Raw genomic sequence first — 57,671 nt, forward strand, 5'->3', positions numbered from 1 at the left:
CCGTCCGCACGCCACCGCACCACATCACCCGTCCGGTACATCCGGCCCCCACCACCACCGAACGGATCCGCCACGAACCGCTCCGCCGTCGGACCCGGCCGGCCCACATACCCACGAGCCACCCCGGAACCCGCAAGGAACAACTCCCCCGGCGTCCCCACCGGAACCGGCCGCAACCCACCGTCCAGCACATACACCCGCGTGTCGCCGACGGGCCGGCCGATGCTCGGCTGCTCGCTGTCCGTCACGGATGCCACGACGGAGTCGACGGTGGTCTCGGTCGGCCCGTAGAAGTTGTGGCTCAGGGGGGCGGAGGCACGCAGCTGGTCCCAGAGGGACTGCGGAACGGCTTCGCCGCCGACCATGACCGCGGCCGGGGTGGTGCCACCGGCCTGCCGTCCGTCGTTCAGCAGGTCCTGTGCGACGAGCAGCCGGCCGTAGGACGGAGTGACGTCCACGAGATCGATGCCGTGGGTGGTGACGTAGCCGACGAGGGCCTCGGCGTCGCGGCGTACCGCATCCTCGATGAGATGCAGTTCGTGGCCGGCGAGCATCCACAGCAGAGGCGGCCAGAGCGCGTCGGAGGAGAGCGCCGCGGTGTGTGCGACACGGACGCGCTCCTTGCCCAGGGCGTCGGCGGCCGGGAGGTACACCTGTGCCCGGTGGCTGAGGAACAGGCTGGTGAGCCCCCGGTGCGGGACGGCGACGCCCTTGGGCGTGCCGGTGGAGCCCGAGGTGTAGTGCACATAGGCGATGTTCTCGGGGAGCAGCGGACGTGGGCGGTCGGCGTCCACGGGGTCCGTCGCCGGGCGCTGCGCGACCTCCCGTACGACGGCCGGGTCGTCCAGGACGATGGCGGGGACGTCCGTCCGGGGCAGGGTGGAGGCCCGGTCTCGTGTCGTGAGCACCAGGGCGGGCCGGGCGCCGTCGAGGAGGGAGGCGACGCGGTCCGCGGGATCGTCCGGGTCGAGCGGCAGGTAGGCGGCGCCGGTCTTCAGTACGGCGAACAGGGCGGAGAGGTTCTGCGGCGACCGCGGCAGGGCGAGGGCCACCACGTTCTCGGTGCCGATGCGCCGGGCGAGGAGATGGTGGGCCAGCCTGTTGGCTTCGGCGTTGAACTCGGCGAAGCCGGCGGCGGCGCCCGCGAAGACGACGGCGGGGTGATCGGGGGTGCGGGCGGCCTGCTCCTGGAGGATGCCGACCACGGTGGTTTCCGGCGCCTCCTGGCCGGTGTCGTTGAAGGTTTCGAGAAGCAGTCGGCGCTCGGCGTCGTCGAGTACGTCGACCCGCCCCGAGGGACGGCCGGGTTCGGTGGCGAAGGCTTCGAGAATCCGCCGGTAGCGGGTCAGTACGGTGCCGGCGGCGGCCCGGTCGAAGAGGTCCGGGCGGTGTTCGAGCCGCAGTTCCAGCCGGTCTCCGGAGGCGGCGGCGATCAGGCCGAGCGCGTAGTGCGTGGCGTCGTGGCCCTTGGCGCCGGTGACGCGCAGTCCGCGGACCGCCGAGCCGAGGGTGGCGCGGTCGACGGGGTAGTTCTCGTAGACGACCGAGGTGTCGAAGAGTTCCCCGACACCGACGAGGCCCTGGATGTCGGCCAGGCCGAGGTACTGGTGTTCCATCAGGGCGGTCTGCTCGGCGCTCACCCGGGTCAGCAGCGAGCTGAGGGTTTCCTGTGCCCGCAGCCGTACCCGCACCGGAATGGTGTTGATGAACAGCCCGATCATGGTCTCGACGCCGGCGATCTCGGGCGGGCGGACGGAGACGGTGGAGCCGAAGACGACGTCCTCGCGCCCGGTCAGCTTGCTCAGCAGCATCGCCCAGGCGGCTTGGAGGACGGTGTTGACGGTGGTGCCGTGGTCACGGGCCTGCTGGTGGAGGGCCGCGCCCAGGGCGTCCGGGAGCTTCAGGGCGATCTGCTCGGCGGGCGCCGGTACGTCCTCGGGGCCGCCGGCCGGCGCCAGTCGCGTGGGCTCGTCGAGTCCGTCGAGGGCCAGGCGCCACGCCTCCAGCGAGGTGCGCCGGTCCCGCGCCGCCAGCCACGCGAGGTAGGCCCGGTAGGGGGTGGCCGGGGGCAGCACCGCGCTGTCGGCTCCGTGCTCGTACAGGGCCAGGAGCTCCCTCAGGACCAGCGGGCCCGACCAGCCGTCCATCAGGATGTGGTGGTTGGTCAGGATGAGCCGGTGCAGTCCCTGTTCCAGCCGGACGAGGGTCGAGCGGATCAGCGGGGGCTTGGCGATGTCGAAGCCGGCCCGGCGCTCGCGGTCGGCGATCCGGTCCAGCTCCGCATCGCGGTCGGCCGGGGGCAGTGCCGTGAGGTCGGCCTCCTGCCAGGCGGGATCCGCCTGCCGGGGGATGAACTGCACGGGCTTGCCCGAGGCGGTGGTCCGGAATCCGGCGCGCAGCTGGGGGTGGCGTCGCAGCAGGCCGTGGACCGCCTCGCGGAGCCGGCCGGCGTCGAGCGGACCGGTCAGGTCGACTCCGAGCTGGACGGTGTACACGTCCCGCTCCCGGCCGTCGTAGTGCGCGTGGAAGAGCAGGCCCTCCTGCAGCGGTGAGAGCGGCAGGATGTCTTCGAGCCCGACGCGGAGGTCTCGGGGGCTTTCACTCGGGGTCATGTTCATTTCCTCCAGTCGGCTTCGGGCTCGTGGATCTCGACCACGGGGCGGCGCGGGTCCACGCACCGCAATAGGGGTCTTGGCCGACCCCGTCCACAACGGGCGGTGCTCCAGGGCGTGTTCTGAAAGTCCCGCCTGTCCCGCGGCGTCCGGCACGCACGCTCGCGGCGTTGCGGAACCCGCCCTTCGGGCGAACGGTGCTCCTTTCGGAACACGCCCTAGTCGGACATCGCGACCAGTACGCGGCGGTTCCCGGTGTAGGGGCGGCGGCCGTGGCCGACCAGGACGTTGTCGATGAGGAGCAGGTCTCCGGCGTTCCAGTCCACGTCCACGGCGTGCCGGAGCCCCGCTTCCTGGACGTGGGTGATGTGCTCGGCGGGGATCGGGGTGCCGTCCGCGTACGAGGCCGCCTGCGGCATCTCGTCCTCGGACACCAGCTCCATCAGCAGGGCCGCGTCCTCGCCCAGGCCGGCGACGTGGAACTGGTCGGCCTGGTTGAACCACACCTCGGTGCCGGTGACCGGGTGGCGCAGGGTCGCGGGCCGGACCTGGCTGATCCACAGGATCCCGTCGGACTTCCACTTCCAGTCGGCGCCGGTGCCGGCGAGGAACGCCTCCACCTCGGCACGGTCCTCGGTCTCGAACGTGTCCTGCCAGCTCTTGCCCAGTCCGTGGCCGCCGTGCAGGTTCTGGGTGTAGCGGACTCCGCCGGCGAATGCCTCCCTGATCGCGGGGTCGATGGACTCCAGCCAGAGCTGCGCGTCGACCACCGGGGTGGCGCCGCCGGAGGTCGGAGCCCGGTCGCAGTAGAACAGCAGGCGTCCCGGCCACTGGTGGGCGTAGGACATCTCGTTGTGCAGGGAGATCTGGTATTCGGGCGGGTGCTCGGTGGAGGTGTAGACGTTCTCGCCGACGTGGCCGACCTTGGTCCGCGGGGAGTTCCCGTGGATGTACGCCAGCCGCTGCGGCAGCAGGGCGTCGGCGACCATGTCATAGGTCCCGGAGGAGACTCCGAAACCGCGGAGGACCAACGCCTTCTCCTGTACCAGCAGTTCGGCGAGACCGGGCCGCAGCGCGTACTCCACGAGCCCTGCCGGGGTCGCATCGGCACCGGTACTGGCGGGGGTGAGCTCCAGCGGCCGCCAGCTCGCAGCAGTGTTCAGCATGCTGTCCTTCCAAGTCCTGGATCTTGATCGTGGAGCAGTGGCCGATGCTAGGCAGGCCCGGCGCGGTCGGGCTGGACGCGCCCTGTACGACCGGAACTGCCGCTGCCGCACACGTGGTTGGGCGCCCCGGCGGCCCGCCTCACCGTCCGGTGAAGAGGGGTGGGCGCCGCTCGCGGAAGGCGGCAACGGCTTCCTCCGCGTCGGCCGACTTCGCCGCGATGACCTGGGCCGCCGACTCGTGCTTGAGGGCGTCCGCCAGGGACGTCGCGCCGGCGTTGGTGTGCACGACGGATTTGGTGACGGCGACGGCGACCGGGCTGTTGGCCGCGATGTCCGCCGCCAGTGCGAGCGCCTCGGTCAGCAGCACGCCGTCGGGTACGACCCGGTTCGCCAGTTTCAGGGACAACGCCTCTTCCGCGCTGACGGTCCGTCCGCTGAGCATGAGGTCGAGAGCGGGGCCGAGGCCGACGATCCGGGGCAGCAGCCAGGAGGCGCCCAGGTCACCCGCGGACAGCCCGACCCGTACGAATGCCGCACGCCACCGGGCGCGCGCGGCGGCGACCCGGATGTCCGCGGCGAGCGCCAGGGACAGTCCCGCGCCGACGCACGCGCCGTCGACGGCCGCGATCACCGCCTTCGGCAGCTCGTGCAGGGCGCTGACCGCCGCGGCCTGCCGCTCGACGCGGCGTTGCAGTTCCAGCGGCGGCAGGGAGGTCATGTGCTCCATGCCGTCCAGGTCGAAGCCGGAGGAGAACGCGCCGTCGGCGCCCGTCAGCACGAGCACCCTGACGGAGTCGTCCTCTGCCACCCGGCGGCACAGTGCCTCCAGGGCTTCCAGCATCTCGTCGGTGAGGGCGTTCTTCCGGTGCGGGCGGTTGAGCGTCACCAGCATGACGCCGGGTTCGTGGCGCTCGGCCAGGACGGAGGGGCCGTTCATGCCACCTGCCCCGGGTGTCCGGCGTACTCCAGCCGGGCAGCCACGTCGGCCACGAGCTCCGGTGCCCGGTCGCTCAGGTAGAAGTGGTCTCCCGCGAAGAGGCGCGAGGTGAAGTCCGCGGTGGTGTGCTCGGACCAGGCAAGCAGGTCCGCTGCCGTGACTCTGGCGTCGGCGTCGCCGCAGTACGCGGTGAGCGGTGAGCCGGTCCGGCGCCCTGGCTCCGCCCGGTAGGTCTCGACGAGCCGGACGTCGGCTCTCAATGCCGGCAGGACCACGGCCTTGAGGCCGGGGTCGGCGAGCACTCCCTCGTCCATGCCGCCCAGGGCGGTCAGTTCCTCCAGCAGGAGGTCGTCGTCGAGCCGGTGCAGCTCTCTGGTGTGACGGGGCCGCGAGGGAGCGGAGCGGCCCGAGACGAACAGGTGGACGGGCGCGGTCCCGTGCACCCGCTCCAGCAGCAGTGCGACCTCGTACGCGACGGCGGCGCCCATGCTGTGACCGAAGAACGCCAGCGGCCGCTCCAGGGAAGGCGCCAGCGCCGCGGCGATGCCGGCGGCCATGGGCCCCATCGAGTCCACGCACGGTTCGCGGAACCGGTCCTGTCGGCCGGGGTACTGCACCGCGAGCAGTTCCACGTCGTCCGGCAGCAGTCCGGGCCAGGCGCGGAAGGCGGCGGCCGATCCCCCGGCATGGGCGAAGCACACGAGGCGCAGCCGGGGCGAGGGAACGTGCCGGTACCGGCGAATCCATCCACCGCACGAGGTGACTACAGGAATCGAGGAAGACATTTGACGCCTCTGAATCGGATACCGGACGAGCAAGTGCGGTACAGCTGTCCGTCTTAGCGGACCGCTCGAAAACCTACCCCGGCTCCATGCTCATTCAAGAGGCAGTTTCACATATAGGTCATGTCCAGTCGGCCAGGTCCGGCGGCACGTACGATCGGGCCCGTCGATTTCCCAATCAACGGTTGGCGCGATGACTTCACCTCTGCGAATACCGCATATAAATGTCGAATTCCTTCCGCGCATAAGCCCGCTCGTCCATCGCGTGGAGGGGCATACCCGTGAATTTGTCCGCAGGTTCGGCCTGGTACCGGACGAAATTTCACGGCGCCATCACGAGGATTCACTTCTCGGCACGTTGATGGCCCGCGCCTACCCTTATGCCGAATTCTCTGAACTCTCTCTGGTCACCGACTGGATCAGCTGCATGCTGGTGCTGGACGACCAGTTCGACGAGACGCGGCTGGGCACCGAGCCGGACCGGCTGCGCCGCGTATGCGCCACGGTGCTCGGCTGGCTGCCGCCCGAGGGGGTGCCGCCGGTCGCGGACCCGCTCGGACAGGACTCCTTCACCGCGGCATTCCGGCCGGCATTCCACGATCTGTGGGAGCGCACCTGCGCCCGCACCTCTCCCCTCTGGCGGGAGAGGTTCACCGCGCACGTCGCCGCCTTCTTCGAGACCTGCATCTGGGAGGCCGGGAATCGCTCGGCAGGCCGGCTGCCCGCGGTCGACGAATACCTGCGGATGCGCGGCTGCGCCCTGATGCCGTACCTCGACCTGGTCGAAATCGCGCGGCACTGGGAGGTGCCGGAGGCCGTCTACGGCCTGCCGGAGTTCGCGGAGATGAATCAGGCGCTGTCCGACGCCGACCTGTGGACGAACGATCTCTTCTCCTGCGAGAAGGAAGCGCTCCTGGGAGACCCGCACAACCTGGTCCTGGTCCACCAGCGGGCACACGGCACGGATCTGCAGACCGCCGCCGACGCCGTCGCCCGCATGATCCAGGTACGCGTGGACCGCTTCACCGAACTCGCCGCGGGCTGCTTCGAGAACGCCCGGCGGGCGGGTGCCGACGATCGGATTCAAGAGGCACTGGAACGTCATGCCGAGGGACTGCGCAACTGGCTGAGCGGGCAGTTGCAGTGGCGGTTCGAGACGGGCAGGTTCGATCCGGCCCGCCCGGAGATCGTCGACACCTCTGGCATCACACCACTCTGACGCGCTGGAGGGCTGTCGGACATGCGAAACCGCTATGCCACATTGCGCTATCTGCAGACGCTGGATCCCAAGGCCGACCACGAGCGGATCCACCGGATCTCCTCCGACCACGAGTTCCCCTGGGACTACGGTCGCGGCCTGGAAGTCGCGATCTGGCGCACCTGCTGCGTGCCGGTGATCTCCGAGATGCTCGACGGGACCGGGGAGTTCGCCCACCGGGGGCAGAAGCGCTACGACGAAACCCGCATCCTGCTCGGCGAAATGGTCAGGGGCGGCTACGACTCCGAGCGCGGCCGCCAGGCACTGCGTCAGATCAACCGGGCCCACAGCCGCTTCGACATCGCGAACCAGGACATGCTCTACGTGCTCTCCACCTTCATCTTCGAGCCGGTCCGCTGGATCGACCGCTGGGCCTGGCGCCGGGTCAGCACGGTGGAGAAGCTCGCCGCCTTCTACTTCTTCGTGGGCGTGGGCCGGCGCATGAACATCAAGGGGCTGCCGACCGACTACGACGCGTTCGAGCGGTTCAACCGGGAGTACGAGCGGGAGAGGTTCCAGCCGGCCGCCAGCAACCATCGCGTCGGTACGTCGCTCCTCAGGCTCTACTCGTCCTGGTACCCCCGCCCCCTCGACGCCGTGGTGGCGGCCACGCTGCCGTGCCGGCTCGACGCCGAGGCCCTGCGCGCGCTCGGTATCGCGCAGCCCCCGGCCTGGGCGCGAACCCTGAACCGGCTGGGCCTTCGGGGCCACGCGCGGGCCGAGCGGCTCGCGCCGAAGTCCGTCGCCCGGTTGCTGACCCGTCCGACGTCCAGGACCTATCCCGGCTACCCGGACGGATACGACCTGTCGCAGATCGGACCCGGCGGCGATGGCGCACGGACCCGAGAAATGCCGTCCGCATGAGCGGCGGACTGTCGGCGCGCCAACGCGTCATCGGCGGCACCTCACTGCTTTCCCTCCAGGTCCCGGTCCGCGGCCGTACGGTCCGCGTCCGGCTGAAGATGGAGGCCGAGAACTGCTTCGGTTCCATCAAGGCCCGCACTGCGGAGGCCCTCCTCGGATCGCTGGAGGCGGCCGGCAGGCTCGGCCCGGGAAACCGGGTCGTGGAGTCGACCTCGGGGAATCTCGGGGTCGCCCTGGCCGGACTCTGCGCGGAGCGCGGGTACCGGTGCACCCTCGTCGTCGAGCCCAGTACACCGCAGCACAGCGTCGACCGGATGGTCGCCCACGGCGCCGATGTCGTGGTGGTCCGCGAGATCGCCGGCGGCAGAACCCTGACCGCGCGGCTGGACGCCGTCCGGGACATCCTGGCGAGCGACGCGACTGCGGTGTGGACCGACCAGTACGAGAATCCGGCGAACCCTTGGGTGCACCGGTGGAGCACGGCCGCCGAACTCGCACAGGCCGTACCGCGCGGTCGCCTCGACGCCGTATCCGTCGCGGTGTCCACCGGCGGCACCCTGGCCGGCATCGCCGGTTACTTCCGCGAGCACCGCCCGGAGGCGCGGCTGCTGGCCGTGGACGCCGTGGGATCCGCGGCACTGGGCGGAGCACCCGACGACCGGCCCTTCAAACTGCCGGGCTTCGGCTCGGGCCAGCGGTCGAGGTTCCTCACCGGCGGCCAGTGGGACAGGGCCTTCACGCTGCACGACGTACACGCGGCAGTGGCCTGCCGCCGGATCGCCACGAGCACGGGCGTCCGGCTCGGCGGCTCGGGCGGAGCCGCCGTTCTCGCCGCGCTCCTCCACGCCCAGGACACACCGGCCGTCTCCCAGGTCGCATGCATCTGTCCCGACGCCGGCGAGAAGTACGAGCAGATATACGCCCATCCCCTTCCGGTACCTCCGGAGGCGGGGCAACGAGTCCTGGCCGCCCTGGAAGCCCTGGCAGCGGCCCGGCTCGAGAACGGAGAGCCGCAGTGAGCACCGACCCCGGCGACACGATCCGGTACCTGACGGGAGCGGAGGTCGAGGAACTGAGCCGCGGCCTGCGGATCGTCGACCTGGTCCGCGACACACTGCTGGCCTTCCGGCAGGGTACGGCGGGCCTGACGCCGGAGGCCGCACTCCGCTGGACCACGCCCGAGGGCGCCGCGGCCCGCAGCCTGATTCTGCCCGGCTGGTCGGGAACCGGATACGGCTGCAAGATCATCAACAGCTCGCTCGGCAATCACGAGCGCGGAGTCGCGCGGGCGGCCGGGCTGATCGTGCTGGCCGATCCGGAGACCGCGCACCCGAGCTGTGTGATGGAAGGAGCCCGCGTCAGCGCCCTGCGGACCGCGGGAGTCTCCCTCGCCGCCGTCCAGGCGGTCCGCGGGCTCGCGTCCGTGACGAGCGTGGCTTTCCTCGGCTGCGGCCGCCAGGCGCGGGCCCACCAGGAACTCCTGACGGCGGAGTGCCCGGGCATCCGGCGGGTGCTGCTGTACGACCACGACCCCGCTTCCCGTGAGCTGCTGGCCGAGGAGTGGCGGCGGTCCGCGCCCGGCATCGAGGTCCAGGTGGTGGCGCGGGCATCGCAGGCCGTGGCCGGGGCCGAGCTCACCATCGCGGCGACGACGACGACCGAGCCCTATGTCGAGCTGGACTGGCTTCCTGAGGGCGCAACCTTCGTCAACGTCTCGCTCGACGACGCGTCCGAGAGTCTGCTGATGGGCTGCGACCACTTGTTCGTCGACTCCTGGGATCTGGTGAGCGGAGACGACCACCGGCTGCTCGGCCGGCTGTCCCGGTCCGGGCGGGTGACCGCGCCGGGCAGCGCGGCGCCGAACGGCGGCCGGGCCGTGGACGCCGAGCTGCCGGCTCTCGTCGCGGGCGACTACACCCGGATCGTCGGGGCCAGCGACCGAGTCGTGATCAATCCGTTCGGCATGGGCGTGCACGACATCGCGCTGGCGGACGTCATCCGCGCCAGGGCTGTCGCCGCCGGGGTCGGCACGCTGCTCCCCCGGTGAAGCAGGGCGCGATCCGAAAACGAGACCCAATACACGAGGAACACGGCACCGGGCAAACGAATTTCGCAGAAATCCTGTCCCCGGAGAATTCCAGAGACATCCAAACCTCCAGGGGAATTCATTTCCCGTGACGGACATCACGCCGGAATCTCTCATTCTCACGAAGGGGGGCCATTGAGACCGCAGTGCGGGATGACCATGATCAACATGTGATCGACCGATGTCGCCAGGAGGGGGATTCGTGGAGACAATACCGGCCGTAGGTGTCCTCACCAGCAGTTCGCTGGGTGGACTCGTGCGGAATCTGAGACAGCAAGTGGGTATGAGTCAGCGTCTGCTGGCAGAGCAATCCGGCCTGAGCATGCGGACCTTACGCGAAATCGAGCAGGACCGGGTTCTCAGGCCCCGCGCCGTGTCCCTCCAGCGACTGGCCGAAGTCCTGAACGAACCGCAGCTGTGCGCCCGCGCCCGCGGATCACGCCTCGCGATCTCGCCCGACGAGACCTCGGAGTTCAGCATCAGGCTCCTCGGCCCCTTCGCGGCACTGCGCGGCTCCGTCGAACTGGACATCGGTACGCCGCAGCAGCGGCACCTGCTGGCGCTCCTGACCCTACGGGCCAACCACGCCGTCCACCGCACCGAGATCGTCGACGTGCTCTGGGGCGAGGAGCCCCCGTACTCCTTCCAGCAGCTCGTGCACACGCACGTCTCCCGCTTGCGCGGCTTCCTCGACCGGCACCGCTCCGCTGAACTGGGAACCCCCTCGATCATCCGTCGGCCCGAGGGCTACCAGCTCTGCATCGACCGGGACCAGCTCGACCTGCTCCGGTTCCGGGAGCTGGCCGGCAAGGCCGAACTGGCCCGGCGGAACGGTGACGTGCCGAGCGAGCAGCGGGTCCTCTCCCAGCTCGTACAGATGCACTCGGGAGAACTCCTGGAGGGCTTCGGCGAACGGCTGAGAGCGCACCCGGCGGTCGCCGACTACTACCGTCTGCACCTTGCCGCCACTCTCCGCCTGGCCGATCTCGCCATCGACGCCGGCCAGTACGACGAGGCGATCCCGCGGCTGCAGCAGGTCCAACGGGCGCACCCGCTGCACGAGGGGCTGCACTCGCGCCTGATGGTCGCGCTCGCGGGGTCGGGGCAGCAGGTGGCCGCCCTGGCCCTCTACACCGAGCTGGAGACCATGCTCCGCAAGGAGTTCGGCATCGAGCCCAGCGCCGAACTCCGCGCCGCGCACCTGACGGTCCTGGGGCAGGGCGCCCTGCCCATCGCGGTCGGCACCGCCACACGTCCGGCGCACCGGCAGGGCATGACGTCCCCCTCCCTCCTTCCGTACGAGCCGGAGGACTTCGTCGGCCGGAGCGAGCACCATCCCGTGCTCCGCCAGCTCACCAAGAGCCGTTCACCGGCGGCGCTCGGGCTCGCCTCCGTCGTCTCGCTGTACGGGCCGGCCGCCGCGGGCAAGTCGGTACTGGCGATCCGCACCGCGTACGCGAGCCGTCCGCACTTTCCCGGCGGTCAGCTGTATGTGGACCTGCGCGGTCACACGCCGGAACCCGTCCCGGCACAGGCTGCGCTGTCCGAGTTCCTCCAGGCGCTCGGTGTCGCCGAGAAGGACCTGCCCAGCTCGCTCTCCGGGAGAGTCGCGCTCTACCGCAGCCTGCTCAGCGACCGGCGCGCGCTGGTGGTCCTCGACAACGTCGCGGACGAGGAACACGCGCGTCCGCTCCTGCCGGGCGGCTTCAACAGCTCGGTCCTGCTCACCAGCCGGGAACCCCTGGTGGCGCTGGAGGACGCCCGTCACTTCCGCATCCCCAGTTTCACCACGGAACAGGCACGGGAGCTGCTGGCCAGAATCACCGGCCGGCACCGGACCGGCGAGGAGCCGGCCGCCGCGGACGAGATAGTCGAACTGTGCGAGTCCCTGCCGCTCGCCATCCGGATCGTCGGCCTGCGCCTGGCCATGCGCCCGCACTGGACGCTGGCGCACATGGCGCAGCGACTGCGCGACGAGGACCACCGGCTCGACGCGCTCGCCCAGGGTGCCCTGGCCGTCCGTCCGCGTCTGGAGGCGGGCCTCGGGGCCCTCGCCCCTGCCGACCGGCGAGCCCTGCACGATCTCGCGGGTGCGGTGGAGAACGGCTTCTCCACCGGCACGGCCGCGGCTGAGCTGAAGTGTTCGGTCCAGCAGGCCGACAGCCTTCTGGAGCGCCTGACCGACCGGCAGTTGATCGAGCCGGCCGACGCCCTCGACGACACGTATCGCTTCGCCCCCCTGATCCGGCTCTACGCCAGGGAACCGCAGCCCTGAGGGGCCCGCCCCACCCGCGTCTCCCCCTCTTCCGTCCCGCCTCACCCTCACAGGCGCCGTCCGCCGAGCGCCCCTCCCAGCTCAGTTCACGGAGTGACTCATGACATCGCAGAAGCCGTCGCAACGACGTGGCTTCCCCGGCGACACCAGAGTGCTGACCGAATCGCACTGGACCGCTGACACCAGCGACCCGGTCGCCTCCCACACGGTGGGTTCGCTCCTGCGGGAGGTCGCCGCGGCCCGTCCGGACCAGGTGGCCCTCGTGGCCGTACCGGAGGAAGGGGAGCCGCGCCGCTGGACGTACGCGGAGCTGCTCGCCGAGGCCGAACGGGTCGCCGCGGGCATCAGCGAGCGCGTGCCCGCGGGGAGCCGGATCGCCATCTGGGCTCCGAACGTTGCCGAGTGGCCCATCGTGGAATACGCCGCCGCTCTGGCGGGCGTGACCCTCGTCGCGCTCAACCCTGCCCTACGGGCGCGGGAGTTGCTCCACGCCTTGCGTCTTTCGGCCGCGACGATGCTGCTGTACGCCGAGCGCAGCCGTTCCTACGACATGGCGGCCGTCGTCGACAGTGTCCGGGGCGATCTCCCGCTGCTGGAACACGTCGAGTCGCTGAGCGATTGGGAGAACCTGTACGGGAGCTCGCCGGTCCCCGCCGAACGCGAGCGCGCGGCCGCGGCCGTGCCGGCCCAGATCCAGTTCACCTCGGGGACGACCGGGCTGCCCAAGGCGGTGCTGCTGTCCCACCAGGCCGTGGTCAACGTCTCGCGATTCACCTTCGAGGTGCTCGGCATCCCCGACGGGACTCCGGTCGTCTCCCCGCTTCCCATGTTCCACACGGCCGGCTGCGTCATCTCCTGCCTGGGTCCCCTGTGGTGCGGCGGCCCCTTCGTCCTGCTGGAGCGATTCGACCCGCAGACACTCCTGAAGGTGCTGCGGCGGACCCCCGACGCCGTCCTGACCAGTGTGCCCACCGTTCTGACGGCACTGGTCCACGCCGCCCGGCAGGACGGCACCGATGCGGCCCGCATCGGTGCCGTCCTCACCGGAGGGGCCCCTGTCCGCTCCCGGCTCATCAGCGAGGTGGAGCGGCTCTTCGCCACCACGGTCTTCAATCTGTACGGGCAGACCGAGCTGGCGTCCGTGCTGACCTTGACTCGGCCTCAGGACAGTGACGAGGACAAGGCCGTGACGGTCGGGCGTCCCCTGCCGCACGTCGAGTGCCGCATCGCCCACCCGGACCACGGTCATACGCAGCCGCTCGACGTACCGGGCGAGATCTGCGCCCGCGGCTATCAGCAGATGCTGGGCTATTTCGGCGACGCCGAGGCCACTGCGGCCAAGACGGACGGGGACGGCTGGCTCTACACGGGCGACCTCGGTTCGATGGACGCCACGGGGGCGGTGCGGATCACCGGGCGGCTGAGCGACGTGATCATCCGCGGGGGCGAGAACATCCTGGCCGCGGAGATCGAGGAGTGCCTGCTCCGTGAGGACGACGTGCAGGAGGCCGTCGTGGTGGGCCTTCCCGACGAGTGCTGGGGGGAAGTCGTCGCCGCCGCCCTCCTGCCGGCACCGGGCAGGTCCGTCGATGTGGAGAAGGTGCGGGCCGCATGCCGGGAGTGGCTCTCCCCCTACAAGGTTCCCCAACTGTGGTACCTGCTCGACACCCTGCCCACCACGGCCTCCGGCAAGGTGCAGAAATACCGGGTCAAGGAGCTCATCGCCCAGGACCAGCCGGTCCTGCAGCCGTAACCGCAACCATCCACGGAGTCAGGCATGCAGGTGTCCATGCAGATCCGGTACGACGGCGACGCGGTGGAGTCGGCGCGGCGGGTGAGCACACTGGAGAAGGCCGGACTGGACCACGTATGGGTCCCGGAGGCCTACGGCTACGACGCCCCGAGCTTCATGGGGTACATCGCGGCGCGCACAGGGACCGTACACATCGGGTCCGGCATCATGCCCCTCTTCACCCGGACGCCCACACTCCTCGCCATGACGGCGGCCGGGGTGGACGCCCTGTCCCACGGCCGCTGCCATCTGGGGCTCGGCACGTCCGGGCCGGGGGTGATCGAGGGCTGGCACGGAGTTCCCTTCACCGATCCGCTGGGCCGCACCCGGGAAACCGTGGAGATCATGCGGAAGGTGTGGAGCCGCGAGGAGCCGGTCCGCTACGAGGGACGCTCGCACCGGTTGCCGCTGCCCGCCCCGGAGGGCAGCGGACTGGGGACGGCGATGAAGCTTCTGACGCCGCCCGTACGGGCCTCGGTCCCTGTGTGGATCGCGGCGCTCGGCCCCCGGAACGTCCGGATGACCGCGGAGATCGCCGAGGGCTGGCTGCCCATGTTCTTCGTACCCGAATGGTCCGACCGTGTGTGGGGCGAGGACCTCCGGGCGGGGCTGGCGAAGCGGGATCCCTCGCTCGGCCCGCTCCGCATCTCGGCCGGAGGACTCCTGGCCATCGGGCCGTCGGCGCACCGGGTGCGTGAGCGGGCACGCCGTCAGCTCGCTCTGTTCATCGGCGCGATGGGGACCGCCGGCCACAACTTCTACGGCACCCTGATCCGCCGGTACGGCTTCGGCCGGGCGGCCGACAGGATCCAGCACCTGTACGCCGCGGGCGACCGGGCCGCCGCCGAGGCGGCGGTACCGGACCAGCTGCTGGAAGCGACCACGCTGTGCGGCACCGAGGGCTACGTCGAGGAACGGCTGGCGGCCTACCGGGAAGCCGGCGTGACCCATGTCCAGGTCGCGCCGGTACCGGGCGAGGGCCAGACGGAAGCCGGGCTGGTGTCGCGGCTCAAGGAACTCTGCAACTGAACCACCATTCCCGAGGGGAAAACACTGTGAAAGCAATCATCTATTCGAATCACGGCAGTCGCGGCGACATTCAGCCGTATCTGGCACTCGCCTACGCCCTCAATCAGGCGGGCCACACCTCGGTCCTGGCCGGACCGCGCCGCTTCGGCCCCTTCGCGGCCGAATACGGTGTCGAATTCGCGCCGCTCAACGACGAGATGATGGACCTTCACGCCCGGCGTGACGTGCAGGAAATCCTCATGAACAACGACCATCCCACGCCCGAACAGACGAAGCTCCGGGAAACCATCGCCAAGGAGCTCATGCCCCGTCTCTACCCGATCATCCTGCGTGAGATGTGGGAGGCGGCCGCCGACGGGGCCGACATCATCGTCTATACGCATTCCTCTCGGCAGGCGACCCACCAGATCGCCGAGCGTCTGGGTGTCCCCCACGTACTGGCCCCGCTCTACCCCCACTTCGTTCCGTCACGCGACTATCCGGCCGGAGTGGGGCTCTCCCCGAGCCCCGACAACCTCGCGGACCACGAGCGGGCCGAGCGCCAGCCCCTCGACCCCCTGTCCCACTCCCTCATCACGGCCTGGCGCGCCGAGACGCTGGGGCTGCCGCCCCGTGCGGGCTGGTTGGATTTCCGCCACCACGTGGACGGTACTCCGACCCCGGTCATCCACGGCTTCAGCCCGCATGTGCTGAAGCACTCCGAGGACTGGCCCGAGTGGGTCCACACCACCGGGTTCTGGTCGCTGCCCGCGTCGGCCTCCTGGCAGCCGCCGGAGGATCTGCAGCGGTTCCTGGAGAGCGGGGAACCACCGGTCTTCGTCGGTTTCGGCAGCATGAGGGGGCTCGAACCGGAGGAGGTCGGCCGCACCGTACTGGAGGCGGTACGGAGCACCGGCAACCGTGCGCTGGTCGTCGAGGGCTGGGGCGGAATCAAGATCACCGAGTCCGCGGACGACGTGTACGTGGCGCAGGACGTGCCCTACGACTGGCTGTTCCCGCGCGTCAAGGCGGCCGTCCACGCAGGTGGCACGGGCACCCACAACGCTGCTCTGCTGGCCGGGATTCCGCAGGTGACCTGCCCCTTCCACAGGGAGCAGCTGATGTGGGCCGAGTACCTCCACGAACTCGGTGTCGCCCCTGCGCCCATCCAACTGCGTGATCTCACCACCGAGGCGCTGAGCGCTGCGATCCGCAGTGCGACGACGGACCCCTCGGTGGCGCGCCGGGTGGCGGAACTCGCCGAGAAGGTCGGCGGCGACGACGGCTGCGGTACCGCGGTGCGCATTCTCGAAAAGGTTCACGCGAACCACGGCCGGCCGGTCTCCTGACCGGAGAGCGGGGCAGTTCACCGTACAGAACACATCCAGCCCGCCGACGGCCGGGCTGGATAGTGTCCTGGCGAATCCGGGGTGGCCCGTCGCCGGGTAATCCACATCCGTTTCTTGTGCGGAATGCGCTGTGCGGGAGGCTCCCCGCACGCCATTTCCCGCACCTCCGCAAGTGAAATGAGTGTCGAGGAGTCATGGACCGATCTCAGTATTTCGCTGACGGCGAGCAGACCTTTCCGCTGACCGGCGCACAGTCCGGGGTCTGGTTCGCCTCGCAGGTCGATCCGGACAGCCCGATCTTCAGGGCTGCCGAGTACCTGGAAATCCACGGTCCCCTTGTCCCCGCGCTCTTCGAACAGGCTCTGCGGCAGGTGTTCGCCGAGGCGGACGCCCTGCACATCAGGTTCCTGGACACCGAGGACGGGCCCCGCCAGGTGGTGGGCCCGCCGCCCCGATGGCAGCTGGAGACGGTCGACGTGTCCGGTGAACCGGACCCCGGGCGCGCCGCCGAGGAGTGGATGGGGCGAGACCTGCGCAGGCGGATCGACCTCACCCGCTCTCCGCTGTTCACCTACGCGCTGTTCCGTGCCGGCGACGACCGGTGGTTCTGGTACCACGCGTACCACCACATCCTGCTCGACGGCGTGGGCGCCGCCCTTCTGGTGCGCAGGGTGGCGGACGTCTACAGCGCTCTGGCGGCCGGCACGGCGCCGGAGCCGAGTCCGTTCGAGTCGGTGCGCACGCTGCTCGACGGCGACTTCGCCTACCGCGGGTCGGGGGAATTCGAGCGGGACCGCGCGTTCTGGCGGGAGACGTTCGCCGACCGGCCGGAGCCGATCGCCCTGGCGGCCCGACCCCTGCGTGCGTCGGCCGAGTCCGTCCGGCACACCGCCTGCCTGCCGCCGCAGGTCCAGCAGGATCTCACGGCCGCGGCGGAGCACATCGGGGTTGCCAGGTCGCGCATCCTGATCGCCGCGACCGCAGCCTTCCTCCACCGTACGACCGGGCTCACCGACGTGGTGCTGGGCCTGCCGGTCACCGCGCGCCACGACGCGCGGTCACGCCTGGCGCCGGGCATGGTGGCCAACGTCCTGCCGCTGCGGGTGGCGGTCACCCCCGGCACCACCGTGGCCGAGCTGCTGGCGGGGACCCGTGCCGCGCTGCGCGGCCTCGTGTCCCACCAGCGCTACCGGGGCGAGGACCTGCGGCGCGATCTGGGACTGCCCAACGACTACCGCCGGTACTTCGGCCCGCTGGTCAACGTGGTCCCGTTCGACTACGACCTGCGCTTCGCCGGGAGCCGGAGCGACGCGCACAACATGTCGCTGCGGCTCATCGAGGACCTCGCCATCTCCGTGTACGACCGGGCCGACGGCAGCCGGATCCGGGTGGACTTCGATGTCCACCCCGAGCTGTACCGCACCGAGGAGGCCGCCGCCGTCCAGGGCCGCTATCTGGAGTTCATCGGCCGTGTGGCGCGGGCACTGGGCGAACCCGACGTGCCGGTCGGCCGACTCGGTCTGCTCCACGACGACGAGATCGAGGCCCTGGTTGCACAGCCCGTCCCGACGGGCCCCGACGGGGCCGGGCCCACGCTGCCCGCGCTCTTCGAGCACCAGGTCCGGACGTCGCCCGCGGCGCCGGCCGTGGAGTACGGGGGGACCGTCCTCGACTACGCGGAGCTGAACCGGCGGGCCAATCGCCTCGCCCATGCGCTGATCTCACGGGGCGTGGGGCCCGAGGACCGGGTCGCCCTCCTGCTGTCCCGTTCGACCGAGTTCGTGGTCGCCGCCCTCGCCGTCGCCAAAGCGGGCGCCGCCTACGTGCCCGTCGACCCGGCGTACCCGCCGGCCCGTATCGGATACGTGCTGCGGGACGCGGCTCCCGTGGCCGTGCTCGTGGAGTCCGGTACGGCGGCCGCCGCCGAGGCCGCGGAGTGCCGCCCGCTGCGGCTCGACGACCCCGAAGTCGTGCGCGACCTGGCCGGCCGGCCGGACGACGATCCGGTGGACGGCGACCGGACAGCGGCGCTGACGGCTGCTCACCCGGCCTATGTCATCTACACCTCGGGGTCCACCGGCCGCCCCAAGGGTGTGGTGGTCACGCACCGGGGCATCCCCGGGCTGGCCGACTCCCTGATCCGGCGGCTCGACGTGCGGCCCGGCAGCCGGGTGCTGCAGTTCGCCGCCATGGGATTCGACGCGACGGTCGCCGAACTGTGCATGGGCCTGCTGTCCGGAGCCACGCTCGTGCTGGCGTCCGCGGACCGGCTGATGCCCGGGGACGCGCTCGCCTCCTTCACCCGGCAGGCGCACATCACCCACGCGCTCCTGCCGCCCTCCTCGCTGGCCGTCATGGATGCCGGGGGCGATCTGCCCGCGGACATAAACCTCTTCGTGGGAGGCGAGGCGACCTCGGCCGAGCTCGCGTCCCGCTGGGCGCCCGGCAGGCTCCTCGTCAACGCCTACGGTCCCACCGAGACCACCGTGGCCGCCACGATGAGCGACGCCCTGGACGGCACCGGGGAACCGCCGATCGGCAGTCCCCTCGCCGGCGCCCGGGTGTATGTGCTCGATACCGCGCTGCACCTGGTGCCGCCCGGGACCACCGGTGAGCTGTACGTGGCGGGGTCCGGCCTCGCTCGCGGGTATCTGGGGCGCTCCCAGCTGACCGCGGAGTGTTTCGTCGCCAACCCCTTCGGGCTGCCCGGCGAGCGCATGTACCGCACCGGGGACCTCGTACGGCAGCGCTCCGACGGCACGCTGGAATTCGTCGGCCGCGCCGACGAGCAGGTCAAGGTCCGCGGATACCGGGTGGAGCTCGGGGAGGTCGAAGCCGCCCTGCTGCGGCTGCCCGGCGTCGGTCGGGCCGCCGCCGCCGTGTACCGGGACGCGACGGGTGAACCCTCCCTGGCCGCCTATGTCGTGCCCGCCGGCGGCGGGCTCGACCCTGCCGCGCTCCGTGAGCGGCTGGCCGCGACGCTGCCCGGCCACCTCGTGCCCACCGTCTTCACCGTGCTGGACGCCATACCGGTCACCGCGAACGGGAAGACCGACCGCACGGCACTGCCGCACCCCAGCGCCTCGGACGGCGCCCGCGCCGGGCGCGCGCCGCGCACTGCCCGGGAGCGGACGCTGTGCCAGATCTTCGCCCAGGCCCTCGGCCTCGAATCCGTCGGGATCGACGACGACTTCTTCGCCCTGGGCGGCCACTCCCTGCTGGCGGCGCGGACAGCCCGGCGCGTCCGCGCCGCGCTCGGCGTGGAATGCGGAGTGGAGGCCGTCTTCGCGGCTCCCACGGTGGCGCGGCTGGCCGAGCACCTCGTGGCCCCGGCGGCCGGCGTGCCGGCCCTGTCCGCGGTGGAGCGGGACGGCGTTCTTGAGCTCTCCCCCGCCCAGCGACGGCTGTGGTTCCTGCACCAGCTGGAGACCTTCGAGGCCGCGTACAATATTCCGCTCGTCCTCACGCTCACCGGTGAACTCGACCGGCCCGCGCTGGAGTCGGCACTCGGCGATCTCACCGACCGGCACGAGATCCTGCGCACCGTCTACCGGGAGAACGCGGGCGTCCCGGTACAGGAGATCCTCGCCCCCGGCACGGGCTGCGCGCTCGGCGCCGAAACCGTCTCCGAAGCGGATCTGTCCGGCCGCCTGGCCTCGGCCGTGGCCCGCCCCTTCGATCTGGCCGGTGAACCCCCGCTGCGGGCGACGCTGTTCAGCCTCGAACCGGGCCGGCACGTGCTGTTGCTGCTGCTGCATCACATCGCCGCGGACGCCGATTCGCTCGCGCCGCTGCTGCGCGACCTCGTCGCCGCCTATGACGCGCGGTGCGCCGGACAAGCACCTCGACTCGCCCCACTGCCCGTGCAGTACGCCGACTACGCCGCCTGGCAGCACCGCTTGCTGGGCGCCGAGGAGGATCCGCAGAGCCGCGCCGCGCGGCAGCTCGCCTACTGGAAGCAGCGGCTGGACGGCCTGCCGGAAAGCCTCGACCTTCCCTTCGACCGTCCGCTTCCGCCGACCGCGGCGGCCCCCGCCGGTCTGGTCACCCTCGCTCTCGGACCGGAACTCCACCATCGCGTGGGTGAACTGGCCCGGTCGAGCGGCACCAGCGTGTTCATGGTCGTTCAGGCCGCGCTCTCGGCGCTGCTGACCCGGCTGGGCGCGGGCACCGACATCGCCGTCGGCGCCCCCGTGGCAGCGCGTGGCGACGACGCGCTGGAGGAGCTGGTCGGCTTCTTCACCAACACCCTGGTGCTGCGGACGGACACCGGCGGCAACCCCACCTTCCGGGAGTTGCTGGCCCGGGTCCGGCAGGGCAATCTGGGCGACTACGCGCACCAGGACCTGCCGTTCGAGCGGCTGGTGGAGGTGCTCAACCCGACGCGTTCGAGGGCCCGCACCCCGCTGTTCCAGGTCATGCTCGCGATGGACAGCGCGGAGCGCCGGCTGCCCGAGGCCACCGGTCTGAGTCTGGGACTGCTCGACGTCGCGACCGGGAACGCCAAGGTCGATCTTTCGTTCAACGTCCGGGAGGACCTCTCGACGGCAGGAGAGGCGGGCGGCATCCTCGTCGCCCTGGAGTTCCGCTCCGACGTCTTCGAACGGACCACCGCCCAGTCCCTCCTGGCCCGGCTGGGCCGGTTGGTCTCCGTCGCCGCCGAGGCACCGGACACCCGCATCGGCAGCGCCCGGATCCTCACCCCGGAGGAGACCCATCGGCTGCTGGAGGAGTGGAACGGGACCGCGGCGCCGGAGTCCCTGACCGATCTCGTGAGCCGGGTCCGCGACGTCGCCGCCGAACGTCCGGACGCCGTCGCGGTCACGGACGACGACGGGGACATCACGTACCGGGAACTGATGGCCCGCGTCGCGTCACTGGCCGCGCGTCTGCGCTCGCGCGGGGCGGGCCCCGATGCCGTGGTCGCCGTGCTCGCCGAGCGCGGTGGCCACGCGGTCACCGCGTTCCTCGGCATCCTGGCCGCCGGAGCGGCATACCTCCCGCTGGACACCCGCGCGCCGGCCGGCCGCACCGCTGCCCTGCTGTCCGACGCGCACGCGCGCTGGCTCCTGGCCGGGCCCGGGTGCCACGAGGCGGCCGCCGAGGCGGCCCGAGCGGCGGAGCCGGAGCCACAGGTGCTGCGGCTCGACACGGCCGCCGACGAGGCGCCCGGCGGCGAAGCGGTGGCGCCCGCCGCGGAACAGCTCGCCTATGTCATCTTCACCTCGGGCTCCACCGGACGTCCCAAGGGCGCCATGGTGCACCAGCGGGGAATGAACAACCATCTGCTGGCGAAGGTCGACGACCTCGGCCTGACCGCCCAGGACACGGTGGTCCAGAACGCCCCGCTGACCTTCGACGTGTCGGTCTGGCAGATGATCGCGCCACTGGTGGTCGGCGGCCGGGTACTCGCCGTCGGGCACGCCCTCGCGGCCGACGCACCGGGCCTGTTCCGCCGGGTCGCCCACCAGGACGTCACCGTGCTCGAAGTCGTCCCGTCCGTGCTGCGGGCCGCGCTGGACACCTGGGACGACGGCGCGGAGGTTCCGTCCCTGCCGTCGCTGCGCCTGCTGGTCGTCACCGGTGAGGAGCTGCCGAGCGAGCTGTGCCGGCGCTGGTTCGCCCGCTTCGAGGGCGTCCCCCTCGTCAACGCCTACGGCCCGACCGAGTGCTCCGACGACGTCACCCACGCCCTGATCACGGCGGATCGGACACAGGACGCGAGGACCACGGCACCGATCGGCCGGCCGATCCGCAACACTCGGCTGTATGTGCTGAGTGACGAGCTCCAGCCGGTGCCCGCGGGCATCACGGGCGATCTGTACGTCGCGGGCACGGGTGTCGGACGGGGGTACCTGGGCGACCCGGGCAGGACCGCCGCCGCCTTCGTGCCCGATCCCTTCGCCGCCGACGGCAGCGTCATGTACCGCACGGGGGACCGCGTCCGGCACCGTCCGGACGGCCAGCTGGAATTCCTCGGCCGCCAGGACGCGCAGGTGAAGATCCGGGGCCAGCGCGTCGAGCTGGGCGAGGTCGAGGCGCAGCTGCGGGCCCAGGAAGGGGTGACCGACGCGGTGGCCTGCGTGATCACCGCACCGGGCGGGCACCGCCGGCTCGCCGGGTACGTGGTGGGGAGCGAGGACGTCCGGTCCGTGCGGGACGCGCTGACCGCCGTGCTGCCGGAGCACATGGTTCCGTCGGTTCTCGTCCCGCTGCCGGAGCTGCCGCTGACGTCCAACGGGAAGGTGGACCGCAAGGCGCTGCCGGTACCGGACTTCGCGACCGGAACCGTCCGTGAGCCACGGACCCCGGAGGAGGAGATCCTCTGCGGGATGTTCGCCGACCTGCTCGGGCTCGACAGCGTCGGGATCGACGACAACTTCTTCGCCCTGGGCGGCCACTCGCTGCTGGCGACCCGGCTGATGGCCCGGATCCGCGCCACGCTCGGCGCCGATCCCGGAGTCGCCGCGCTCTTCGCGGCGCCGACCGTCGCCGGCCTGGCCGGACAGCTCCCGGCCGCCGGGCCGGCCCGCCGCGGACCGGCCCGGACGGACCGGCCGCAGGTGATTCCGCTGTCCTACGCCCAGCGCGGGCTGTGGTTCATCAACCGGCTGGACCCGGCTGACGGCACCTACAACATTCCCCTGGTGGTACGCCTTTCCGGAACCCTCGACACGGCAGCGCTGACCACGGCGTTCGCCTCCGTGGCGGCCCGCCACGAGAGCCTGCGGACCGTCTTCCCCGAGGTGGACGGCGTCCCTCGGCAGATCGTCCTCGATCCCGCCGAGGCCCGTCCCGCGCTGCCCCTGGTGGATGCGGTGGAGCAGGAGCTGGACTCGCTGATCGCCCAGGAGGCCGGCCGGGGCTTCGACGTGACGAGCGAGCCTCCGCTGCGGGCCCTGCTCCTGGTGCTCGGCCCGCAGGACCACGTGCTGGTCGTGGTGACGCACCACATCGCGAGCGACGGATGGTCCACGGCGCCGCTCGCCCGTGACCTGTCCGTCGCCTATGCGGCCGCCCTCGAAGGGCGTGAACCCGCCTGGGCCCCGCTGCCGGTGCAGTACCCCGACCACACCCTGTGGCAGAACGGCCTGTTGGGTGACGAGAGCGATCCGGACAGCGCGATATCCCGGCAACTCGCCCATTGGACGGCGGCGTTGGCGGACCTCCCGGAGGAAGTCCCGCTGCCCGCCGACCGGCCGCGCCCCGCGGTGCCCAGCGGGCGCGGAGGGCTCGTTCCGTTCGAGCTGACGGCCGAAGCGCACCGTGGAGTGCTGCGGGTGGCCCGTACCCGCGGCGCCACCGTGTTCATGGTGCTGCACGCCGCGCTGACGGCGCTGCTGACCCGGCTCGGCGCGGGCACCGACATCCCTGTCGGCGGATCGGTGACCGGCCGCGCCGACGAAGCCCTGGACGACCTGGTCGGCTTCTTCGTCAACTCGCTGGTACTGCGGGTCGACACCGCGGGCGACCCGTCCTTCGGTGAGTTGCTGGAGCGCACCCGCCGGGCGGACATCGCGTCCTTCAGCCATCAGGATCTGCCGTTCGAGCGGCTGGTGGAGGCGCTCAACCCGCGCCGCTCGCTGACCCGCCACCCCTTGTTCCAGGTCAAGCTGGTGCTGCAGAATCTGGCCCGGCCGGAGGTGGAGTTCCCCGGCCTGCACGCCGAGATCGGGCAGACCGACCCCGACATGGCCAAGTTCGACCTGCTCTTCAGCATGGCCGAACGCTACGACGGGCACGGCGCCCCCCTCGGCGTCGAGGCGGCCGCGGGCTACTCGGCGGACCTGTTCGACCGGTCCACCGTGCAGGCGCTGACCGGCCGGTTCGTCCGGTTGCTGGAGGCCGCGCTGGCGGACCCGGACCTGCCGATCAGCGGCCTGCGGGTGCTGGACGACCGGGAGCGGCACGAGCTGCTGGCCGTGCGCAACGACACCGCTCACGAGACGCCGGACGCCACGCTGCCGCAGCTCTTCGAGACACAGGCCGCTCGCACCCCCGGAGCCCCGGCGCTCGTGTGCGGGGACCTGGAGCTGACGTACGGGCAGCTCAACGCCCGCGCCAACCGGCTCGCCCGGCTGCTGATCGACCGCGGTGCCGTCGCCGGCACCCTGGTCGCGCTCGCCCTGCCCCGCTCGGCGGAGGCCGTCACGGCGATGCTGGCCGTGGGCAAGGCGGGCGCCGCCTATCTGCCGCTGGACCCCGGGCTCCCCGGCGACCGTGTCGATCTCCTGCTCAAGGACGCCCGGCCCGCCCTGCTGCTGACGACCGAGGGAGTCCTGGCCGAGGCCCCTCGTCTGGCAGAGGGCTCGGCGCGGGTGCTGGCGCTGGACTGCGCCGAGGCGGTGGACGCGCTCGCCCGCCGCGCCGGCACCGATCCCCGCGACGCCGACAGGCCCACGCCCGCCACCCCGTCGGACGCCGCGTACGTCGTCTACACCTCGGGCTCCACGGGCACGCCGAAGGGGGCCGTGGTCGAGCAGCGCTCCCTCGCGGAGTACGCGATGCGCAGCGCCGCGGAGTACCCGGGCCTGCGGGGCCGTACGCTGCTGCACTCGCCGCTCTCCTTCGACCTCGGGCTCACCACCCTGTACGGCACCCTGCTGGCCGGCGGCTGCCTGTACGTGGCCGACCTGGACGAGCGGCTGGCGGTGCCGGGCGGTCTGACCTTCCTCAAAATCACCCCCAGCCATCTACCGATCGTCGATTCCCTGCCCGAGGTCTGCTCCGCGGCCGTCGAGCTGATGACCGGCGGCGAGGCGCTGCACAGCGAGCAGCTCGCCGCGTGGCGGGCGCGGCACCCCGAGGCCGCGGTGATCAACCACTACGGCCCGACCGAGACCACCATCGGTGTGCTCGACCACCGCGTCCCGGCCGCCGCTGTGCTGCCCGCGGGCCCGGTCCCGCTGGGCCGTCCGATGTGGAACACCCGGGCCTATGTGCTGGACTCGGCGCTGCGGCCGGTGCCGGACGGTGTGGTGGGCGAGCTGTACGTCGCGGGCACGGGCCTGGCGCGCGGCTACCTGGGCCGGCCCTCCGCCACGGCCGAACGGTTCGTGCCCGACCCGTACGGGCCGCCCGGAGCGCGGATGTACCGCACCGGAGACCGGGTCCGCTGGACCTCGGCCAAGACCCTGGAGTACGTCGGCCGCGCCGACCAGCAGGTGAAGCTCCGCGGCTTCCGCATCGAGCTCGAAGAGGTCGAGTCGGCGCTGCTGTCGGCCCGCGGGGTGCGGCAGGCGCTCGCGCTGGTGCGCGAGGACCGGCCGGGTGACAAGCGGCTGGTGGGGTACGCCGTCCCCGAGACCGGGGCCCGGGTGGCACCCGGCCCGCTGCGCGCGCACACCGCGGGGACCCTGCCCGAGTACATGGTGCCGTCCGCGGTCGTCGTCCTGGACCGGCTCCCGCTGACGGCCAACGGCAAGGTCGACAGGGCCGCGCTGCCCGCCCCCGGGTTCGGCGCCTCGGCGATGGCGCGTGCGCCCCGCACCCCGGAGGAGGAGATCCTCTGCGAGCTCTTCGCCGACGTGCTCGGCACGGACCGGGTCGGCGTCGACGACGACTTCTTCGCCCTGGGCGGCCACTCGCTGCTCGCCATGCGGCTGCTCAGCCGGATCGCCTCCACACTCGGTGTGCGGGTGGGCGTCAAGGCGATCTTCGACGCCCCGACCGTCGCCGGGATCGCCGCCCGCCTCACCACCCCGGACGAGGCCCGGCCCGCACTGGTCCCGGCGGACCGGGGCGACCGTGTCCCGCTGTCCTTCGCCCAGCGCCGCCTGTGGTTCCTCAACCGGCTGGAAGGTCCCAGCGCCACCTACAACGTTCCGCTCGTCCTGCGCATCACGGGCCGGGTCGACCGCGCCGCGCTGCGGGCGGCGCTGAGTGACGTCGTCGGCCGGCACGAAAGCCTGCGCACGGTCTTCCCCGAGACCGACGGCAGGCCCGGCCAGCACGTCCTCGGCCCGGTGGAAGGCGCTCCCGTCCTGGAGACGTCCGACATCAGCCCCGCGCAGCTGCCGGAGGCGATCAGCGAGACCGTCGTGCGAGGCTTCGACCTCGTCGACCGGCCGCCGCTGCGGGCCCGGCTGCTCACCGCGGGCGACAGTGCGGTGCTCGTCGTGGTGACACACCACATCGTCAGCGACGGCTGGTCCCTCACTCCCCTGCTTCGCGACCTGTCGCAGGCGTACGCCTCCCGCTGCCGCGGCGAGGCGCCGGGCTGGACGGCGCTGCCGGTGCAGTACGCCGACTACGCCCTGTGGCAGCGCGAGGTGCTGGGCGACGAAGCCGACCCGGACAGTCAACTGTCCCGGCAGCTCGGCTACTGGACGGCCGCGCTCGACGGCCTGCCCGAGGAGCTGGACCTCCCCACCGACCGTCCGCGGCCGGAGGCCGCCAGCTACCGCGGGGCCAACGTGCCCGTCGCTCTCGGCGCCGGGACCCACACCAGGCTGACGGCACTGGCCAGGGCGAACGGTGTCAGTGTCTTCATGGTGCTCCAGGCCGGCCTCGCCGCCCTGCTGACCCGGCTGGGCGCGGGCACCGACATCCCGCTCGGCACCCCGGTCGCGGGCCGTACCGACGACGCCCTCGACGAGCTGGTCGGCTTCTTCGTCAACACCCTGGTGCTGCGCACCGACACCGCGGGCAACCCGTCCTTCCGCGAACTGCTCGCACGGGTCCGGGAGACCGATCTGGCCGCCTACACCCACCAGGACCTGCCGTTCGAGCGACTGGTGGAAGAGCTGAACCCGGTGCGTTCGCTGGCCCGGCACCCGTTGTTCCAGATCATGCTCATCCTGCACAACACCGAACGGCCGGAGATGAGCCTGGCCGGGCTGGACGTACGGGTCGAGGGTGCCGAAGCCCCCGTCGCCAAGTTCGATCTGTCCGTCAGCCTCTGGGAGCGGTACGGCCTGGACGGTGCGGCGGACGGCGTCCTCGGCCAGATCGAGTACGCCGAGGACCTGTTCGACCGGCCCACCGTGGAGGCGCTCGCGGCCCGGTTCCAGCGGCTGCTCGCGGCAGCCGTCGCCGAACCCGGCCTGCCCATCGGCAGCCTTGAGGTGCTCGACGACCAGGAGTGGCACGAGTTGCTGGTCGTCCGCAACGACACCGCGCACGAGGTGCCCGACGCGTCCCTGCCCGAGCTGTTCCGGCAGCAGGTGGCACGCTCGCCACGCGCCACGGCGCTGGTGTGCGGACCGCTGGAGCTGACGTACGAGCAGCTCGACGCCCGCAGCGACCGTCTGGCGCGGGCCCTGCTCGACCGGGGTGTCCGCGCGGAGGACCGGGTGGCTCTGCTGCTCGGCGGACGGGTCGACAACATCGTGGCGACGCTCGCCGTCACCAAGGCCGGTGCGGTCTATGTGCCGTTGGACGGCCGCAGCCCGCAGGCCAGGATGCGCCACATCCTGAACAGCACCGGCAGCGTGGTCGTGCTGTCCGACCGTACGGGTTCGGCGCTGCTCCCGGACACGTCGGCCGCCGTCGTCCTCGTCGACGAACTGGAACTGCCGGACGGTCCTGGTGACCGTCCCGTGATGGCCGTTCAGCCCGACCGGCTCGCGTACATCATGTACACGTCGGGTTCCACGGGTGAACCGAAGGGCGTCGCGGTGACCCACCGCAACGTCGTCGGCCTGGTCAGGGACCGCTGGTGGGGCATCGAGGCGGGGCGCGACCGGCAGCTGATGCACCAGCCGCCCTCGTTCGACGCGTCCACCTACGAACTGTGGGTGCCGCTGCTCAACGGTGTGCAGATCGTCGCCCTGGACGGCGATGCCACTGACATCGACGCTCTCTCCGCCACCGTCACAGAACACCGGGTGACCGTCGGCCCGTTCAGCGAGGGCGTGTTCCGGCTGCTCGCCGAGAACCATGCGGAGAGCCTCCGCGACCTGCGCGAGGTCACCATCGGTGGCGACACCGTGTCGGCGGCCGCGGTCCGCAAGGTCCGTGAACACAACGCGGGAGCCCGGCTCACCAACAGCTACGGGCCCACCGAGGCGACACTGGCCGTCGTCCACCACGCGATCACCGACGAGGACGTCGAACGCAACTCCTTCCCCATCGGCCGGCCGATGGACAACACCCGGGTGTACGTCCTCGACGAGGGCATGCGACCCGTGCCCGACGGTGTCACCGGCGAGCTGTACGTCGCGGGCGACGGACTGGCCCGCGGCTACGTCGGCCGGCCGGCCCTGACGGCGGAGCGGTTCGTGGCGGATCCGTTCGGTCCCGGCGCGACACGCATGTACCGGACCGGTGACATGGTGCGGTGGCGTGCGGACGGCACGTTGGAGTTCGCCGGCCGTGCGGACGCGCAGGTCAAGGTCCGCGGCTTCCGCATCGAACCGGGCGAGGTCGAATCCGCGCTGGCGTCCTTCGACGGTGCGGCCCAGACCGTCGTCGTGGTGCGCGAGGACCGTCCGGGCGACAAGCGCATGGTCGCCTACGTCGTGCCGGTGGCCGGCGCGGGCTTCGACACCGCCGCGATCAGGAGCCACGTCGCCGCGATCCTGCCGGACTACATGGTGCCTTCGGCCTTCGTGTCGCTGGAGGCGCTGCCGCTGACCCTCACCGGAAAGCTGAACCGCTCCGCCCTGCCCGCGCCCGACTACTCGAGCGGCGGCGGGCAGGGACCGCGCAACGACCGGGAGAAGCTGCTGTGCGCGCTGGTCGCGGAGCTGCTCGGGGTCCCCGATGTGACGGTCGACGACAACTTCTTCGCCATGGGCGGCGACAGCATCGTCTCCATCCAACTGGTGAGCCGGGCCCGGCAGGCCGGGCTGGTGCTCACCCCGAGGGACGTCTTCCAGTACCAGACCGTGGCGGGCCTCGCCCTGGCCGCGGGCGCGGCCGCCCCGGACGGCGACCACGCCGAGCCCGATCTCGGCACCGGATCCGTACCGCTCACCCCGATCATGGGGTGGCTGCGGGAACTGGGCAGCCCGATCGACGGGTTCAACCAGTCCGTACTGCTGCGGGTGCCCGCGGGGCTGACGCAGGACGCGCTGGTCGAGGCCCTGCAGGCCCTGCTCGACCGGCACGATGTGCTGCGCGCACGCCTCGACCGCTCCTGCGCGGACCGATGGACCCTGGAGATCCCGCCCGCCGGGACTACTGACGCGGCGCACCGCATACGCCGGGTCGACGTGTCCGCGCACACCGAATCCACGCTGGCACCGGTCCTGGCCGAGCACGCGGAGGCCGCACGCCGGGAACTGGCCCCGGACGAGGGCGCCATGGTGCGTGCGGTCTGGTTCGACGCGGGCGAGGAGCGCTCCGGCCGACTGCTGCTGATGCTGCACCACCTGGTGGTCGACGGGGTGTCGTGGCGGATCCTCGTCCCGGACCTGATGTCCGGCTGGCTCGATGCCGCGGTCGGACACGAGATCGCCCTGGAACCCGTCCGCACTTCGTTCCGCACCTGGGCGCGCCGGCTCGTGGAGCGGGCCGGCAGCGCTGCCGCCGAGGCCGAGCTGCCGGTGTGGGAGCGGATGTCGGCGGCGCCCGGCCCGCTGCTCGCCGGCCGGCCCCTGGATCCCGCCGAGGACACCAAGGCCACCGGCCTGCACCACACGTCGGTGCTGCCGGCCGACCGCACGGAACCGCTGCTGACCACGGTGCCCGCGGCGTTGGACACCCGGGTGGACGAGGTGCTGCTCACCGGCTTCGCGCTGGCCCTCGCGGAATGGCGGCGGCGGCGCGGGACCGGCGGCGGCAGCCCGGTCCTGCTGAGCCTGGAGGGACACGGACGGGACGAGACCGGTGCGGCCGAACTGTCACGCACGGTGGGATGGTTCACCGCCGCTCACCCCCTCCTGGTGGACCCGGGCGTCAAGTGGCACGAGATCCAGAACGGCGGCCCCGCCGCGGGCACCGCGCTGAACCGGGTACGGGAGCAGATCCGCGCCGTGCCCGGCAAGGGCGCAGGGTACGGCCTGCTCCGCTATCTGAACCCGCGGACCGCCCCGCTGCTCCGTGACGCTCCCGGCCCGCAGATCGGGTTCAACTATCTGGGACGGGTGCGAACGGACAACACGGGGCCCACCGACTGGGGTGCGGCGCCGGAGGACGTGCGCATCGCACCCACGGACCCGGACATGCCGTTCGCCCACTCCCTGGAGCTGAACGCGGTCACCCACGACCGCCTCGGGGGGCCGGAGTTGAGCGTGACCTGGTCCTGGCCCGCCGGGCTCTTCGACGAGCAGGAGATCCGGTCGCTGACCGGCCTGTGGTTCGAGGCCCTGGACGCGCTGACGAAGTACGCCCTCACCGCCCCGGACACGCACGGCCTCATGCCGTCCGACCTCTCCCTCGTGGATCTGCTCCAGGAAGAGATCGACGAGCTCGAAGCCGACTGGGGGATCTGATGCCCCGGCTCGGCGAACAGACCGTGCGGCCAGTCCCACCGGGCGACGCCGATGGCCGCCATTGAGCCCGGCGGGCTCCGGCCGTGGCCGACCGCCCGGCGGCCGCACATCCACCTCCCACCCACACCTACCCATGGACCCGAGGTACTGGCATGAATACGAAGAACCCTGACAAGGTCGTGATCGTCGGGGGCGGTACAGCAGGATGGATGACCGCCTCGTACCTCAAGAAGGCGTTCGGTGACCGCCTGTCGGTGACCCTCGTCGAGTCCGGCAGGATCGGCACCATCGGCGTCGGAGAAGCGACGTTCAGCGACATCCGGCACTTCTTCGAGTTCCTCGACCTCAAGGAGGAGGACTGGATGCCGGCCTGCAACGCCACCTACAAGCTGGCGGTCCGGTTCCAGGACTGGCGACGGCCCGGACATCACTTCTACCACCCGTTCGAGCAGATGCGTTCGGTCGACGGGTTCCCTCTGACCGACTGGTGGCTGCAAGAGGGGCCGACCAGCAGGTTCGACAAGGACTGCTTCGTCATGGCGTCCCTCTGCGACGCGGGGCGCAGTCCGCGCCATCTGAACGGCTCCCTTCTCCAGCAGGAGTTCGGCGCGGGGACCGACGAGCCCGCCGGCCTCACGATGTCCGAGCACCAGGGCAAGACGCAGTTCCCGTACGCCTACCACTTCGAGGCGGCTCTGCTCGCCAAGTACCTCACCGGTTATGCGACGGACCGCGGTGTGGAACACATCATCGACGACGTCCAGGAGGTGAAGCTCGACGAGCGCGGGTGGATCAGCCACATCGTCACCAAGGAGCACGGTGACATCGGCGGCGACCTGTACATCGACTGCACCGGGTTCCGGGGAGTGCTGCTGAACCAGGCGCTCGGAGTGCCGTTCGTGTCCTACCAGGACACGCTGCCCAACGACAGCGCGGTCGCCCTTCAGGTCCCGCTGGACATGAAGGCGCGCGGCATCCCGCCGTACACGCAGGCGACCGCGCAGAAGGCGGGATGGACCTGGACGATCCCGCTGTTCGGCCGGATCGGCACCGGGTACGTCTACGCCAAGGACTACTGCTCGCCCGAGGAGGCCGAGCGCACGCTGCGTGAGTTCGTCGGGCCGGAGGCCGCCGACGTCGAGGCCAACCACATCCGCATGCGGATCGGCCGCAGCGAGCAGTCCTGGAAGGGCAACTGTGTCGCCATCGGACTGTCCAGCGGCTTCGTCGAACCCCTCGAGTCGACCGGCATCTTCTTCATCCACCACGCGATCGAGCAGTTGGTCAAGCACTTCCCGGCCGCGGACTGGCACCCGCAGTTGCGTGCCGCCTACAACTCGGCCGTCGCCAACGTGATGGACGGCGTACGGGAGTTCCTCGTACTGCACTACAAGGGCGCGGCACGCAACGACACGCAGTACTGGAAGGACACCAAGACCCGGGCCGTCCCGGACGCGCTCGCCGAGCGCATCGAACGCTGGCAGGTGCAGCTGCCCGACTCGGAGAACATCTTCCCGCATTACCACGGGCTGCCGCCGTACTCGTACATGGCCATCCTGCTCGGCACCGGCGCCATCGAGCTGCGCCCCTCGCCCGCGCTGGGCCTGGCCGACCCCACCACGGCGCGGAAGGAGTTTGCCGCGATCCGCGACAGGGCGCGCTTCCTGGTCGACACGCTGCCCAGCCAGTACGACTACTTCGCCGCGTTGCGGGAGCGTTCGTGACCGGGGTTCTGCGGGCGAGTCGTCCCCGAGCCTTCTCCCTTCTCACGCCGACGCGCGGTGAAGGACGAGGACGGTCCACACCGGGCCGGTGATCCGGTCGGGGGCCACCGGCCCGAGCACCCCCGGCCCGGCGGCCGGCAGCCCCCACCGGCACCACCGCCTCGGCGGGCACTGGCCTGCATCCAGCGGGCTCGGGTTCAGCGCGGGTCCGGTTGCCGCGCGGGGACGTCGTCGAGGAAGCCGCCCGACTGGTGCTGCCAGAGCTTCGCGTAGGCGCCGTCCGACACGAGCAGCTCCTGGTGCGTACCCTGCTCGACGATCCGACCTCGGTCCAGGACCACGAGCCGGTCCATGGTGGCCACCGTGCTCAACCGGTGCGCCACCACAAGCGCCGTCCGCCCGTCCATGAGCCGCCACAGCGCCTCCTGGACGAGGATCTCGCTCTCGGAGTCCAGGGCGCTGGTCGCCTCGTCCAGCAGCAGGATCGGTGCGTCGCGCAGGATCGCTCTGGCGAGGGCGACCCGCTGGCGCTGTCCGCCGGACAGTTTCACCCCGCGCTCGCCCACCATGGTGCCGAAGCCGTCCGGCAACGCGTCCGCGAACTCCGTGACGTGCGCGGCCTCGGCCGCGCGGCGGATCTCGGCGTCGGTGGCGCCCGGCCGGGCGAACGCGATGTTGTCCCGCAGGGTGCGGTGGAACATCGCCGGGTCCTGCGGCACGTAGGCGATCAGGCTGCGCACATCGGCCTGGCGCAGCCTGCTGATGTCCTGACCCCCGATCAGGATCCGGCCGGCGTCGATGTCCGTCATCCGCAGCAGCAGCCGGCTGAGCGTGGTCTTGCCACCGCCGGACCGGCCGACGAGGCCGATCTTCGCACCGCTGTGCACGGTCAGGTCGAGGCATTCGAAGAGCGGCTTCGCACCCGTGTGGGCGAACGTCACCTGCTCGAAGCGGACATCGGCAGGCCGGGACAGCAGCGGCTCCGGCGACGCCGGGTCGAGTACGGTCGGCGGCGTCAGCAGCAGCTCGGTGAACTGCGCGGCCTCCGTCATCGAACTTTCCAGGCGGCGGTAGATCTGGTTGAACTCGAACATGATCCGTGTCGCGTTGGTGTAGTACGTGAAGGCGACAACGACCGCTTCCACGCCGTGCCCACCCCCGCCGAGAGCCACCGCGAGCAGCAGGCCCGTCGCGTTGGTCAGCACGGACATCGGCGCGACCAGCGTGTCGATGCGCAGGTTGCCGTAGTCCCAGGACCGCAACGAGAGCCGCCTCGATTCCGCGACGCGGGAGCGGTGTTCGGCGGCCTCGCGTTCCTCGGCGGCGAACGCCCGAACCGTGTCCATGTTCATCAGGCTGTCGGCGACGTGACCCGACACCCGGGCGATCGCCTCCTCCCGCCGGTCGACGAGTGCCTGGCGGCGACGGATCAGCGGCGTCACACACAGCGCCGTCAGCGCGATCATCGCCAAGAGCCCCACGACGAGGAGCGGTTCGTAGCGCCACAGCACCACAGAGCCGAAAGCCAGCGGTACGAAGCTGCCCACGACCGAGAACGTCAGCGTGTCGACGAAATCCTCGAAGCGGGAAGCGAAGCTCAGGACCCGTTTGGTCAGCGACCCGGCGAAGTTGTCGTGGAAGAAGACGGCGTCCTTGGCGAACAGCTCATCCATGCCGATCACGTACAAGTGCTCGATACCGAGGGCGTCGAGGCGGTTCAGGAAGTGCAGGCCGATACGCCACAGTGTCTCCGCGAGGAGCAGAACGCCGGCGAAGCCGAGGACGTAGGGCAGCGTCGAGGCAAAGGTGGTACCGGTGTCGCCGGCGATGCGGCCGACCAGCTTCGCGACGACCAGCGGCGCGATGTAGTTGATGCCGATGTTGCCCAATGCCGGTAACAGCATCGCAGGCACCGTCAGCCGTCGGTGCCGGGCCAACTCCCGTCCGTAGTAACGGAGTGCGAGGCGCACCGAGCCCCTGCCCGGCGCGTCGTGCGATTCAGGCGATCCCATACCAACCCTGTGTGGTCGTGCGGCGACCCCGCCACCTGGTACTGCGGGGAGAGGCTCTCGCCTCGTTGGCCGCTCGGAGCTTCAGTTTCGAGTGAGTTCCCTCGTCCGGGTCGTCTTGCGACGGGCGGTGCACGGCGCCGGAGCCCCCTCGCAGCCCATGACGACGCATACGGTACGAGTACGAGGAGACAAGGCGAGGAACCTCAGTGTCCCGCGGCAGCACCTGCGGAGTCCAAGCGTTTTTCTCGGCCGGAGGCAACCCCGCACACCCCCGGCAACGCGGCGCGATGCGGCTCGCTGTCGGCGCCCGGTGACCGGGCAGCAGGACGACCGGGCCTTCACCGGTCGAGTCCGGCGCACGCTCCAGCGCCCGGAAGGCAGCCGATCTCCTTGCGGGCCGGTGGCGACGAGCACTCGGCCGGAGGGCGTCAGGCCCGGTGTGCCAGCAGGGCGTCCAGTTCGGCCGCGAAGAGCTGGGCGGGATCGAAGCCCATCCCGGTGAAGTGGCCCGCGAGTTCGAGGGAGAGGATTCCGTGCAGGCGGGTCCAGAAGATCAGGGCCCGGTGCAGGACCGCGGGGTGGGCTGGGTGGCCGTCGGCCCAGTCCCGGTGGTCTTCCAGGTGCGCGTCGAACGGCGTCGCGGGGCTGTCCCCGGGGAGCGCCATGAAGGCATCGAGCAGGGTCGCCATCATCTCGCCGGTGATGCCGGTGGTTTCCTCGGGTGCGTGGTAGCCGGGGACGGGGGTGCCGTAGATGAGGAAGTACCGCTGGGGGTCCTGAAGCGCCCACTCGCGCAGGGCGTGTGCCAGTCCGGCCAGGTCGGCGCCGGCGGCGGAGGCCGTGCGAAGGGTCTCGGCGAGGCTTCGGTAGGCGTCCTTGACGAGTTCGGTGATCAGCTCGTCGCGGCCGGCGTAGTAGCGGTAGAGCGCGGGCCCGCTCATACCGATCTGCTTGGCGATGGCGTTGAGGGAGAGAGCGGACGCCCCTGCCCCGGCGATCTGCTCCCAGGCGCGTTCCTTGATCTCCGCGCGCACCTCGGCGCGGTAGCGCTCCCGCGGGGTCCTCGGGTCCGGCTTCGTCACGCCCTGGCCACCTTCCCCGTCCATGCGGATACAGCCTCAAAGTTTCGTTAGAGGCTATCACGCAAAGCATTGACCTCCCGATTCGCATTGCGTTATAACTTCTAACGAACGCAAGAGCTTCTAGGCAGTTGCGGCGGTGCGACTGCCGGAACCGTGTACTCCACCGGATCAGGGGGGACTTGAATGACCACCGCAGCCATGTCACACCGCACCCGCACAGACCGACGTGTTCCGCGGCCGGTGGCCGTCTCCTCCTGGGCGGTCCCCGTCATGGTGGTCGGCCAGTTCGCTCTGATCGCGGTCGTCCCGGTCGTGATCGCGCTGGTCGGCGCACTGCGTCAGGTCGGCGACCGGGCGGTGCGCGGGGCAGCTGTCCTGCTCGCCGTCACGTACGCGATCCCCCTGGTCGTATGGGTGACACGGCCCGACGGGGCGCAGAGCCTGTCCAAGGACATGCACCCCGCGTTCACCGGTCTGATCACCGCCGCGTCCGCCGCACTCGTCGCCACGATCCTCCGAGCCCGCCGCCGGAGCCTTCCCGCGCGGTGACCCGATGCCCGCCCGACAACCAACCCGAGCCCAGCAGGCAAAGGCCGCCCAGCAACTGACAAGGAGAACGCCATGCCCGGCATCCGCAGCACCAGCGCCCCCGCCGCCCTGTTCACCGTCCCTCTCGTCGCCGTCTGCCTTCTCGGCGCCACCGCGACACCCGCCGGCGCCGCCGTCCCCCACCCGGCCAAGTCCCTCACGTGCCGCGGCGAAGGCGTCGATCCCGACGCACGTGTCCGCCACCGGACCGAGACCGTGATCCACGCGCCCCTGACGTCCATCTGGAAGCTGCAGACCGACGTGGAGCGCTGGCCGTCCTGGCAGGCCCCCGTCGAAACCGCCGAACGCCTCGACCAGGGGCCCCTGCGGCAGGGCTCGGCATTCCGGTGGACGACTCCGGTGCCGCCCAATCCGGCGACCCCCGCCACCAGTCTGGACATCACGTCGACCGTCCAGCAGCTTGAGCACAACTCCTGCATCCGCTGGACCGGCCCCGCTGTCGGTGAAGGACTGCGCATCGACGGCGTCCACGTGTGGACCTTCACCAGGACCGGGGACGGTGTCCGCGTGCGCACCGAAGAGACCCACACCGGCGACCAGGTCGACGCGGACGTTCCCGCCGCGACCGAGATCCTCGCCAAGGGCCTCGAAGCGTGGCTGCGCGATCTGAAGACCACTGCCGAGGCCCGCACCCACGGCCGACCGCACTGAACCGCGAACCGGGCCCGGACCCGTGCCGCCGTCCTCCTCGGCCCCGCGCACGATGAGGACGGCGGCACGGAGCAGGTACCCCGCAGCCCGGCCGGCCCAGCCATCGGCGGCAGTGCCCAGGGCGTGACATGGTGGCCGCGGCGCGGCGCTCGGCCGCGCGGCACGCGTATGTGACCGACCTCCGCGTGCCGGTCTCGCGCCATCAGCGCTCAGTCTTCGATGCGAAGGAACATCCGGTGCCCCGAAGGGACAATCAACAGTGCCTTCGCCTCCCTACCAGGAGGCCCCGACGGCGCGGTATTCAGGGGAAGTCGGCTCCACCCAAGGAAAGGCCCGCTCATGCGCGCAACCGACTTCGGCAGAACGTCGGACGAGAAGGCGGTCCCCCGCACCGTCGCACCCACTGCTCAGCCCCCTCGGGGACTCCTCCCGCTCCAGAGCGCCGTCGGCAACGAGGTCGTGCTGCGTATGCTCCAACGGTCCGGCCGCCCGGTCACGCAGCATCAGCACGACGCCGGTTGCGGCGACCAGGCGGCCCCGGCCGCCGGGCGTGCCGGGGCTCCGGCGCCGGTACAGCGCTCCGCCGTCCACGACGTACTGTCGGGTTCGGGCCGGCCCATCGACAGCCGGCTGCGGGCGGAGATGGAGAGCAGGCTCGGCGAGGATTTCTCCGACGTACGTCTGCACACCGGGGCCGCCGCTCAGCGCTCCGCGGCCGCGATCGGCGCCCGTGCCTACACCTCGGGGAACAAGGTCGTCATCGGCGATGGCGGCGCCGACAAGCACACCCTGGCCCATGAACTCACCCACGTGATCCAGCAGCGCCGGGGTCCGGTGACCGGGACCGGGAACGGTGAGGGCCTGGCCATCAGCGATCCGTCCGACCGGTTCGAACGCGAGGCCGAGGCGGTAGCCACCGAGGCGATGAGGACACCGGCGCGGGATGCCGGTGCCTCCCCGCTCACGGCGGCGCCGGCCGGCAGCGGTAGCACCGCCGCCCCGGTCCAGCGGGTCGACGACAAGAAATCCAGGCAGCAGGAGAAGGACCGCTGGAAGCCCGGCGGCGGAGCAGCGGACACCCCGGCCCGGAGCGGCCCGGTCAGTCTCGACCAGGAGAAGGTCCAGGAGCGGATGGGCTACGTGTGCCAGCTGCTCTACGCGGGCCGGGTGAGCGGTGATGCGGCCGCCACCATGGAGAAGTGGCTCGGGCGGCTCAAGGTGGACGGGCTCTGCGGCGGCTGGGTGACGATCCACCAGCACGAGCCGATCTGGCTGGAGGCGTTGTGGGAGGCGCTGGTCGCCTGGGAGCCCGAGGGGAGGCGCGACGAGCCTGTTGCGAAGGACCTCGAACAGCTCGGGACACTGCTGCGCCGGGGTCGCGTCGGTGACGTGGGCGAGGAGGTCAAGGAGGTCGTCATCGCCATCAGCACGGCCTGGAACGTGATGCGCGAGCTCGAACCCGAGGCCGGGTACGCGGATGTGACGGACCTCCTCGGCGATTCGACGGTCGCGCCGAAGAGCTACGGCGGGTGGGATTCCGGCGAGCTGGAGACGATCACCTGCCCGGTGGAAGAAGCCGGGGAGAGGCTGACCTCCCACATCATCGCCGCTACGCAATTCAACCAGGACAAGGGCAGCAAGCAGTACTACGCGCGGATCGAGACGCCGACCCACCACATGGGTGTGCGGCTGGCGCGCGACAAGAACTCCCGGCAGGTGAGGGTCTGCGAGACGGAGGTGACCGGCATCGTCCCCTGTGCCTCGTGGCGCGAGGTGCAGGCCGCTCTGCAGAACGGCTGCAACGGGCATGCGGAGGAGACGATCAGGCTGGAGGTCACGGTCTCCCGCCACTGAGGGCTGTCCCGATCCGGGCCCTGCACATCCGCCTGTGCCGGGCAACGCATTGCCCGTCGCCCCGATGTCCTCGCAGCTGAACTCCGCTGCGCGCCCGGCGATCGGGATCCGCGCGGGCAGGACGCCCGTCCCCCCGTGAGGTGGCCGGGCGTCCGGACCGGGTCGAGGTGTCCGTCCGTGGCGTCCGTGGCGTCAGCCCGCCATCGGCAGGCCCCTTCGCGACGGCACCGCGTTGAGTTCGTCCGTGGCCACCGTCTCCCCGCTCTCCGCGTCGACGTAACCGACACGGACGATCGGGTCGTCACCGGTGTCGCGCCCGAGTGTGGCGTCGAGTGCGAACACCACCGCGACCGGGCGCGCGTTCTCCCGGTCCCCGTACACACCCGAGTACTGGAGAATGCGCCAGCCGCCGTCCTCCCAGTGATCCAGCAGGGCGGACCGGACCACGGGTGCGGCGGCCTGCCAGGCAAGGGAGTTCTCCAGGAGTTCGACGCTCGCTGCGACCGGCACCTGGTTCCGCCCGGCGGTACCGAGAAGCGGGTGGCCGAAGACGCGCAGCCTCGTCCGGCGCAGCGGCAGCAGCCACCACCGGTCGAGGTCGGCCGAGAGGGCGACCAGAACCGCCGCCGCCCCGGCCAGGAAGACAAGGGCACCGGCGGACCGCCCGGAGAGCGCCGACCACCAGGTGTCCTGTGCCACCGCCGCCGTGACCCCGCCGACGACCACGACCGCCGCCCGTGCGAACGCCCGCCAGGTGATGGGGGTGTCGTCACTGGCCGAGCAGCCGCAGGAGGACTCCGGTGCCACGGTCCGGCCGTAGCCGAGGTAGCCGAGGAAGCCCGTGCCCAGGGCCGCGGCGGCGGCCCCCGGCACCGGGTTCGCCGGGACCGCCAGCAGCCCAGCGGCGATCAGGAGTTCACCCGCACCGGTCGCGCGCAGCACCGTCGTGGCCCGCTCACTGCTGCGCAGCATGCGGGCGAGCGCCGTCTTCGGCGCCTGCTGTGCAGTGCCCCGGCCGAACGCCTTGACCACTCCGGTCCACCCGAGCAGGCCCGCGAGGACCAGCGGGGCGAGGCTCGTTGTCAGTGACAGCATCTCTTCCTCTCTCTGTGTCCTTGGGTCTGCATCAGTGCCCGACGGAGATGCGGACGACGTCCACGGAGTTGTCGGACGGCCGCCAGGCACCGAGCACCTGGGCGCTCTGCCCGATGCGCAGCCGGGACAGGTCGGACGTCAGTGCGCGGCCGGCGTAGGAGGCGCTGGCGTCCGGGGCGATGTGGCCGACCAGTTCGTGCTGCCCATGGGCGAGATGCAGTCGGTTCTTCGCGATGCCGCGGATCTGCGTCTGCAGATTCACGATGTTCACCCAGACCGCGTCGGCGGCCACGGTGCCGTCGGGCATCTTGACGCCGCGTGCGTAGAGCCCGTCGCCGACGTCGATCACTTCGGCCGTGGCGGCGCGCACTTTCCACACGCTGGTGACGTTGGTCATCTGCACCCGGGAGTGGCCGCCGTTGGATCCGGCCACCTCCAGGATGCTGCCGGTGATGCCCGTGATGCGGCCCTCCACAAAGGCGGACCTGGCTATCGCTGGGTCGAGCGGGGGTTCCGCGGCGAATGCGGCCTCGGCGTCGAGGCCGCCGAGCGCGGTCGCGCCGATGATGGTCGCGCCGCCGAGGGCGGCGTTGGTGAGGAAGCGCCGCCGGCGCATCCCGTCGGCCCGGTCGTGTCGTACGGTCATGCCGGCGCTCCTCACTCGTAGATGTAGACCGGCAGCTTGCCCGAGCTCAGGTTGCCGATCGCCGAGAAGGCGGCCGGGGTCAGGTCGAGGACGCGGTTGGTGCGGCAGGTGCCGTTGCAGCAAGTCGCCTCGCCGCACCAGTCCTTGGTGCGCGGGCCGCAGTCGGTGATCGTGATGCACACCGTCGCGCCCGAGCACTGGTGCTTGACGTTCATCACCGCGCCGCAGCCGCGTCTGGGTATGTTCTCGCCGCAGAGGTCGGGCCGGGTGATGTCCCAGCACGCCTGCGAGGCGTTGGGCCACGCGCCGTGGTGTGCGCTGGACTGGCAGGTGCCGCAGGCGCCGCCGCCGGCACTGGAACACGGTCCCCAGGCGTTGCCACAGCAGAACCAGCTGGTTTCGCCGGCCCACAGGCTGGTTGATCCGCAAGCCATCGTGTTGCCCTCCTCGGAAATTGACGAGTGCATGACAAATATGGACTCAATCGTCGACCCGATGCATGAAGGAGGATGTTCGCGATCCGGCCGAGGAAGCGTGTCCGAGCGAAGCAACTCAATGATGCGCGTAGACAAGCCACTTGTACAGACGGCCGCGTTCCGCACGGTCGAACGCCTCGCTCCCCGTCGACCGACGGGGCGAAGCCGTCCGCGCGGCACGCCGGCACTCGACTTCCTGGCCCCGGCCGCTCGTCGCGGACACCGGGCGCACGGACGAGGCCCCCGGAGAAGCTGCACCGATCCGTGATCCGTCCCGCTTCGTACCGGGCTCATCCCTTGACTACGCCCAGCGGCACCAGGCGGGCGATCGGCCGGGCGAGTCCGGCGCCCTCGGTGACGGCGACGACCGCGTCGACGTCCTTGTACGCCTGCGGTGCCTCCTCCGCGAGGCCGCGCCACGAGGAGGGCCGTACGGCGATGCCCCGGGCCTCCAGCTCGCCGCGAAGCCGCTCCCCACGGACCTTCCGCAGCGCCTGGTGCCGGCTCCAGACCCGGCCGGCGCCGTGGCAGGCGGAGTGGAAGGCATCGTTGCCGGGCAGGCCGACCATCACGTACGAGGCGGTGCCCATGGTCCCGGGGACCAGTACCGGCTGGCCCGCCCGGACGAGGTCCTCCGGCAGGCTCGGGTCGCCGGGCGGCAGCGCACGCGTCGCGCCCTTGCGGTGGACGCACAGGGGACGTGCCACACCGTCCACTTCATGGGTCTCGATTTTGGCGGTGTTGTGCGAGATGTCGTAGACCAGCTCCAGACCGGCTCCCGCAGCGGTCGCGAAGGCGTGGCGGGCGGCTTCGGACAGCAGCTGGCGGTTGGCCCGGCCGTAATTGGCGGCCGCAGCCATCGCCCCGAGGTAGGCGCGGCCCCGCGGCGAGTCGACCGGCGTACAGGCCAGCTGCCGGTCCGGGACCTGGATGCCGTGCCGGTGCAGCTCCTGGTCCATCACGCGGACATGGTCGGTGCACACCTGGTGCCCCAGACCGCGCGAGCCGCAGTGGATCATGACGCACACCTGACCCGCCCGCAGCCCGAAGGCCGCCGCGGTGACCGGGTCGTAGACCTGGTCCACCGCCTGGAGCTCCAGGAAATGGTTGCCCGAGCCGAGGCTTCCCACCTGGTGGAGGCCGCGCTCGACGGCGCGTGCACTCACCTGCCCCGGGGCCGCGCCGTCCAGGACGCCGTAGTCTTCGCAGCGGGTGAGGTCGCGCGGCACACCGTGGCCGTGCTCGACCGCGTACCGAGCGCCGCCGACCAGCAGCTCGTCCATCTCCCGGGCCCCCGACAGCTTCCACAGACCGCCACGGCCCATACCGCGCGGGATAGTGCTGTCGAGGATGTCCATGAGCCGCCGCGTCCGGTCGTGGCCGAGCGCCTCGCGGTCGATGCCGGCGGCCAGCAACCGTACGCCGCAGGAGATGTCGAAACCGACACCGCCGGGCGAGACGACCCCGCCGTGGTCGATGTCGGTGGCGGCCACCCCGCCGATCGGGAAGCCGTAGCCCCAGTGGATGTCGGGCATGGCGAAGGAGGCGCGGACGATGCCGGGCAGCGTCGCCACGTTCGCCACCTGGTCCAGCGCCTTGTCCCCCGACGCCTGCGGCAGCAGCGCCCGCGAGGCGAACACGACCCCGGGGACACGCATCGGCCCCCGCTGCTCCATCCGGAAGCGGTACGGGCTGCTCTCCAGCAGTGCGATCTCCACGTCCTTCACCTCCAGTCGACCGTCAGCCGTCCCGCCCGATCGGCGACGACGGTGCCGAACTCGGTGCAGGCGGTGGTGAGCCGGTCGCGGATCCACTCCCGGTCCTCACCGCTCGCCAGACGGGTGTGGCAGTAGTCCAGGGCCAGTGGCACCGCCCTCACCCGGGCGGGAACCAGGTGCGCGGCATCCGGGCCGTCCAGGGTCACCAGGAAGAGGAGCCCGAGGTCGTTGCGCAGGACCGGGTCGACGGCGTAGTCGTCGACGAAGTCGCCCAGGTCGTAGAGGATCCGGTCGGCGATCCCGTGGAAGACGTGGGCGGAGTGCCCGGCGACCAGCGTCGCTCCCGCCGCCAGCAGCTCCGGGGCCGCGGCCGAGACGTGGTGCGGCGGCCGGGAGGTCATGTTGGGGCCCCAGTGCGGGGTGACCAGCACGACATCCGCGGCCGCGGCGGCCCGGCCCACCGACTCCGTCAGCCAGCCGGGCACCCCTGCGTGGAGATCCGCCCAGGCCACACCGGGACGGTCCGCCCCGGCCGCATATTCCTGCGGATGGTCCGTGACCCCCACCACCGCGAGCCGGACATCGCCGGCCTCCAGCACCGCGAACTCCCGGGCCGCTCGCACGTTCGCCCCGGCGCCGACCGTGTGGACGCCGGCCCCGGCCAGCAGGGAGCGGGTGTCGGCCATGGCGTCGAATCCGTAGTCCAGGGCGTGGTTGTTGGCGAGCGTCGCACAGTCCACCCCCAGCTCGGCCAGCACCTTCGCGGCGGCGGAGGGCGCGCGGAAGAAGAAGGCCTTTCGCGGGTCGGGCCGGCGGTGCCCGCGGTCGGAGACACAGCACTCCAGATTGAGCAGGAACAGGTCCGCCTCCGCGAGCGCTTCCCTGACCCCCGTGGAGACCAGCGTCCCCGGCACCGGCGAGCGGCGCAGTTCCTCGGCGACGTTGCGCCCGAGCATGGTGTCGCCCGCCAGTGCCACTGTGAGCGCCATGATCTGCCCCTTCCCTGCCCCCTCAGACGTCGAGGGTCACCCGGCAGGTCCAGCCGCCGGGGCCGCCCCGCAGGCGCAGGCCGTGCAGTGAGACGGCCTTCGGTACCGCACCGACCGCGACAGCGGTCCCGGCGTCGGCCATGCGGAAGCGGACCGACAGGCCCCTGCCGTCCCCCGCCGCCCGGATCGCCCCCACCTCCACATCGAGCGGGATCTCGTCGTCGGCATCCATCCGGTAGACGACCTCCTCCAGGACGGACACCAGCAGATCCTCATCGGATTCCGCCGTGGTCGTGTATGCGCGGTCCCCGAGGACTGCGGCCCCGGACGTGTCGGCGAACCCCTCCACCACCCCGCGCACAGCCTCGCCGATGCAGCCCGCGGCCGTCGGCGACCATGCCTCCACCTGCATGTCCGCGGTGTGCGGCACGGCCCGGTGACCACTCGCGCCAGGCTGCTTCCCCGCAGGTTTCCGACCGTCCACGGCCGGTGCCTCTCCGTCGTCTCCGTATGCACAGCCCGAGGCCGGCTTTCCCGGGCAGCAGGCCATGCCCCTTCCAGGGTCGTCCCGTACGCCGCTCCGGGGCAACCTCCGCGAGGCGCGGCCACCCGCCGCCGCCGTCCCGGCCACGAGCAGGCGCGCTCCGCGCCGCAATGGCGACGCGGCTCGGAGCGGCCGGTCGCGGTGCACGGCCCGGAAACCGGAGGGAAGGAAGGACCCGTGGGGAGGCGGAGCACGCCGCCGGGGTCGGGGCAGCGAGGACGGTCGGCGATGCGGTCGTCGGCTGTCCCCGGCCGTCCCCGTGCTCCGTGGCGGCGACGTGGTCGCGGGGGGTCGTCCCAGGTGCCGTCGGCCGGATCGACAACGATGCCGTCCGGGTGCGGGCGGGCACGGTGGGGCCACCGCGCGCCGGTGCCCCGGCCGGCCCGGCTCGTGATCACGGTGCGGCGCGCCTCGACGTACGGTCCCGGGAAGCGCGGCTCCGCCCGGCCGGGCGAGCTTCTCCGGGTCGGCCGCCGGACACGAGGACGTCCCTGCGCGGGCGCGCCCCCTGCTCGGTTCTCTCGGTTCGTCCGTGCTCCACTCCGGAACGGGACCGGGGGAAGCCCGCGGAGCGCGAAGCCGGCCGGCGCCGCCGCCGCCGCGGGTCCGGACCCGCCCGCGTCCCGGGAGGCACCAGGGCTCCCCGCAGCGCCGACGACGGCCTCCGCTTCGGCCTCGCCCCCGTCACCGGCACCGGCACCGGCAGGCACGCACCCACCGGTCAAGCAGGCAGCCGGGGCACGCTTTCGACCAGGCGACGCGTGTACGGGTGTGCGGGAGAGCCCAGCACCTGTGCGGTATCGCCCTGTTCGACCATGCGGCCGTTCTCGAGGACGGCGGTGCGTTCGCACAGCGAGGCGACCACCGACAGGTCGTGGGAGACCATGACGAGGGTCAGGCCCTGCTCCTGCTTCAACTCGTTGAGCAGTTCCACGACTTTGACGCGAGTCGTGACGTCGAGAGCGCTGACGGGCTCGTCGGCGAGCAGCACGCGCGGGTCGCACACGGTCGCGCGGGCGATCGCGATGCGCTGGCGCTGGCCGCCGGAGAATTCGTGTGGATAGCGCTCCGCCGCGTCGGCCGGGAGTCCGACCCGCTGCAGGGCGTCGGCCACCTTGGGCACGGCGGTGACCCGGCTGTCGATACCCAGGGAACGCAGGGGTTCGGACACGATGCTTCCGACGCGCCGGCGCGGGTCCAGCGACGAGTACGGGTCCTGGAAGACGCACTGCACGCTGCGCCGGAAACGCCGCGTCTGCTTGCCGTCGCGCGGTTTCAGCTCCTCGCCGTCGAACCGGACGGTGCCGGAGGTCGGCCGGGCGAGTCCCAGCAGCAGTCGCAGCAGGGTGGTCTTGCCCGCGCCCGATTCGCCGACGAGGGCGAGGCTCTGCCCCGTCTCGACGGCGAGGGAGATGTCCTCGACGACGGGCGCGGCGTGTCCTCGGTAGCTGAAGGAGGCTCCGTTCAGCTCCAGTACGGGCGTCATCACGTGCTCCTCAGGTCCAGAGCTGATTCCAGCTGCCGCGCGCTTGCCACCAGCGCCTTGGTGTACTCCTCACGCGGGGTCCGCACGATCTCGCGAACGTCGCCCTCCTCGACGGCGCGGCCGTCCTTCATGACCAGGACGCGATCGGCGACCTTCGAGACGACCGCGAGGTCGTGGCTGACGAAGAGGACGGCCATGTCCCGTTCCCGTACGAGGGTGTCGAGCAGGTCGAGCATGTCCGACTGCACGGTGACGTCGAGGGCGGTGGTCGGCTCGTCCGCGATGAGCAGCTTCGGGTCGCAGGCCAGTGCCATGGCGAGGGCGATGCGCTGGCGCTGGCCGCCGGAGATCTCGTGCGGGAAGGCGCGGGCGATGCGCTCGGGTTCGGGCAGCCGCACCTGCTCCAGCGCTTCTCCGACCGACCGCTTCAGTTCGGCGCCCTTCAGCCCTCGCCTTCTGCTCAGCGGTTCGGCGATCTGCCGGCCGACGCGCATCAGGGGGTCGAGTGCGGTGAGTGGCTCCTGGAAGACGATGGCGGCGTCCCGGCCCCGTACACCCGCGAGCTGTTTCTCACCGGCGCCCACGATCTGGGTGCCGGCGAGCTCCGCGCTGCCGGTGACCGTCATGCCGTCGGGGAGCAGGCCGAGCACGGCGAGGGTGGTCAGCGATTTCCCGGAGCCCGACTCGCCGATGAGGCCGAGGCGTTCGCCGGGGGCCATGGTCAGCGAGAGGCCGTCGACGAGGATGTGCCCATCGGCCGTACGGATCGTGAGGTCGCGTACGTCAAGGATGTTCATGCGCGCCTCCGCCGGGCCGCGGGGTCGAGGGTGTCGCGCAGTCCGTCGGCGATGAGGTTCACGCCGATGACGAGCAGGACGAGAAGGATGCCCGGGGCCAGCGCGCCCGCCGGGGACGTGGTGAAGGTGGCCTGCGCCTCCTGGAGCATGCGGCCCCACGAGGCGTTGGGGGGCGGCGCTCCCAGACCCAGGTAGGACAGGCCGGCCTCGGCCAGCACCGCGAGGCCGAACTGGAGGGCCAGGTTGACCAGGAGCGTGGGCCAGATGTTGGGCAGCACGTGCCCGGCCACGATCCGCGGCCACGACGTGCCCGATGTGCGCGCGGCCGTGATGTAGTCCTGCGCCAGGACCCGCTTGACCAGGACCCGCACCAGCCGTGCCACGACCGCGCTCTGCGCGAGGCCGATCGCCAGCACGGCGGAGCCCAGTGTGGCCGAGCGGGCGGCGACGATGAGCATCGCCAGCAGCAGCGTCGGGAAGGCGATCAGGATGTCGAGGAACGCCGAGAGCGTGTCGTCGAGCCAGCCCTGTGCGAACGCGGCCAGCACTCCCAGGGTGCCGCCGAGGGCAGCGGCGATGAGGACCGATCCCAGGCCCGCTTCGAAGGCGATACGGGAGCCGGTCATCAGCTGGGTGAACAGATCGCGGCCGAGCTTGTCGGTGCCGAGCAGATGGCCCGCACCGGGGCCTGTGAGCCGTCCGCCGGATGTGTCGTCGGCGGCGTACGGGAGCCAGAGGAGCGAGACCAGCGCAAGCACGGCGATCAGGCCGGCCAGGACGCATCCGACGGTCAATGTGTACGAGCGCTTCGTCGACTGCTTCATCTGCTTCAACGGACGCCTCCCGAGAGCCTGCCGCGCAGCCGCGGATCGATGATCCGCTGTGCGAAGTCGGCCGTGAAGCCGATGATCAGCACCGCGAGCGTGGAGACGAACAGCACACCCTGGATCACCGGATAGTCGTGCTGCGCGATGCCGGTCGCGAGCAGGGAGCCGAGGCCCGGGAGCGCATACACGGACTCCACGACCACCGCGCCCAGCAGCGTGGACGCCAGCTCGATGCCGAGGATCGAGATCACCGGTACGGAGGCGTTGCGCAGCCCGTGCCGCCACATGGCCTGTCCGAACGACGAGCCCATGGCTCGGGCGGTGCGCAGATAGTCGCTGCCCAGCACGTCGAGTGCGGCCGACCTGACGTAGCGGATCAGCGAGGCGCTCATCACGAGCGCGATGGTGATCACGGGCAGGGCGAGTGAGCGGACCGCCTCGGCCGGCTGTGACCAGCCGTCCTGCGGGAAGCCGCCCGCGGGAAGCCAGCCGGCGTTCAGGGCGAAGACGGCGATGAGGATCATGCCGAGCCAGAACACGGGTACGGCGATGCCCAGTTGGGACACTCCGTTGAGCAGTGCGCCGTACCAGGTCCGGCGTCGGTGTGCGGCCACGAAGCCGACCGGAACGGCGATGAGCACCGCGAGGACGAAGGCGGCCAGCGTGAGCGGGACGGTGACGTTCAGCCGGGAGCCGATCTCCGGGCCGACCGGCAGCGAGCTGACGAACGACGTACCGAGGTCACCGCCGGCCAACTGCCCGATCCAGTGGAAGAACTGCTCGGGCAGCGGCTTGTCGGAGCCGATGGAGTGCCGCGCGGCCGCGATCTGCTCGGGACTGGCGCCCACGGAGGTGAGCGCGTTGGCGGGGTCGCCCGGCAGCATGCGCAGCAGCACGAACAGGACCACGCTTGCGAGCGCCAGCGAAACCAGCAGGAAGGCGAGACGGCGCAGAAGATATCGGGCCATCAGCCCTTCTTGATGTCGTAGGCGAAGAACTGGGAGTTGAGGCCGTTGACCGGGTAGCCGGACAGCTTGCTGTTGGCCACGACGATCTGCGGGTACAGGTACAGCCAGTCGCTGGCCGCGTCCTCGGCGGTCTTGCGGTTGACCTTCTTCAGGAGTTCGGTCTGCTCAGCGGTGCTGGACGCCTGCTCGGCCTCCTCGACCCACTGGGTGACCTGCTTGTTGTCGTAGCCCCAGTAGAAGTCGGGGTTGCCGTACCAGACCAGGTCGCGGTCGTTGACGTGTTCCTGGAGGGTGGCCGTGAAGTCGTGGTTCTTGTAGACCTTCGTGTACCACTCGTCCGGCGTGATCGTGTTGATCTTGACGGTGATGCCGACCTTGGCGAGCTGCGACTTGATGAAGGTCGCGGCGGTCGGGTGCGGGTCGTAGTTCGGGGTATCGAGGGTGAAGCTGAAACCGTTCTCGTATCCGGCCTCGGCAAGGAGCTTCTTGGCGCGCGCGGTGTCGTAACCGTTGACCTTGGTCAGGTCTTCGTACCACGGGTCGGTGGGCGGCACCATGGAGCCGATCGGCTTGCCGTAGCCGCCCCAGACGGACTCCAGCAGCTTCTTGTCGTCGATGGCGGCGGACACGGCCTGGCGGACCTTGACGTCCGTGAAGGGCTTGGCCTTGTCGTTGAAGGCGAGCAGCAGCTTGGTCGTCGAGTTGCCGTCGTTGACCTTGTAGTTCTGGTTGCTCTTGAACTGGTCGAGGGCATCGGGCGACTGCTCGCTCGTGACGACGTCGACCGCGTTGGTCAGCAACGCGTTGTTCAGCGCGGTGGCGTCCTTGTAGTAATGGAAGACGACCTGCTTGTTGGCGGCCGCGTCGCCCCAGTAGCCGGCGAACCGGTCGAGGCTGAGAGCGGAGCCGCGGGTCCACTTGTTCAGCTTGTACGGGCCGGTGCCGTCCTCGGTCGTCTTGAGGCCCTGCGCCTGGGAGTTGATGATCCAGACGTAGGAGAGGTTGTAGACGAAGGAGATCGACTTCTTCGATAGCTGGACCTGCACCGTGCGCGCGTCAGGGGTCTCGACCGACTTGACGACCTCGAGATTGCTCTTGCGCGCGGACTGCGAGTCCTTCGCGATCACCTTCTCCAGGCTGTACTTGACGTCCTGGCTGGTGAGCTTCTTGCCGCTGTGGAACTTCACGCCGTCGCGCAGGGTGAAGGTGTACGTGAGTCCGTCGCCGCTGACCTTGTAGTCCTGGGCGAGCAGCTTCTCGACCTTGCCGTCGTCGGTGAGCCTGAACAGCCCTTCGTACACATTGCCGTTGAGCGCCTCGGTGACGCCCTGACCACCGCCCGCGGTGTTGTCGAGATTCTGCGGCTCGTAGAGCGATCCGATGTTGACCGTGGCGTTCTTGTCGTGCGCCCCTCCGGCAGCACCGCCCGCCTGGGAGCCCCCGCCGCAAGCCGTCAGGGTCAGGGCGAGGGCGGCGGCGGTGGCTCCGCCGTACAGGGAAGTCTTCTTGATGCTCATGAGGAGTATGCGCTTTCGTGCTGCGAGGCGGAGGGGTGCGGGGGCGATCAGTGCTGTGCGGCGTAGCCGTCGCGGAAGACGGGCCGCTTCTCTCCGGCCTCTACGGGCAGGTGGAAACGGTTCTGCCGCGGCGGCATCGGACAGTTGTACTGGTCGGAGAAGCCGCAGGGGGGCACGAAGGCACGGTTGAAGTCGAGCAGGACGCGGCCCTCACCGGTGCGGGTGACGAAGAGGAAGCGCCCCGCGCCGTAGGTGATGTCGCCGTTGGTGGGGTCGCCGAAGACGAGCAGCAGGGTGCCGTCGTCGTCGAAGGCGCTCAGCGTGTAGTCCCGGCCGTCCAGGGTGAGCTGGATGTCTCCCGGAACGACGAGGTCCCGGGTGCCGCCGTTGTCCCGGATGTGCTCGAATCCGACCCGCCTGGCGCCTGGCACCGTGGTGTACGAGGCCTCCAGCACCCAGGCCGGGTCGTACGGGAAGGCGTCGGTGCGATCGAAGTTCTGGATCGCGGGAGACCGGGCGTCCCAGAACCGGAGACCGTACTCGGGCTCGCCGGTGACGGAATCGGTGCGCTCGACCGTGGTGACGATCACAGAATCCGGCTGTCCGGCTCGGGCCGCATCGAGGTCGGGGCGCTCACCCGCCGGAGCCCAGCAGGTCTCGACGAGGGCGAGATTCCCGGTGGCAGAGGTGACGGAGCGCCGCCGCTCGGCGCGCCATGCCTCCCAGTCCCCGGCGGGGTCGGTCGGCTGGTCGGGTACTACAGCGGCGTGGGACACGGCATTACTCATTCACGTAGGCATGCGTGGGCCGCCACGCCTCGAACGTTACGTTGCGTGATCTTTAGCCCAAAGGACCTTCTTTATCTTCCATAAGGCGAGCTAATGTCAAATTGGGCTGAATGGTGCGACCGAGCCGGAGCCGAGCCCATGGGGGTCCCGGTGTGAGCAACGGACCACCCGGTGCTCACACCGGCGCGTGTGGTGGTCGGCGCACAGGCTGGGGCATGAGGGCGAATCTCCGGGCCGGATCTGCTCCGACGGGACGCCGCGGTTGCCCGCCGGCCGTACCGGTCCTGACATGCCATGGGCTGGAGCAATGACCGGCCCGAAGCCGTAGGGCGCAGCAAGATGGTCGTTTTGACCATGTCTTGCGTCAGGAGTTCCGCGTGTACGGGTTGTGTGAGTGGACCTGCCGGGGGCACCGTCCGCGTACGGGCCACGCGGTGGCTCCGTGCTCCGGCGGGGCGGCGTCCGTGCTCGCTTCGCGCCGGAGGGAGCAGTGAGGTGGCCGGGCCGCCCCGGAGCGGCGGGCGACTGGACGGCGCAGCCTGGCAACGCGGGCCCGCAGGTGCCCGCCGCGCCCGCGTGGATGCGCTGGCTGCCCGCCTTCTACATCGCGGGCATCCTGGTGCTCGAACCCATCACGCCCGTGCAGTGGCCCGTGAGCTTCCTGCTCATCGCCCTCCCGGTGATCGCGGCCTTCGCCCACGGCCCCGTCGCCGTCGCTGCCGTCACCGTGTTCGCGATCGTCTTCGAAGGGGTCCTGGCCGGCACCCCGTGCTGCGCGGGCCGGACCGTGAGCTACGTGTGGGAGCGCCACTACGTGGCCGCCTACCTGTGCACCGCCCTGGTCGGTGTTCTCGGAACGATCCTGGCTGCCCACCGCGTGCGCCGGGAGCGCACCCTCGCCACCGTGCGTTTCGTGGCCGAGATCGCGCAGCATGTCCTGCTCAGCCCGGTCCCTCGCCGCATCGGCCCCATTCAGGTGGAAACCCTGTACCTGTCCGCTGCCGCGGAAGCACGCATCGGCGGCGACCTGTACGAGGCCGTCCCCACCACGTACGGACTCCGGCTGGTCATCGGCGACGTCCGTGGAAAGGGCCTCCTTGCCGTGGAGACGGCCGCCACCCTGCTCGGCGCCTTTCGTGAGGCCGCCCACGACGAGCCCGACCTCACCGACGTCGTCCGCCGGGTGGAGACCAGCATGAACCGCAGGTCCGCCCGCCTTGCCGGAAACGACACGGGCGAACGCTTCGTCACGGCCGTCTTCGCGGAGATCCCCCGCCGCCACGTGGTCCGCATCGTCAACTGCGGCCACCCCCCGCCCCTGCTCATCCGCTCCGACGAGGTCACCGAGCTGGAGACGGCCGACCCCGCACCGCCGCTCAACCTCGGCATGCTCCTCACCGAGAACTACCGGATCGACGAGTACCCCTTCCGCCCGGGCGACCAGTTGCTGCTCTACACCGACGGCGTCACCGAAGCACGCGACCCCGCGGGGGCCTTCTACCCCCTCCCCCAGCGTGTCCTCTCCTGGGGCCCCCTCCCGCCCCGGGAACTCCTCGACCGCCTCCACCGCGACCTCCTCGCCTACAGCAACAACCGCCTCCACGACGACACCGCGGCCCTCGCCGTCTACCACCTGCCCGACTGACGGCTGTCCCGTAGGCCGATCCACCAGGGACCACGGGACAGCCCTTGGCCACCGACACCCACCCCGCAGTCGGCCTCCCCATGGGCGGCCGGCATACGTGCGCAGCAGGCCGGCCGACGCCCGCGCCGCCACCGGCCGCTCCCCAGGGACGGACTGCGTGACGGTGGCGTGCCGTTCACGGAAGTCGCCGGAGCCTCATGCGCCTTCGGCGCGTACGTCGACGACGGCCGAGAGCCGGGTGTCGGTGGCACTGCGGCCGGCCAGGACCCGGTACGTGCCCGGGACCGCGCTCCAGCCGTCCGCACCCTCGTCCCAGAACCTGAAGACCCGTTCGGGAAGCCGGATCCCGGTCGTCACGGTCTCGCCCGGCCCCGCGGTGACGGTGGCGAATCCCGCGAGCCACCGCTCCGGCCGCTCCACGGCGTCGGGCCGAGGCGCGCGGCGAGCAGCAGGACGCGCCGTATGGGCCAGGGCGGGCAGGTCCACGTCGGGCCGACGCGGATCGGGAGCGGCCGGGACGACATCGGAGGTCTCCACCAGCCAGCGCAGCACGGCGTCGTGCAGGCGCCGCTCCACCTCGGCGTGTTCGGGGCGGCCCGCGGGGTTGGTGCACTCGTGCGGGTCCTCGGCGCGGTGGTACAGCTCGGGCCGCTCATACAGCCGCCACACGTACGTCCACTCCCGGTCCCGGACGGCGACGGCCCTGCCCGCCACGGTCGGATCTTCGTGCTGGAGCGCCGACTTCAGGTCGTACGGGAATGCGGCGTGCTCCATCCGCGACTCCTCCTCCACGGTGAACCCGCCCTCGGTGAAGGCGAGTTCGCGGTGGGGAGCCGCCGGATCGCGCAGCAGCGGCAGGAGGCTGCGGCCGAAGTGGCGATGAGGCGCGGGCACGCCCGCGAGATCGAGCACCGGTGGGCAGGACATCGACCATCTCCACCATCGCGTCGCATTCCCGGCCGCCCTCGCCGAGTCCGGGAGCGCTGATGATCAGCGGGTGATGCAGTCGTGCATCGCGGACGGCCACTTCTCGATCACCCCGTGGTCGCCGAGGTATTCACCGTGGTCGGCGAAGAAGAGGGTGACGGTGCGGGCCGCGGCACCGGCCTGCTCGACTGCCCGGGTGATCCTGCCGAGTTGGTCGTCCAGGCGGGAGGCCATTCCGTAGTACGCCGAGCTCAAGAACGCCGAGCTGGTGCCGCCGTTCTCCTTCACCAAGGAGGTGCCGCTGGTGAGAGTGCCGGGCCACGCCCTGTCCAACCCGTACGCCTTCGGGACCCTGCTCTACGATCTGGAAGCCGACCCGGGGCATCAACACCTCCTCGTCGACGACGAGTTGGAGCTGCGTATGGCGACGCTGCTCACCGACCTGCTGAGGGCGTCGGGCGCTCCGCGGGAGCAGTACATCCGTCTGGGCCTGCCCGAGTCCGACCCGGTCACCGAGGCGCATCTGCTCGCCCGGACGCAGAGCCTCCGGGCCGAGGCGTCCACCGCTCCCCCGCCCCGCCCGATCCGATGCCGACGCCCCTGTCGGATTCCTGCCAGACGGTGGGCGGCAGTCGATGTTTGACTGCTTCCATGACTTTTGCACAGCCGGACAACGCCCGTCTCTTCCGCTCCCTGCACACCCCGCCCGCGCCCCTCGCGCTCGCCAACGCCTGGGATGTTGCGAGCGCCCGTGTCATCGAGGCCGCGGGCGCCCCCGCGATCGCCACCACCAGTGCCGGCGTCGCCTGGTCCCTGGGGTGCCCGGACGGCGACGTCCTCACCCGCGACCGGGCGCTGAAGCTGATCGCCCGTATCGTCGCCGCCGTCGCCGTCCCGGTCACCGCTGACATCGAGGGCGGGTACGGGACGGACGCCGCCGGCGTTGCCGAGACCGTCGCCGGGGTGCTCGCGGCGGGCGCCGTCGGCGTCAACATCGAGGACGGCACCCGGCCTCCGTCAGAGCTCGCGACGCGGCTGGCCGCGGCCCGGCGGACGGCCGACCGGGCGGGCGCGGACCTGTTCCTCAACGCCCGTATCGACACCTTCCTGTTCGGGCTCGGCGACCCGGACACCCGGCTGAAGGAAACCCTGGACCGGGCGCACCGGTACGTCGATGCGGGCGCGGACGGCATCTTCGTCCCCGGCGTCACCGACACCACCACCATCGCGGCGCTGGCCGGGGGCATCCCCGTACCGCTGAACGTCATGGCCGGCCCCGGCGCCCCGGCCGTTGCCGAGCTCGGCGCCCTCGGGGTGGCTCGCGTCAGCCTCGGCTCGGGCGTGGCGCAGGCCGCCTACGCTGCCGCCCGTCGAGCCGCGCAGGAACTCTTCGGCACCGGCGGCTATGCCTCCCTCGCCGAAGGCATCGCCTTTCCCGAACTCGACGGACTGCTTTCCGAGACCCACTGACGCGCCCACCGGCCGGCCTCGCACACCAGGAGAAGCGACAGGCCTCCGGCTCACGACCCCCCGGAGCGCTCGGACACAACCATCCCGCCGATGCGGCGCTCCGGGGCAGGGTCCCCGTGCAACACGGCTCAGACGAGTTCGGGTTGCGGTTCCGGTTGCCGCACCGGTGCGGCAACCGGATCCCACAGCTTGATGGTCCGCACATAGCCGTACACCACTGAGGCCATCGCCAGAATGAGAAGTGGTCCGAACACCCAGGGGTGTCCGGCCATCTCCATCGACAGATAGCGATAGGACACCAGGAGCGCAGTGAAGATCGTTGCACCGTAGGCGACCAGTTGGATTCCTGACCGGTCCCAGCCGCGGTCGAGCGAGCGCAGCGCTGCCTCGATCGTGACCGCGAACACCACGCCGGCCACGAGATCCGCGCCGTAGTGGTAGCCGAATCCCAGCGTCGCGCCGAGCGTGGCAATCAGCCAGAACGCGCCTGCGAATCGCAGAATCCGTGGGCCCCTGCGGGAATGAAGGAAGATCGTGGTGGCCCACGCCGTGTGCAGACTGGGCATGCAGTTGCGCGGGGTGATCTCGTTGAATGGCATGTGGTGCGGGGCGTTGATCGGCGGCGGCGTGTCCGGCCACAGGTTGGCCGCCGCCCAGTGCCCGCCGTCGGCGCCGTAGGCGAAAATCGGTCCGACCACCGGGAAGATCATGTAGATGCCCGGCCCGAGGAGGCCGATGACCAGAAAGGTGCGCACCAGGTGATGGCCCGGGAAGCGACGCTCGACGGCCACGTTGCGCAGCTGGTACAGCGCGACGACGACCGCGGCCACCGCGAGCTGAACGTAGACGTAGTCGAGTACACGGTCGCCGATCGGGCCGGTGGCCTGGACAACTCGGCCTACCAGCCATGACGGGTTGCCCAGCGCGTGATCGGCAGTTGCCACGTACTGGTCGAGCACCGCCGGACGGGTCTTCGACGTGATGAGCAGCCAGGCATCGCCGGTCTTGCGGCCGGCCACCAGCAGCAGGCCCAGCCCGACGCCCTTCAGCAGCAGGACACGTTCACTGCCGGTGCGGCGCGTGATCGCGATGACCGCACAGGCCAGAATCACCCACAACGCGCCGTTGCCGAAGGAATGGCCTTCGGTCACCTTGGCGTCGACCGCCCACCGCACCAGGAAGAAGGCGACATCGATGCCGACCGCGGCCCCGGCCGCGATGAGCCGTTGCCGCCAGGTGAGCACCACCGTCATCAACGCCATACTGGCGTACAGCAGCGGCCCTGATTTGGGGGCGAATATCACCTCTCGCGCCTGGTTGGTGATCGGCCCCGGCACGCCGTAGTGGCGCGCGGCGATCTCCAGGGCGACGAGGAATCCGAGGGCCACCACACCCACTACGGCCCACAGTATCGCCCGCGGTTGACGCCACGAGGCGAAGGAAATTCTGCAATTTATTCGCGAGAACACCCGCGATATTATGGATATCAATTCTTTAGCCGATTTGTTAGATGTGAGTCGGGTAGGTCAGTTTTCATGCCGGATGGCATGGTTTCCTGGTGAAGAACGGGCGATCAGGGCACTCGTCGTGAGTTCGATCATGTTATCGGAGCGGTGCGGGCGGGTCCCGATGTCCCGGGTGGTGCGAAAGCCGGTCGATCCCGCGCTCGATGGTCCAGCGTCCGGGGAATGGCCATGAAACTCCCGACGCCGGGCGGGCACCGAGGGCGTCACGGGTTGTCCTGTGGCTCTCAAGCCGACCGGTTCGTGGCACCCCTCGCCCCGGTCGATTGCATCAAGCCCCGGCAGGCACACGGCGGATCCGGCGAAAGGGGCGGCACCCCTACCTGTGATCGGTGGTCACTTGCCCGGTTCCCGGCCTGCGCGGACGATGTCGAGCACGGCCATCATGCCCATGTCCTCGTGGTTGAGGAGATGGCAGTGCAGGACGGTCCTGCCGGTGAAGTCGGTGAAGTGGATCCGGATGACGATCTCGCCGCGTGCAGGCACGTTCACTGTGTCGTACCAGCCGTGGGAGGGGTCGTGGGCCTTCCCATCGGTGCTCATCAGCTGGAAGTTGTTGGTGTGGACGTGGAAGCTGTGGTCCTCGTCCGTGTCGTTGCGGATGCGCCACTCCTCCACGGTCCCGAGCGCGGAGGTGAAGTCGACCCGGCGGGAGTCGTACGCCCGGCCGTTGATGAAGAACTCCGTGCCCGCCTTGTTCTCCGTGTAGACCACGGACTTGCGGGCCGCGATCGTTGCCCGGCTCAGGTCCTCGTGCGGGGCGAAGCCGGTCGGGACGATGGCCCGGGTCGTGCGCGGGCCACCCGTGACGACGGTCGCCAGGGCCGCTTGGGGGAACTGGTTGCCTGCGGGGCCGCTGTTGTACGGGAGGGTCTCCAGCCGGGCCGTGCCGGGGCTGCCGCCCTGGACGAGGACGTCGAAGCGGGCGCCGGCGGGGATGATCAGCGTGTCCTGGGCATAGACCTTCCGGACGGGAATGCCGTCCTGGGCAATCACGTGGAAGCGGGTGCCCGGAAGGTGGAGCTTGTAGAAGATGTTGGCGCCGATGTTGGCCAACCGCCACAGCTGGGTCTCGCCCGGCCGGATGTGGATGACCGGGTTCGTCTGGCCATTGACCGTGCGGTTGGTGGGCGCGCCGATGCTCAGGGGATGGGTCTTGATCGAATCGCCCTGCACCTGGAAGTCCTTGAGCGCGACCGTGTGCTCGGTGATGCCGCGCAACGACGGCGGCAGGTGGTTCCGCAGCCCCTCGACGACGATGACGCCGGACTCGCCGCCCGCGACCTGGGCAGCGGACATCATGTCGGCGTGCGAGTGGTACCAGTAGGTGCCGGTGGGCTGGCTGCGCGGCAGCCGGTACGAGTAGTGGTACGAGTGGCCGTACTTGACGGCGATGAAAATGTCGTCGGCCGGGGCACGCGGCGATACATGGAGGCCGTGCGTATGCACGTTGGTGTCCTCGTCGACGCGATTGGTCAGGGTGAGATCGATGCGGTCGCCGGGCCGTACGCGCAAGGTGGGCGGCATGTACGCACCGTTGTAGGTCGTCGCGTACAACTGGCGGTCGCCGACCGGGACCTTGCGCCGTTCCACGACGATGGATGCCTTGAGAACCCCGTTGCGGCTGACCAGCTCCGGGGGGTCCTGCAGTCGTAGGCCCCGGCCCGCGGATGTGGCACCGGCCTCCGCGGCGGACTGGTGCGGGGCGTCGGAACGCTCCGCCGGCGCCCGGTCCGCGCAGCCGGCCAGCCAGGCGGCGCCGAGGGCCAGGCCGACCAGCAGCAGGGGCGGCGAAACACGGTTGCTCGACCGGACC

General features: G+C 71.0%; 38 protein-coding genes (1 of these 38 running past the window's edge). 16 read left to right on the forward strand and 22 right to left on the reverse strand.

All coding sequences use genetic code 11. The annotated features are described in order from the left end of the window. The 4 genes from ACFVT1_RS07250 to ACFVT1_RS07265 all read right to left on the reverse strand — a co-directional run. Positions 1-2,612, reverse strand: a 2,612-nt coding sequence (locus tag ACFVT1_RS07250) for a condensation domain-containing protein (protein WP_389793376.1), incomplete at its 3' end; no start/stop codon positions are given. A gap of 218 nt (positions 2,613-2,830) precedes the next feature. Next, positions 2,831-3,778: a TauD/TfdA family dioxygenase gene (locus ACFVT1_RS07255; protein WP_389793377.1), complete on the reverse strand. Its 948-nt coding sequence runs from the start codon at positions 3,776-3,778 to the stop codon at positions 2,831-2,833. Positions 3,779-3,917: 139 nt separating this feature from the next. Next, positions 3,918-4,715: an enoyl-CoA hydratase/isomerase family protein gene (locus ACFVT1_RS07260; protein ID WP_389793379.1), complete on the reverse strand. Its 798-nt coding sequence runs from the start codon at positions 4,713-4,715 to the stop codon at positions 3,918-3,920. Next, positions 4,712-5,416 carry a thioesterase II family protein gene (locus ACFVT1_RS07265; RefSeq protein WP_389793380.1) on the reverse strand — a complete coding sequence of 235 codons (705 nt, stop codon included), beginning with the start codon at positions 5,414-5,416 and terminating at the stop codon, positions 4,712-4,714. The genes ACFVT1_RS07260 and ACFVT1_RS07265 overlap by 4 nt, the downstream gene beginning before the upstream one ends. A gap of 442 nt (positions 5,417-5,858) precedes the next feature. On the opposite strand from ACFVT1_RS07265, the gene ACFVT1_RS07270 reads away from it, so the two are divergent. The 10 genes from ACFVT1_RS07270 to ACFVT1_RS07315 all read left to right on the forward strand — a co-directional run bounded on the left by ACFVT1_RS07270 (position 5,859) and on the right by ACFVT1_RS07315 (position 32,231). Continuing rightward, positions 5,859-6,716, forward strand: coding sequence for a terpene synthase family protein (locus ACFVT1_RS07270; RefSeq protein WP_389793381.1), 858 nt, complete (start codon positions 5,859-5,861; stop codon positions 6,714-6,716). Positions 6,717-6,737: 21 nt separating this feature from the next. After that, positions 6,738-7,619 (forward strand): oxygenase MpaB family protein, encoded by an 882-nt coding sequence (locus ACFVT1_RS07275; RefSeq protein WP_389793382.1) that lies wholly within the window; start codon positions 6,738-6,740, stop codon positions 7,617-7,619. After that, complete coding sequence (locus ACFVT1_RS07280; RefSeq protein WP_389793383.1) at positions 7,616-8,638, forward strand: pyridoxal-phosphate dependent enzyme; 1,023 nt, start codon at positions 7,616-7,618, stop codon at positions 8,636-8,638. Before ACFVT1_RS07275 ends, ACFVT1_RS07280 begins: the two co-directional genes overlap by 4 nt. Further along, positions 8,635-9,666 carry an ornithine cyclodeaminase gene (locus ACFVT1_RS07285; protein ID WP_389793384.1) on the forward strand — a complete coding sequence of 344 codons (1,032 nt, stop codon included), beginning with the start codon at positions 8,635-8,637 and terminating at the stop codon, positions 9,664-9,666. Before ACFVT1_RS07280 ends, ACFVT1_RS07285 begins: the two co-directional genes overlap by 4 nt. A 220-nt stretch (positions 9,667-9,886) precedes the next feature. Then, positions 9,887-11,980 carry a BTAD domain-containing putative transcriptional regulator gene (locus ACFVT1_RS07290; RefSeq protein WP_389793385.1) on the forward strand — a complete coding sequence of 698 codons (2,094 nt, stop codon included), beginning with the start codon at positions 9,887-9,889 and terminating at the stop codon, positions 11,978-11,980. Between the two features lie 100 nt (positions 11,981-12,080). Continuing rightward, a complete protein-coding gene (locus tag ACFVT1_RS07295) occupies positions 12,081-13,733 on the forward strand; it encodes a class I adenylate-forming enzyme family protein (protein ID WP_389793386.1) in 1,653 nt (550 codons plus the stop codon). A gap of 24 nt (positions 13,734-13,757) precedes the next feature. Continuing rightward, positions 13,758-14,801, forward strand: coding sequence for an LLM class F420-dependent oxidoreductase (locus tag ACFVT1_RS07300; protein WP_389793387.1), 1,044 nt, complete (start codon positions 13,758-13,760; stop codon positions 14,799-14,801). 26 nt (positions 14,802-14,827) lie between these two features. Next, positions 14,828-16,129 (forward strand): glycosyltransferase, encoded by a 1,302-nt coding sequence (locus tag ACFVT1_RS07305; protein WP_389793389.1) that lies wholly within the window; start codon positions 14,828-14,830, stop codon positions 16,127-16,129. A 194-nt stretch (positions 16,130-16,323) separates the two neighbouring features. Continuing rightward, on the forward strand, positions 16,324-30,507 hold the full coding sequence (locus ACFVT1_RS07310) for an amino acid adenylation domain-containing protein (RefSeq protein ID WP_389793390.1): 14,184 nt from the start codon (positions 16,324-16,326) through the stop codon (positions 30,505-30,507). Positions 30,508-30,659: 152 nt separating this feature from the next. Next, complete coding sequence (locus ACFVT1_RS07315; protein ID WP_389793391.1) at positions 30,660-32,231, forward strand: tryptophan halogenase family protein; 1,572 nt, start codon at positions 30,660-30,662, stop codon at positions 32,229-32,231. 197 nt (positions 32,232-32,428) lie between these two features. On the opposite strand, the gene ACFVT1_RS07320 is transcribed toward ACFVT1_RS07315, so the two are convergent. Next, the gene (locus ACFVT1_RS07320) at positions 32,429-34,243 is read right to left on the reverse strand and encodes an ABC transporter ATP-binding protein (protein ID WP_389793392.1); all 1,815 of its coding nucleotides are present in this window, start codon (positions 34,241-34,243) and stop codon (positions 32,429-32,431) included. A gap of 428 nt (positions 34,244-34,671) precedes the next feature. Beyond that, a complete protein-coding gene (locus ACFVT1_RS07325) occupies positions 34,672-35,325 on the reverse strand; it encodes a TetR/AcrR family transcriptional regulator (RefSeq protein ID WP_389793393.1) in 654 nt (217 codons plus the stop codon). Positions 35,326-35,508: 183 nt separating this feature from the next. Between ACFVT1_RS07325 and ACFVT1_RS07330 the strand changes: the two genes are divergently transcribed. The 3 genes from ACFVT1_RS07330 to ACFVT1_RS07340 all read left to right on the forward strand — a co-directional run bounded on the left by ACFVT1_RS07330 (position 35,509) and on the right by ACFVT1_RS07340 (position 38,439). Beyond that, on the forward strand, positions 35,509-35,874 hold the full coding sequence (locus tag ACFVT1_RS07330; protein WP_389793395.1) for a hypothetical protein: 366 nt from the start codon (positions 35,509-35,511) through the stop codon (positions 35,872-35,874). 72 nt (positions 35,875-35,946) lie between these two features. Continuing rightward, the gene (locus tag ACFVT1_RS07335; RefSeq protein WP_389793396.1) at positions 35,947-36,585 is read left to right on the forward strand and encodes an SRPBCC family protein; all 639 of its coding nucleotides are present in this window, start codon (positions 35,947-35,949) and stop codon (positions 36,583-36,585) included. A gap of 339 nt (positions 36,586-36,924) precedes the next feature. After that, a complete protein-coding gene (locus tag ACFVT1_RS07340; protein WP_389793398.1) occupies positions 36,925-38,439 on the forward strand; it encodes a DUF4157 domain-containing protein in 1,515 nt (504 codons plus the stop codon). Between the two features lie 192 nt (positions 38,440-38,631). On the opposite strand, the gene ACFVT1_RS07345 is transcribed toward ACFVT1_RS07340, so the two are convergent. The 12 genes from ACFVT1_RS07345 to ACFVT1_RS07400 all read right to left on the reverse strand — a co-directional run bounded on the left by ACFVT1_RS07345 (position 38,632) and on the right by ACFVT1_RS07400 (position 50,290). Then, positions 38,632-39,534: a MauE/DoxX family redox-associated membrane protein gene (locus ACFVT1_RS07345; protein WP_389793399.1), complete on the reverse strand. Its 903-nt coding sequence runs from the start codon at positions 39,532-39,534 to the stop codon at positions 38,632-38,634. A gap of 31 nt (positions 39,535-39,565) precedes the next feature. Then, positions 39,566-40,180, reverse strand: coding sequence for a cell wall protein (locus ACFVT1_RS07350; protein ID WP_389793400.1), 615 nt, complete (start codon positions 40,178-40,180; stop codon positions 39,566-39,568). A gap of 11 nt (positions 40,181-40,191) precedes the next feature. Beyond that, on the reverse strand, positions 40,192-40,614 hold the full coding sequence (locus ACFVT1_RS07355; RefSeq protein WP_389793401.1) for a hypothetical protein: 423 nt from the start codon (positions 40,612-40,614) through the stop codon (positions 40,192-40,194). Positions 40,615-40,946: 332 nt separating this feature from the next. Beyond that, positions 40,947-42,374, reverse strand: coding sequence for an RtcB family protein (locus tag ACFVT1_RS07360; protein WP_389793403.1), 1,428 nt, complete (start codon positions 42,372-42,374; stop codon positions 40,947-40,949). Positions 42,375-42,379: 5 nt separating this feature from the next. Continuing rightward, entirely contained in the window at positions 42,380-43,363 is a 984-nt protein-coding gene (locus ACFVT1_RS07365; protein ID WP_389793404.1) for a CapA family protein, read from the reverse strand. Positions 43,364-43,385: 22 nt separating this feature from the next. After that, positions 43,386-43,847, reverse strand: coding sequence for an archease (locus ACFVT1_RS07370; RefSeq protein ID WP_389793406.1), 462 nt, complete (start codon positions 43,845-43,847; stop codon positions 43,386-43,388). Between the two features lie 781 nt (positions 43,848-44,628). After that, positions 44,629-45,393, reverse strand: a complete 765-nt coding sequence (locus ACFVT1_RS07375) for an ABC transporter ATP-binding protein (RefSeq protein ID WP_389793407.1) — start codon at positions 45,391-45,393, stop codon at positions 44,629-44,631. Continuing rightward, entirely contained in the window at positions 45,393-46,190 is a 798-nt protein-coding gene (locus ACFVT1_RS07380; protein WP_389793408.1) for an ATP-binding cassette domain-containing protein, read from the reverse strand. Before ACFVT1_RS07380 ends, ACFVT1_RS07375 begins: the two co-directional genes overlap by 1 nt. Then, the gene (locus ACFVT1_RS07385) at positions 46,187-47,014 is read right to left on the reverse strand and encodes an ABC transporter permease (protein ID WP_389794041.1); all 828 of its coding nucleotides are present in this window, start codon (positions 47,012-47,014) and stop codon (positions 46,187-46,189) included. The genes ACFVT1_RS07380 and ACFVT1_RS07385 overlap by 4 nt, the downstream gene beginning before the upstream one ends. Before the next feature lie 5 nt (positions 47,015-47,019). Then, positions 47,020-47,985 carry an ABC transporter permease gene (locus ACFVT1_RS07390; protein ID WP_389793409.1) on the reverse strand — a complete coding sequence of 322 codons (966 nt, stop codon included), beginning with the start codon at positions 47,983-47,985 and terminating at the stop codon, positions 47,020-47,022. After that, complete coding sequence (locus tag ACFVT1_RS07395; protein ID WP_389793410.1) at positions 47,985-49,502, reverse strand: ABC transporter substrate-binding protein; 1,518 nt, start codon at positions 49,500-49,502, stop codon at positions 47,985-47,987. Before ACFVT1_RS07395 ends, ACFVT1_RS07390 begins: the two co-directional genes overlap by 1 nt. A 47-nt stretch (positions 49,503-49,549) precedes the next feature. After that, a complete protein-coding gene (locus ACFVT1_RS07400) occupies positions 49,550-50,290 on the reverse strand; it encodes a DUF1684 domain-containing protein (RefSeq protein ID WP_389793411.1) in 741 nt (246 codons plus the stop codon). 490 nt (positions 50,291-50,780) lie between these two features. Here ACFVT1_RS07400 and ACFVT1_RS07405 point away from each other — a divergent pair, with 490 nt between their 5' ends. Then, complete coding sequence (locus tag ACFVT1_RS07405; protein WP_389793412.1) at positions 50,781-51,935, forward strand: PP2C family protein-serine/threonine phosphatase; 1,155 nt, start codon at positions 50,781-50,783, stop codon at positions 51,933-51,935. Positions 51,936-52,130: 195 nt separating this feature from the next. Here ACFVT1_RS07405 and ACFVT1_RS07410 read toward each other — a convergent pair whose 3' ends face one another. Both ACFVT1_RS07410 and ACFVT1_RS07415 read right to left on the reverse strand, forming a co-directional pair. Further along, positions 52,131-52,862 carry a fibronectin type III-like domain-contianing protein gene (locus ACFVT1_RS07410; RefSeq protein ID WP_389793413.1) on the reverse strand — a complete coding sequence of 244 codons (732 nt, stop codon included), beginning with the start codon at positions 52,860-52,862 and terminating at the stop codon, positions 52,131-52,133. A gap of 63 nt (positions 52,863-52,925) precedes the next feature. Next, positions 52,926-53,150: a sulfatase-like hydrolase/transferase gene (locus tag ACFVT1_RS07415; protein ID WP_389794043.1), complete on the reverse strand. Its 225-nt coding sequence runs from the start codon at positions 53,148-53,150 to the stop codon at positions 52,926-52,928. Positions 53,151-53,166: 16 nt separating this feature from the next. On the opposite strand from ACFVT1_RS07415, the gene ACFVT1_RS07420 reads away from it, so the two are divergent. Then, the gene (locus ACFVT1_RS07420) at positions 53,167-53,505 is read left to right on the forward strand and encodes a hypothetical protein (protein ID WP_389793414.1); all 339 of its coding nucleotides are present in this window, start codon (positions 53,167-53,169) and stop codon (positions 53,503-53,505) included. Between the two features lie 8 nt (positions 53,506-53,513). Further along, the gene (locus ACFVT1_RS07425) at positions 53,514-54,332 is read left to right on the forward strand and encodes an isocitrate lyase/phosphoenolpyruvate mutase family protein (protein ID WP_389793416.1); all 819 of its coding nucleotides are present in this window, start codon (positions 53,514-53,516) and stop codon (positions 54,330-54,332) included. Between the two features lie 128 nt (positions 54,333-54,460). Here the strand turns inward: ACFVT1_RS07425 and ACFVT1_RS07430 are convergent, their stop codons facing one another. Beyond that, entirely contained in the window at positions 54,461-55,777 is a 1,317-nt protein-coding gene (locus ACFVT1_RS07430; protein ID WP_389794045.1) for a phosphatase PAP2 family protein, read from the reverse strand. Positions 55,778-56,191: 414 nt separating this feature from the next. Next, positions 56,192-57,671, reverse strand: partial view of a multicopper oxidase family protein gene (locus ACFVT1_RS07435; protein ID WP_389793417.1) — the 3' portion only. 2 nt of this gene lie beyond the right edge of the window; 1,480 of the gene's 1,482 nt are visible here — the last part of the coding sequence; only part of the start codon is in view: it crosses the right edge, with 1 base visible at position 57,671; the stop codon is at positions 56,192-56,194.

This window comes from Streptomyces sp. NPDC057963, from assembly GCF_042887155.1.
In the GTDB taxonomy this organism is placed as follows: Bacteria; Actinomycetota; Actinomycetes; order Streptomycetales; family Streptomycetaceae; genus Streptomyces.

Excerpts from the sequence above, each read along its gene's own strand:
- ACFVT1_RS07330 (WP_389793395.1), top strand. The coding sequence starts at position 35,509 with ATGACCACCGCAGCCATGTCACACCGCACCCGCACAGACCGACGTGTT.
- ACFVT1_RS07425 (WP_389793416.1), top strand. The coding sequence starts at position 53,514 with ATGACTTTTGCACAGCCGGACAACGCCCGTCTCTTCCGCTCCCTGCAC.
- ACFVT1_RS07260 (WP_389793379.1), bottom strand. The coding sequence starts at position 4,715 with ATGAACGGCCCCTCCGTCCTGGCCGAGCGCCACGAACCCGGCGTCATG.
- ACFVT1_RS07340 (WP_389793398.1), top strand. The coding sequence starts at position 36,925 with ATGCGCGCAACCGACTTCGGCAGAACGTCGGACGAGAAGGCGGTCCCC.
- ACFVT1_RS07335 (WP_389793396.1), top strand. The coding sequence starts at position 35,947 with ATGCCCGGCATCCGCAGCACCAGCGCCCCCGCCGCCCTGTTCACCGTC.
- ACFVT1_RS07400 (WP_389793411.1), bottom strand. The coding sequence starts at position 50,290 with ATGAGTAATGCCGTGTCCCACGCCGCTGTAGTACCCGACCAGCCGACC.
- ACFVT1_RS07385 (WP_389794041.1), bottom strand. The coding sequence starts at position 47,014 with ATGAAGCAGTCGACGAAGCGCTCGTACACATTGACCGTCGGATGCGTC.
- ACFVT1_RS07395 (WP_389793410.1), bottom strand. The coding sequence starts at position 49,502 with ATGAGCATCAAGAAGACTTCCCTGTACGGCGGAGCCACCGCCGCCGCC.
- ACFVT1_RS07295 (WP_389793386.1), top strand. The coding sequence starts at position 12,081 with ATGACATCGCAGAAGCCGTCGCAACGACGTGGCTTCCCCGGCGACACC.
- ACFVT1_RS07310 (WP_389793390.1), top strand. The coding sequence starts at position 16,324 with ATGGACCGATCTCAGTATTTCGCTGACGGCGAGCAGACCTTTCCGCTG.
- ACFVT1_RS07365 (WP_389793404.1), bottom strand. The coding sequence starts at position 43,363 with ATGGCGCTCACAGTGGCACTGGCGGGCGACACCATGCTCGGGCGCAAC.
- ACFVT1_RS07355 (WP_389793401.1), bottom strand. The coding sequence starts at position 40,614 with ATGGCTTGCGGATCAACCAGCCTGTGGGCCGGCGAAACCAGCTGGTTC.
- ACFVT1_RS07390 (WP_389793409.1), bottom strand. The coding sequence starts at position 47,985 with ATGGCCCGATATCTTCTGCGCCGTCTCGCCTTCCTGCTGGTTTCGCTG.
- ACFVT1_RS07350 (WP_389793400.1), bottom strand. The coding sequence starts at position 40,180 with ATGACCGTACGACACGACCGGGCCGACGGGATGCGCCGGCGGCGCTTC.
- ACFVT1_RS07255 (WP_389793377.1), bottom strand. The coding sequence starts at position 3,778 with ATGCTGAACACTGCTGCGAGCTGGCGGCCGCTGGAGCTCACCCCCGCC.
- ACFVT1_RS07290 (WP_389793385.1), top strand. The coding sequence starts at position 9,887 with ATGTCGCCAGGAGGGGGATTCGTGGAGACAATACCGGCCGTAGGTGTC.
- ACFVT1_RS07315 (WP_389793391.1), top strand. The coding sequence starts at position 30,660 with ATGAATACGAAGAACCCTGACAAGGTCGTGATCGTCGGGGGCGGTACA.
- ACFVT1_RS07270 (WP_389793381.1), top strand. The coding sequence starts at position 5,859 with ATGGCCCGCGCCTACCCTTATGCCGAATTCTCTGAACTCTCTCTGGTC.
- ACFVT1_RS07375 (WP_389793407.1), bottom strand. The coding sequence starts at position 45,393 with ATGACGCCCGTACTGGAGCTGAACGGAGCCTCCTTCAGCTACCGAGGA.
- ACFVT1_RS07300 (WP_389793387.1), top strand. The coding sequence starts at position 13,758 with ATGCAGGTGTCCATGCAGATCCGGTACGACGGCGACGCGGTGGAGTCG.
- ACFVT1_RS07410 (WP_389793413.1), bottom strand. The coding sequence starts at position 52,862 with ATGTCCTGCCCACCGGTGCTCGATCTCGCGGGCGTGCCCGCGCCTCAT.
- ACFVT1_RS07380 (WP_389793408.1), bottom strand. The coding sequence starts at position 46,190 with ATGAACATCCTTGACGTACGCGACCTCACGATCCGTACGGCCGATGGG.
- ACFVT1_RS07345 (WP_389793399.1), bottom strand. The coding sequence starts at position 39,534 with ATGCTGTCACTGACAACGAGCCTCGCCCCGCTGGTCCTCGCGGGCCTG.
- ACFVT1_RS07320 (WP_389793392.1), bottom strand. The coding sequence starts at position 34,243 with ATGGGATCGCCTGAATCGCACGACGCGCCGGGCAGGGGCTCGGTGCGC.
- ACFVT1_RS07280 (WP_389793383.1), top strand. The coding sequence starts at position 7,616 with ATGAGCGGCGGACTGTCGGCGCGCCAACGCGTCATCGGCGGCACCTCA.
- ACFVT1_RS07275 (WP_389793382.1), top strand. The coding sequence starts at position 6,738 with ATGCGAAACCGCTATGCCACATTGCGCTATCTGCAGACGCTGGATCCC.